At 70.6% G+C, this 56,330-nt stretch carries 54 protein-coding genes (1 of these 54 cut by a window edge); 36 read left to right on the forward strand and 18 right to left on the reverse strand.

The window, feature by feature from the left end:
* The first annotated feature begins 53 nt into the window (after window positions 1-53).
* From ACWFR3_RS18105 to ACWFR3_RS18120, 4 genes are all read left to right on the forward strand, one after another.
* Window positions 54-635 (forward strand): sugar O-acetyltransferase, encoded by a 582-nt coding sequence (locus ACWFR3_RS18105; RefSeq protein WP_453735566.1) that lies wholly within the window; start codon window positions 54-56, stop codon window positions 633-635.
* A 10-nt stretch (window positions 636-645) separates the two neighbouring features.
* Window positions 646-1,197, forward strand: a complete 552-nt coding sequence (locus ACWFR3_RS18110; protein ID WP_453735567.1) for a TetR/AcrR family transcriptional regulator — start codon at window positions 646-648, stop codon at window positions 1,195-1,197.
* Between the two features lie 121 nt (window positions 1,198-1,318).
* Window positions 1,319-2,173 carry a metalloregulator ArsR/SmtB family transcription factor gene (locus ACWFR3_RS18115; protein ID WP_453735568.1) on the forward strand — a complete coding sequence of 285 codons (855 nt, stop codon included), beginning with the start codon at window positions 1,319-1,321 and terminating at the stop codon, window positions 2,171-2,173.
* Between the two features lie 47 nt (window positions 2,174-2,220).
* Window positions 2,221-2,784: a dihydrofolate reductase family protein gene (locus ACWFR3_RS18120; RefSeq protein ID WP_453735622.1), complete on the forward strand. Its 564-nt coding sequence runs from the start codon at window positions 2,221-2,223 to the stop codon at window positions 2,782-2,784.
* A 68-nt stretch (window positions 2,785-2,852) separates the two neighbouring features.
* Here ACWFR3_RS18120 and ACWFR3_RS18125 read toward each other — a convergent pair whose 3' ends face one another.
* From ACWFR3_RS18125 to ACWFR3_RS18135, 3 genes are all read right to left on the reverse strand, one after another.
* Window positions 2,853-3,764 (reverse strand): calcium-binding protein, encoded by a 912-nt coding sequence (locus ACWFR3_RS18125; RefSeq protein ID WP_453735569.1) that lies wholly within the window; start codon window positions 3,762-3,764, stop codon window positions 2,853-2,855.
* 289 nt (window positions 3,765-4,053) lie between these two features.
* Window positions 4,054-4,416: a DoxX family protein gene (locus tag ACWFR3_RS18130; protein WP_453735570.1), complete on the reverse strand. Its 363-nt coding sequence runs from the start codon at window positions 4,414-4,416 to the stop codon at window positions 4,054-4,056.
* Window positions 4,413-4,601, reverse strand: a complete 189-nt coding sequence (locus tag ACWFR3_RS18135) for a hypothetical protein (protein ID WP_453735571.1) — start codon at window positions 4,599-4,601, stop codon at window positions 4,413-4,415. Before ACWFR3_RS18135 ends, ACWFR3_RS18130 begins: the two co-directional genes overlap by 4 nt.
* Window positions 4,602-4,707: 106 nt before the next feature.
* Between ACWFR3_RS18135 and ACWFR3_RS18140 the strand changes: the two genes are divergently transcribed.
* Window positions 4,708-5,553 carry a sigma-70 family RNA polymerase sigma factor gene (locus ACWFR3_RS18140; protein WP_453735572.1) on the forward strand — a complete coding sequence of 282 codons (846 nt, stop codon included), beginning with the start codon at window positions 4,708-4,710 and terminating at the stop codon, window positions 5,551-5,553.
* Window positions 5,554-5,650: 97 nt separating this feature from the next.
* Here the strand turns inward: ACWFR3_RS18140 and ACWFR3_RS18145 are convergent, their stop codons facing one another.
* The 3 genes from ACWFR3_RS18145 to ACWFR3_RS18155 all read right to left on the reverse strand — a co-directional run bounded on the left by ACWFR3_RS18145 (window position 5,651) and on the right by ACWFR3_RS18155 (window position 8,517).
* Complete coding sequence (locus ACWFR3_RS18145; RefSeq protein WP_453735573.1) at window positions 5,651-6,658, reverse strand: lytic polysaccharide monooxygenase auxiliary activity family 9 protein; 1,008 nt, start codon at window positions 6,656-6,658, stop codon at window positions 5,651-5,653.
* 148 nt (window positions 6,659-6,806) lie between these two features.
* Window positions 6,807-7,685, reverse strand: a complete 879-nt coding sequence (locus ACWFR3_RS18150) for a hypothetical protein (RefSeq protein WP_453735574.1) — start codon at window positions 7,683-7,685, stop codon at window positions 6,807-6,809.
* A 400-nt stretch (window positions 7,686-8,085) separates the two neighbouring features.
* Window positions 8,086-8,517, reverse strand: a complete 432-nt coding sequence (locus tag ACWFR3_RS18155; protein WP_453735575.1) for a MarR family winged helix-turn-helix transcriptional regulator — start codon at window positions 8,515-8,517, stop codon at window positions 8,086-8,088.
* A gap of 62 nt (window positions 8,518-8,579) precedes the next feature.
* Between ACWFR3_RS18155 and ACWFR3_RS18160 the strand changes: the two genes are divergently transcribed.
* The gene (locus ACWFR3_RS18160; RefSeq protein WP_453735576.1) at window positions 8,580-9,164 is read left to right on the forward strand and encodes an isochorismatase family protein; all 585 of its coding nucleotides are present in this window, start codon (window positions 8,580-8,582) and stop codon (window positions 9,162-9,164) included.
* A gap of 35 nt (window positions 9,165-9,199) precedes the next feature.
* On the opposite strand, the gene ACWFR3_RS18165 is transcribed toward ACWFR3_RS18160, so the two are convergent.
* Entirely contained in the window at window positions 9,200-10,237 is a 1,038-nt protein-coding gene (locus ACWFR3_RS18165; protein ID WP_453735577.1) for an NAD(P)-dependent alcohol dehydrogenase, read from the reverse strand.
* Window positions 10,238-10,336: 99 nt separating this feature from the next.
* Between ACWFR3_RS18165 and ACWFR3_RS18170 the strand changes: the two genes are divergently transcribed.
* From ACWFR3_RS18170 to ACWFR3_RS18180, 3 genes are all read left to right on the forward strand, one after another.
* Window positions 10,337-10,924, forward strand: coding sequence for a TetR family transcriptional regulator (locus tag ACWFR3_RS18170; protein WP_453735578.1), 588 nt, complete (start codon window positions 10,337-10,339; stop codon window positions 10,922-10,924).
* A gap of 267 nt (window positions 10,925-11,191) precedes the next feature.
* Entirely contained in the window at window positions 11,192-11,365 is a 174-nt protein-coding gene (locus ACWFR3_RS18175) for a hypothetical protein (RefSeq protein WP_453735579.1), read from the forward strand.
* A 191-nt stretch (window positions 11,366-11,556) separates the two neighbouring features.
* The gene (locus ACWFR3_RS18180) at window positions 11,557-13,218 is read left to right on the forward strand and encodes an HEXXH motif domain-containing protein (RefSeq protein ID WP_453735580.1); all 1,662 of its coding nucleotides are present in this window, start codon (window positions 11,557-11,559) and stop codon (window positions 13,216-13,218) included.
* On the opposite strand, the gene fxsT is transcribed toward ACWFR3_RS18180, so the two are convergent.
* The 5 genes from fxsT to ACWFR3_RS18205 form a co-directional block, all read right to left on the reverse strand.
* Window positions 13,194-17,099: an FxSxx-COOH system tetratricopeptide repeat protein gene (gene fxsT, locus ACWFR3_RS18185; protein WP_453735581.1), complete on the reverse strand. Its 3,906-nt coding sequence runs from the start codon at window positions 17,097-17,099 to the stop codon at window positions 13,194-13,196. The genes ACWFR3_RS18180 and fxsT overlap by 25 nt on opposite strands.
* Window positions 17,096-18,109 carry an AAA family ATPase gene (locus ACWFR3_RS18190; protein WP_453735582.1) on the reverse strand — a complete coding sequence of 338 codons (1,014 nt, stop codon included), beginning with the start codon at window positions 18,107-18,109 and terminating at the stop codon, window positions 17,096-17,098. Before ACWFR3_RS18190 ends, fxsT begins: the two co-directional genes overlap by 4 nt.
* The gene (locus ACWFR3_RS18195) at window positions 18,106-20,397 is read right to left on the reverse strand and encodes a VMAP-C domain-containing protein (protein ID WP_453735583.1); all 2,292 of its coding nucleotides are present in this window, start codon (window positions 20,395-20,397) and stop codon (window positions 18,106-18,108) included. Before ACWFR3_RS18195 ends, ACWFR3_RS18190 begins: the two co-directional genes overlap by 4 nt.
* Window positions 20,398-20,400: 3 nt before the next feature.
* Window positions 20,401-20,748 carry a trypco2 family protein gene (locus tag ACWFR3_RS18200; protein ID WP_453735584.1) on the reverse strand — a complete coding sequence of 116 codons (348 nt, stop codon included), beginning with the start codon at window positions 20,746-20,748 and terminating at the stop codon, window positions 20,401-20,403.
* 170 nt (window positions 20,749-20,918) lie between these two features.
* Window positions 20,919-23,042, reverse strand: coding sequence for an alpha-galactosidase (locus ACWFR3_RS18205; RefSeq protein WP_453735585.1), 2,124 nt, complete (start codon window positions 23,040-23,042; stop codon window positions 20,919-20,921).
* 178 nt (window positions 23,043-23,220) lie between these two features.
* Between ACWFR3_RS18205 and ACWFR3_RS18210 the strand changes: the two genes are divergently transcribed.
* The 10 genes from ACWFR3_RS18210 to ACWFR3_RS18255 all read left to right on the forward strand — a co-directional run bounded on the left by ACWFR3_RS18210 (window position 23,221) and on the right by ACWFR3_RS18255 (window position 36,704).
* Window positions 23,221-24,399: an ROK family protein gene (locus ACWFR3_RS18210; protein ID WP_453735586.1), complete on the forward strand. Its 1,179-nt coding sequence runs from the start codon at window positions 23,221-23,223 to the stop codon at window positions 24,397-24,399.
* A gap of 11 nt (window positions 24,400-24,410) precedes the next feature.
* Entirely contained in the window at window positions 24,411-25,784 is a 1,374-nt protein-coding gene (locus ACWFR3_RS18215) for an ABC transporter substrate-binding protein (RefSeq protein ID WP_453735587.1), read from the forward strand.
* Window positions 25,785-25,892: 108 nt separating this feature from the next.
* Window positions 25,893-26,828: a carbohydrate ABC transporter permease gene (locus tag ACWFR3_RS18220; RefSeq protein ID WP_453735588.1), complete on the forward strand. Its 936-nt coding sequence runs from the start codon at window positions 25,893-25,895 to the stop codon at window positions 26,826-26,828.
* Window positions 26,825-27,751 carry a carbohydrate ABC transporter permease gene (locus ACWFR3_RS18225; protein WP_453735589.1) on the forward strand — a complete coding sequence of 309 codons (927 nt, stop codon included), beginning with the start codon at window positions 26,825-26,827 and terminating at the stop codon, window positions 27,749-27,751. The genes ACWFR3_RS18220 and ACWFR3_RS18225 overlap by 4 nt, the downstream gene beginning before the upstream one ends.
* 34 nt (window positions 27,752-27,785) lie before the next feature.
* A complete protein-coding gene (locus tag ACWFR3_RS18230) occupies window positions 27,786-29,576 on the forward strand; it encodes an alpha-galactosidase D (protein WP_453735590.1) in 1,791 nt (596 codons plus the stop codon).
* 147 nt (window positions 29,577-29,723) lie between these two features.
* On the forward strand, window positions 29,724-32,081 hold the full coding sequence (locus ACWFR3_RS18235; RefSeq protein ID WP_453735623.1) for a glycosyl hydrolase family 95 catalytic domain-containing protein: 2,358 nt from the start codon (window positions 29,724-29,726) through the stop codon (window positions 32,079-32,081).
* Window positions 32,082-32,140: 59 nt separating this feature from the next.
* Window positions 32,141-33,295 (forward strand): SGNH/GDSL hydrolase family protein, encoded by a 1,155-nt coding sequence (locus ACWFR3_RS18240; RefSeq protein ID WP_453735624.1) that lies wholly within the window; start codon window positions 32,141-32,143, stop codon window positions 33,293-33,295.
* A 50-nt stretch (window positions 33,296-33,345) separates the two neighbouring features.
* Window positions 33,346-34,464: an NAD(P)/FAD-dependent oxidoreductase gene (locus tag ACWFR3_RS18245; protein WP_453735591.1), complete on the forward strand. Its 1,119-nt coding sequence runs from the start codon at window positions 33,346-33,348 to the stop codon at window positions 34,462-34,464.
* Window positions 34,465-34,571: 107 nt separating this feature from the next.
* Window positions 34,572-35,939 (forward strand): magnesium transporter, encoded by a 1,368-nt coding sequence (gene mgtE / locus ACWFR3_RS18250; protein ID WP_453735592.1) that lies wholly within the window; start codon window positions 34,572-34,574, stop codon window positions 35,937-35,939.
* Between the two features lie 135 nt (window positions 35,940-36,074).
* Window positions 36,075-36,704 carry a dihydrofolate reductase family protein gene (locus ACWFR3_RS18255; protein WP_453735593.1) on the forward strand — a complete coding sequence of 210 codons (630 nt, stop codon included), beginning with the start codon at window positions 36,075-36,077 and terminating at the stop codon, window positions 36,702-36,704.
* A gap of 3 nt (window positions 36,705-36,707) precedes the next feature.
* Here ACWFR3_RS18255 and ACWFR3_RS18260 read toward each other — a convergent pair whose 3' ends face one another.
* Together ACWFR3_RS18260 and ACWFR3_RS18265 are read right to left on the reverse strand one after the other, a co-directional pair.
* A complete protein-coding gene (locus ACWFR3_RS18260) occupies window positions 36,708-36,986 on the reverse strand; it encodes a hypothetical protein (protein ID WP_453735594.1) in 279 nt (92 codons plus the stop codon).
* A gap of 81 nt (window positions 36,987-37,067) precedes the next feature.
* Window positions 37,068-37,478, reverse strand: a complete 411-nt coding sequence (locus tag ACWFR3_RS18265; protein ID WP_453735595.1) for a hypothetical protein — start codon at window positions 37,476-37,478, stop codon at window positions 37,068-37,070.
* A 297-nt stretch (window positions 37,479-37,775) separates the two neighbouring features.
* Between ACWFR3_RS18265 and ACWFR3_RS18270 the strand changes: the two genes are divergently transcribed.
* Window positions 37,776-39,188: a PepSY-associated TM helix domain-containing protein gene (locus ACWFR3_RS18270; RefSeq protein ID WP_453735596.1), complete on the forward strand. Its 1,413-nt coding sequence runs from the start codon at window positions 37,776-37,778 to the stop codon at window positions 39,186-39,188.
* Window positions 39,189-39,195: 7 nt separating this feature from the next.
* Here ACWFR3_RS18270 and ACWFR3_RS18275 read toward each other — a convergent pair whose 3' ends face one another.
* Entirely contained in the window at window positions 39,196-39,543 is a 348-nt protein-coding gene (locus ACWFR3_RS18275; protein ID WP_453735597.1) for an ArsR/SmtB family transcription factor, read from the reverse strand.
* 79 nt (window positions 39,544-39,622) lie between these two features.
* Here ACWFR3_RS18275 and ACWFR3_RS18280 point away from each other — a divergent pair, with 79 nt between their 5' ends.
* The 11 genes from ACWFR3_RS18280 (at window position 39,623) to ACWFR3_RS18330 (ending at window position 49,066) form a co-directional block, all read left to right on the forward strand.
* Entirely contained in the window at window positions 39,623-40,750 is a 1,128-nt protein-coding gene (locus ACWFR3_RS18280; protein ID WP_453735598.1) for a cation diffusion facilitator family transporter, read from the forward strand.
* An 87-nt stretch (window positions 40,751-40,837) separates the two neighbouring features.
* Entirely contained in the window at window positions 40,838-41,251 is a 414-nt protein-coding gene (locus ACWFR3_RS18285; protein ID WP_453735599.1) for a hypothetical protein, read from the forward strand.
* A gap of 110 nt (window positions 41,252-41,361) precedes the next feature.
* Window positions 41,362-42,027, forward strand: coding sequence for a DUF3105 domain-containing protein (locus ACWFR3_RS18290; RefSeq protein WP_453735600.1), 666 nt, complete (start codon window positions 41,362-41,364; stop codon window positions 42,025-42,027).
* Window positions 42,028-42,122: 95 nt separating this feature from the next.
* Window positions 42,123-42,875, forward strand: a complete 753-nt coding sequence (locus ACWFR3_RS18295; protein ID WP_453735601.1) for a hypothetical protein — start codon at window positions 42,123-42,125, stop codon at window positions 42,873-42,875.
* A gap of 50 nt (window positions 42,876-42,925) precedes the next feature.
* The gene (locus ACWFR3_RS18300; RefSeq protein WP_453735602.1) at window positions 42,926-43,312 is read left to right on the forward strand and encodes an ArsR/SmtB family transcription factor; all 387 of its coding nucleotides are present in this window, start codon (window positions 42,926-42,928) and stop codon (window positions 43,310-43,312) included.
* A 313-nt stretch (window positions 43,313-43,625) separates the two neighbouring features.
* Window positions 43,626-44,561: a PstS family phosphate ABC transporter substrate-binding protein gene (locus ACWFR3_RS18305; protein ID WP_453735603.1), complete on the forward strand. Its 936-nt coding sequence runs from the start codon at window positions 43,626-43,628 to the stop codon at window positions 44,559-44,561.
* Window positions 44,558-45,508, forward strand: coding sequence for a phosphate ABC transporter permease subunit PstC (pstC, locus tag ACWFR3_RS18310; RefSeq protein ID WP_453735604.1), 951 nt, complete (start codon window positions 44,558-44,560; stop codon window positions 45,506-45,508). Before ACWFR3_RS18305 ends, pstC begins: the two co-directional genes overlap by 4 nt.
* Entirely contained in the window at window positions 45,505-46,410 is a 906-nt protein-coding gene (gene pstA / locus ACWFR3_RS18315) for a phosphate ABC transporter permease PstA (RefSeq protein ID WP_453735605.1), read from the forward strand. Before pstC ends, pstA begins: the two co-directional genes overlap by 4 nt.
* Before the next feature lie 5 nt (window positions 46,411-46,415).
* Complete coding sequence (gene pstB / locus ACWFR3_RS18320) at window positions 46,416-47,333, forward strand: phosphate ABC transporter ATP-binding protein PstB (protein WP_453735606.1); 918 nt, start codon at window positions 46,416-46,418, stop codon at window positions 47,331-47,333.
* 12 nt (window positions 47,334-47,345) lie between these two features.
* Window positions 47,346-48,077: a winged helix-turn-helix transcriptional regulator gene (locus ACWFR3_RS18325; RefSeq protein ID WP_453735607.1), complete on the forward strand. Its 732-nt coding sequence runs from the start codon at window positions 47,346-47,348 to the stop codon at window positions 48,075-48,077.
* Window positions 48,078-48,112: 35 nt separating this feature from the next.
* The gene (locus ACWFR3_RS18330) at window positions 48,113-49,066 is read left to right on the forward strand and encodes a DNA-binding protein (RefSeq protein WP_453735608.1); all 954 of its coding nucleotides are present in this window, start codon (window positions 48,113-48,115) and stop codon (window positions 49,064-49,066) included.
* On the opposite strand, the gene ACWFR3_RS18335 is transcribed toward ACWFR3_RS18330, so the two are convergent.
* Window positions 49,035-50,030 (reverse strand): NAD(P)-dependent alcohol dehydrogenase, encoded by a 996-nt coding sequence (locus ACWFR3_RS18335; protein ID WP_453735609.1) that lies wholly within the window; start codon window positions 50,028-50,030, stop codon window positions 49,035-49,037. The genes ACWFR3_RS18330 and ACWFR3_RS18335 overlap by 32 nt on opposite strands.
* Window positions 50,031-50,127: 97 nt before the next feature.
* On the opposite strand from ACWFR3_RS18335, the gene ACWFR3_RS18340 reads away from it, so the two are divergent.
* From ACWFR3_RS18340 to ACWFR3_RS18350, 3 genes are all read left to right on the forward strand, one after another.
* Complete coding sequence (locus tag ACWFR3_RS18340; RefSeq protein WP_453735610.1) at window positions 50,128-50,808, forward strand: TetR/AcrR family transcriptional regulator; 681 nt, start codon at window positions 50,128-50,130, stop codon at window positions 50,806-50,808.
* Window positions 50,805-51,530, forward strand: coding sequence for a tyrosine-protein phosphatase (locus ACWFR3_RS18345; protein WP_453735611.1), 726 nt, complete (start codon window positions 50,805-50,807; stop codon window positions 51,528-51,530). The genes ACWFR3_RS18340 and ACWFR3_RS18345 overlap by 4 nt, the downstream gene beginning before the upstream one ends.
* A gap of 233 nt (window positions 51,531-51,763) precedes the next feature.
* Window positions 51,764-52,240, forward strand: a complete 477-nt coding sequence (locus tag ACWFR3_RS18350; protein ID WP_453735612.1) for a hypothetical protein — start codon at window positions 51,764-51,766, stop codon at window positions 52,238-52,240.
* A gap of 39 nt (window positions 52,241-52,279) precedes the next feature.
* Here the strand turns inward: ACWFR3_RS18350 and ACWFR3_RS18355 are convergent, their stop codons facing one another.
* Together ACWFR3_RS18355 and ACWFR3_RS18360 are read right to left on the reverse strand one after the other, a co-directional pair.
* The gene (locus ACWFR3_RS18355) at window positions 52,280-54,481 is read right to left on the reverse strand and encodes an FUSC family protein (protein WP_453735625.1); all 2,202 of its coding nucleotides are present in this window, start codon (window positions 54,479-54,481) and stop codon (window positions 52,280-52,282) included.
* A 172-nt stretch (window positions 54,482-54,653) separates the two neighbouring features.
* Window positions 54,654-55,229 (reverse strand): TetR/AcrR family transcriptional regulator, encoded by a 576-nt coding sequence (locus ACWFR3_RS18360; protein WP_453735613.1) that lies wholly within the window; start codon window positions 55,227-55,229, stop codon window positions 54,654-54,656.
* Between the two features lie 297 nt (window positions 55,230-55,526).
* Here ACWFR3_RS18360 and ACWFR3_RS18365 point away from each other — a divergent pair, with 297 nt between their 5' ends.
* Both ACWFR3_RS18365 and ACWFR3_RS18370 read left to right on the forward strand, forming a co-directional pair.
* The gene (locus tag ACWFR3_RS18365) at window positions 55,527-56,081 is read left to right on the forward strand and encodes a 2Fe-2S iron-sulfur cluster-binding protein (protein ID WP_453735614.1); all 555 of its coding nucleotides are present in this window, start codon (window positions 55,527-55,529) and stop codon (window positions 56,079-56,081) included.
* Window positions 56,078-56,330, forward strand: the start of a protein-coding gene (locus ACWFR3_RS18370) for an FAD binding domain-containing protein (protein ID WP_453735615.1). Its footprint extends 740 nt past the window's final position; the window shows 253 of its 993 coding nt (coding positions 1-253); its start codon is at window positions 56,078-56,080; its stop codon lies off the right edge, out of view. The genes ACWFR3_RS18365 and ACWFR3_RS18370 overlap by 4 nt, the downstream gene beginning before the upstream one ends.

Genomic DNA, 56,330 nt, shown 5'->3' on the forward strand with positions numbered 1-56,330 from the left:
GGCGCCGTGCACAGAGCGTACGTTCGTACCTTCCGGAGTGTACGATCGTACGCATGCCGACCGACTACTTTGCCGACGACCCGCGCACCAACCTGGAGCGCATGCTCGCGGGCGACCTCTACATCGCCGACGACCCGGAGATCGCCCGCAGGCAGCAGCGTGCCGTGCGGCTCGCCGCCCGCTACCAGGCCGAATGCCTGGAGGACCCCGGCAAGGCCCGGCCGGTCCTCGCCGAACTGCTCGGCTCGCTGGGCGAGGGCGCCGAGGTGCGGCCGCCCCTGTTCGTCGACTACGGCAGCAACATCAGCATCGGGGCCCGCACCTTCGTCAACTACCAGCTCACCGCGCTGGACGTCGCCCGGATCACCATCGGCGAGGACTGCCAGATCGGGCCCAACGTCCAACTCCTCACCCCCACCCACCCGGTGGAGCCGCAGCCCCGGCGCGACAAGCTGGAGGCCGCGCTGCCCATCACCATCGGGGACAACGTCTGGCTCGGCGGCGGTGTCATCGTCTGCCCCGGAGTGACCATCGGGGACAACAGCGTCATCGGCGCCGGAGCGGTGGTCACCAAGGACATCCCCGCCGATGTCGTGGCCGTCGGGAATCCCGCCCGCCCCGTCCGCAGCCTCTAGGCCTCCCGCGATGGCCACCGGACACGCGGATCCCCGGCGGCGCGAGCGCATCCTCGCCGCCACCCTCGACCACATCGCCGACGAGGGCGTCGCGGGTGTCTCCCACCGCAAGATCGCCACGCGAGCCGCCGTGCCGCTGGGCTCGATGACGTACCACTTCACCGGCATCGACGACCTGCTCCGCGAAGCTTTCACCCTCTTCGCAGGTCACATCGTGGCCGTCTTCGAACGCCACCTGGGCGGTGTCGAGGGCCCCGAACAGGCCCGGGAGGCCGTCACCGACCTCATCCATGCGCTCTCCGATGGTCCTCAGCGCGACCTGATCCTCACCCAGGAGCTCTACACCCTCGCCGCACGGCGCCCGGAGTACCGGGAGCTGACCGGGGCCTGGATGGCCCGCAGCCGGGACCTGCTGGAACAGCACTTCGAGCCGGACACCGCCCGCCAACTCGACGCGCTCATCGAGGGACTCACCCTGCATCGCGCGCTCGACGGCGCACCGCACGGCCGCGAACTGACGATCCAAGCGGTCAGGCGCATCACCACCACCGCCGCCGCATAGCGGCGGCCACCGGACAGCCTGTGGGCGCGCGGACCTGACGCCGCGCTCCCACAGGCGTTGGTCGCACCGGTTCTGAGATATTCCTTGACGCGAATATTCGTAGCGGCGAATACTAGATCTCATGGACGCACTCCTCTCCGCACTGGCCGACCCGGCACGCTGGCGGCTCGTCAGCCTCCTTGCCGAGCGGCCCCGGCCCGTCGGGGTTCTCGCGCAACTCGCCGAGGCGCGACAGCCGCAGACGACCAAGCACCTGCAGATCCTTGAGCGCGCCGGCGTCGTCACCTCCCGACGGACCGGCCAGCGCCGCGTCTACGCGCTCCGGTCCGCCGCACTGCGGGACCTGGCCGGCGAGCTCAACCGGGTCGCCGACACCGCTGACCAGGACGGTGGCCCGCGCGCGACTTACGACGCTTACGGGGTCAGCGTCCATGCGGAACGGCTCGCGGCGCAGGAGTCGGGGTGGGCCGACGGCCGATCGTTCAGGTTCCGGCGACCGCTGGCGGGGAGCCCCGAACTGGTCTGGCGGCACCTGACCGATGCCACCTTGCTGGCCCGGTGGTGGACGCCCGACGACCTCCGTGTCTCCGAGATCGTCTTCGAGGCGCGCGAGGGCGGACGCATCGTTCACGAGTACCGCGACGCCGAGGACACCGACGGCTCGGACGCGGTCGCCGGGCGCGCGGAGGGAGTGGTCGACGTCGTACGCCCCGGCGAGCACCTCGCCTACCGGCTCTCCCCGCAACTTCCCGACGGCGGCACCGCTTTCACCGCCCACGTCGACCTCGGCCTGAGGCCAGTGTCCGGCCCCGGCAGTACGGAACTCGACGCCCACTGGCGCATCACTGACAGCACCGTCGACTCCGCGGACTTCATCGCAGGCATCGAGATCGGCTTCGGCCAGAGCCTCGACAAGCTCGCGGCAGTCATCGCCACGGACTCGCACGACTCAGACCACACAAGGAGCGCGAAGTGACCGAGCAGAAGCAGCAGCACACCGCGGGACGCCGGGTCGTCACCAACATGAGCCTCTCCCTCGACGGCCACTACGCCGCGCCGGACAACCCGCAGGACATGAGCTGGGTGATGCCGTACGCGCACAGCGACGTCGCCCGGGACCACCTCACCAGCCTCTGGGAATCCGCCACGACGACCCTGCTCGGGCGGGTCAACGCCGAGGGTTTCCTCGGCTTCTGGCCCACCGTCATCGGTATGGAGGGCGCCGACCCGCGTGACGAGGCATTCGCGAAGTGGCTCGTGGACGCCGAGAAGGTGGTCCTGTCCTCGACTCTGGGCGAAGCACCGTGGGAGCGGACGACGATCGTCGACAAGCCGACGGCCGAGGCGGTCGAAGACCTGAAGGCGACCGAAGGAGGCGACATTCTCGTGCTCTCCAGTGCCAGCGTCATCAAGGCGCTGCTGGCGGCCGACAAGGTCGACCGGCTGGCACTGACGGTCTTCCCGCTCTTCCTGGGCGGCGGGCCGCGCCTCTTCGACGACGGCCTGCCCGCGGGGAAGTGGGCGCTCGTCAGCCAGACGGCAGGCGAGCACGGCACGCTGGCCCTCGTCTACGACCGGCTCCACTGAGCACGCCGTCGCCCCCGGGGGAGACCGCACGGCTGATCGCGCGGTACCCCCGAGGACGTCATCCGGCGTCAGTCCTGGTGGACGACGTTCGTGCCGGGGCCACCGGACAGGGTGTCCGTGCCCGCGCCGCCGTACAGCTTGTCGTCACCGCTGTTTCCGTAGATCGTGTCGTTGCCGTCATTGCCGTACAGGGTGTCGTTGCCCTTGCCGCCGTACAGGAAGTCGTCGCCGGCCGCACCGCGGATCGTGTCGTTGCCCTCTCCGCCGGAGAGGTTCTGCCTCTGGGCGCCGCCCTGGATCACGTCGTTGCCCGCGCCGCCGTCGGCAGCGCTCTCGTCACCTTCCGAGTAGATCGTGTCGGTGTCGTTGCCGCCCTGCGCGATGCTGCCTCCTGCGGCGTGGAGGGTGTCCTCGCCGTCCTCGCCGCGCACCACCCCGTACTCGCCGACCCTGAGGTTGTCGTCGCCCGCGCCTCCGTTGACGGAGTTGCCGTCGACGCTGCCGGACTGCGTCGCGGTGTCCTTGCCGTCACCCAGGTCTGCCGAGGCGAAGTAGTAGGTCTGGTCGGTGGCGTTGTCGTAGGCGAAGCTGTCGTCGCCCTCCCCGAGGACCAACTTCAGCGTGGCGTACGGGTCCTGGGTCTCCAGGGTGGCGACCGTGCAGGACACCTTGGTGCGGTCCGCGCTGTCGGGATACGAGCAGCCGTCGCCCGCGCTGACCGGGACGGCGTCGTCGATCACGTAGGTGATCTCTTCGGAGCCGTCGGATATCGACGCGGTGACGGTCACCTTGTTGGTCTGTCCGGTGGCGGCCGTGTAGAGGATCGCGTGATCGGCCGGGCTGAACGCGGCGGTCGCCTCCGGCGCCGCGGCAGCGGCGGCCCCCGCCAGGAAGAGCGGAGCGGCCAGCGCCGTACCGAAAGCCAGCGTCACTGCCGACGCCGTACGGAATACCCGGCGGCTGACGTTTTGAGAGGGCATTGCAAAACCTCCATGAGGCGTACGTGGTACTTGCAACCACGGTGACCTCCGGGGATTGCGGTTGGTTGCAATCCGGCTTGTGCGGGGTGACCTCGCAGATTTATGCAACGGGTCGCCAAGTGCCGTTTGGCCAGGGGTGTTTGACTTTTCATCGGTAGCGTGCAAATTCCCCGTAACGCGTGGTTCGGCTGAAATTCATAAGGCGGGCCGGCAGATTCCGGCGTGAGTGACTCGGCGCAGTCAATACCAAATTTCCGGTCGGCTTGCTCTTCAGGTGCCGTCACGTGAGTCATGATCCGACCGCCAGGTGGACCATGTAAGCGCCGGTCGCTACCGCGAGGAGCAAGTACAGCCCGGGGAAGGCGATGTTGTAGAAGACACGTGCTCGGATGTGGGCGAATACGGCACCGGTGAAGAAGAGGATCAGACCGGCGCCGGCCGCGAGGCCGAGCCAGTGCGCACCGGACAGCCCGAGGACGAGACCCATCGCCCCGGCCAGTTTCACCGACGCGAGGTAAGGCAGTGCGGTGGCGGGAACGTGCACCTCGGCCGAGTTCTTCAACACGAACCCCGCCTTGGCGTAGTCAGCGAGCGCGATGGACACGACCGCCACGATGCACATGAGCGTGGCGACGAACAGGACTGTCGTCATGCGCTGCACCTTCCCGCAACCGTGTACGAGCACGGTGCCGGGCCGTGGCCGATGTCCCGGAGCGCGGTGCGCCGCATTCCCCGCAGTGCTGCGGCATGCGCCACGGTGAACTCCGCGTCGAGCTGCGCGGTCACTGCGCGGACCCGTCGGGAAGCGGTGCGGAACCGGGTGGTGTGTACGCTCATCAGCAGGTATCTCCTCGTCTGGTGGTGGGGTTCGGATGCGAGATTGGTGGTCTCGTCCGTCCCGACGTCTCCCGCCGCGGAAAGGTGACACCTGGTGGTATCTGTTGTGGAGTTCGAAGCGGCCCGGCCGCAGCTGACCGCGATCGCGTTCCGATTGCTCGGATCCATCGGCGACGCGGAAGACGCCGTGCAGAGCACCTGGATCAAGGCGACGACCGCCGAAGCCGGTGCGCTGCGCAACCCCGCGGCGTGGTTGACGACGGTTCTCACCCGGGTCTGCCTCGACCAACTACGAACACGCAACCGTCGTCGCGAGGAACCCCTGCTCGCGGACATGATCCCCGCAGACAGCCTTGCGGCGGACGAGCACTACCTGCGGCGCGAGAACATCTCTCGCGCGCTGATGGTGGTCATCGGCCGGCTCACGCCCTCCCAACGGGTCGCCTATGTGCTGCACGACCTGTTCGGTGTCCCGTTCCAGGAGGTAGCGCAGACTCTCGGCACCAGCACCGTCAACGCAAAGAAGCACGCGAGCCGGGCCCGCGGACGGATCGAACACACCGCACCCGGACCCGGTCCTGCAACGACCGTCGAAGGCGCGGTCGTAGACGCGTTCATCGCCGCGGCGGCCGGCGGCGACATCAACCGCCTGCTCGACCTGATGACCGACGACTGCGTGCGCACCGCCGACAGCGCCCTTGTCCCGCCAGGCACACCAACCGTCGTCACCGGCGCCTCAGCCATCGCCGAGGAGACAACACTGTTCGCCGAACGAATCCGAGCCAGCACAGCGGTGCTCGTCACAGGCAGGCGAGTCCATGCCATCGCCCCCGGCGGTCACCTGCTCGCAGTCATCGACATGACCACCAGAGACCGGCGAGTCGCCCGGATCGACATCTATCGAGTCTCCGCGCCTACGGCATTCACCATGTCGTCAACAACGTATGCGTGAGGCGACAGGTGCCGAGGACTGCCGCGTGCCCTGCCGGTCGGAGAGGGAGGGCCGCATGGCCTGAACGCGGCCCTCTCTCCCCCCGCACCGGCGACGCCTACTGATCAGTGGTCGCCCGGCGGTGGCGCAGGTGCAGGACGGTTCCGCCGGCCAGGACCACGGCACCGGCGCCTGCGAGGGCGCCGATCAGGCCGGCGGCGGAGGAGTCCGCGGGTGCGTCCGATGCGGCGTTCCCCATGGCCGGGGTGGCGTCGGCGGAGTGTTCCTGGTGGCCTTCGTGCACCGCGTCCGCCCGGGTGTTCTTCTTGCCGGCGCCGAGTGCGTTCACCGCTGCGGCGGACTGCTTGCCGCCGGTCAGGCCGGTGACCTCGCCGTTGCCTCCGTCGAAGACCACGTCCGAGCAGGAGAAGAAGTTCTCCTGGCTGTCGGAGCGGATCCACTGGACGAAGAGGATGTGCTGACCGGTCCGTTGGGGCAGTTGCAGGTCCCAGTAGTAGTGGCCTGCCTCGCTGCCGGGTCCGCCGTTCTGCGGCGGGTTCTGGACGGTCTGGATGTTCTCCAGGTCCGACCAGCCCAGCGGCTGCTCCGGGTCGAAGCCCGCCTTGGTGATGTACACCTTGAACGTGCCCGGATGGTGCGCCCAGTTGCTGTAGTTCACTTCGATGTCGGCGCCGGCGGTGAGATGGGTGACGGGCCAGTCGGTACGGGCGGCGTTGTACGGGGCGAAGTTGTAGGGGCTGCGATCGCCGGCGCTGCACAGCTTGCCGTCCTCGACGTAGCCCTCGCCGCGGCCGCCCGCGTTGGAGTCGAGTACCGCGAACCAGTTGTACAGCGCCGTGGTGCCGGCCGCCTGCACCGCCGCCTTGCAGGCGGGGTTGGTCGGCATCTGGGTGGAGGAGTTGGCGAGCAGGTCCTTGTAGCAGAGGTAGGTGCGCGACCCGGGCACCATGGCCACGCCGTGTGCGGCAGCCGTACCGGGCACGGCGAGCACGGCCGCGGCTGCGATGCCCGTGGCCCCGACGAGGGAAGCCAGGCGTCTGGTGCGCGTCGATTCGCGTAAGCGGGATCGGACCCGGGCGAGCACGGGGGAGCGGGGGATGGTCATGGGAACGTCTCCTTCGGGGAGTTTCCGATGAGCGGCTCGCCTCGTGGTGGTCGCCGATCCCCGAAAGGTTGCCGTGCAGGACCGATTGGCTCGAAAGCCGGCGCACGGCGGGGGCGGCGCCTCTCCACCGGCCCGGACTCTCCGGAATTCAGGAGGTGGCTCGATCTTCCCTTGGCGGGGCCGGCGGATGGTCCTCCGGAGCGTGGGGGATTTCGGGTCTGGAGGCCAGCACCGACCTCATCAGCCCCTCTGCCGCGCCGAGCCGTTCACGGAGATCATTCACCTGGAGGTCCCTCTCCCGGCGGGTGGCCTCTGCGTCGTGGCGCCGGCCTTCCTCGTCCCGGGCCCAGGTGAAGTTCAATTCTGCTCGACGGGCGTGGAGCCCGACCAGGTTCTCCAGGAGGGTCAGCCGCTCGTCTCTGGCCTCACGCAGTTCGTCCTGCAGACGCTCGATGCGCCGGCTGTGCTCGCGCCGTTCGGCCTCCAGGTCGGCGACCCGCCGGCTCAATTCCTCGTTGCGCCCGCGCTCCCGTCCCAACTGCTGGTTCAGAGAGGCCAGGTGTTCGTTGAGATCAGCACGCGCCTCCAGGGCGAGCAACAGCTCCTTGCGCGTCTCTCCTTCACGGCGACTGCGCTTGGCGGCACGCTCCTGGAGGTCTTCTTCCGCGGCGTCGAGATCGGGAAGGCTCAACGCAGCGGCCCGGGGTGACCCGTTCGGCTCCTCTTCCCAGGCGGTGGGTGTCGGCAGGGCAAGGGGTGACGCCTCGTCGCGGACAGCGATCCACAGTGCCCGGAATTCTTCCGGATCACCTCCGAGAACCTCCACGATGAGCTCCAGCGGGCCCCAGCCGGGCGCGCTGTCGCAGCGCAGTACGTTCCCCGCGGTCGTGTGACTGATCGCCTTGCCGGTGCGCTGCGCGACGACCCTGAAACTGGGCTCACCGCTCCGTCGGTGCAGCAGCTGGAGCCGGTATCGGAGTTGCTCCAGTGCGGCCCCCGCCGGGGGGCGGGGTGTCGCCGACGTCATCGTTCCCCCTTCGACGGCCGTACGGGGCCCGATCATCGCAGGCCTCGACCATCGCGCGTGGGTGGTTCATGAATGCGGTGGCCGGACTGGACTGTCAAGTTGTGTAAAGCGCTGGTGCAAGGCGTCACAACACGTATGCGGTGCGTACGAGTTCGGCCGCGCGTGGCCGATCCCTATCGGCGGTCGCCCGTCGTCGGACCGTGGAGGCGTTGGATCCCTCCGGGTCCCGCGTCCTCGTACTCAGGAGAAGCCACGCACATGACACACCTTGTCCAGCTGTCCCTGGCGGTCTCGGCGATCGTCTGTCTGCTCGTCTGCGTTCTCAGCGCGGTCTACATCTGGTCCGGCGACACGGGCCGCCGAAACCGGGCCTGGCGTGTGCTCCAGGCCTTGCTGCGCGCTATCGGGCGGCCAGCCGGTCCAGCAGGGCGGTGAGTACGGCGCTCTCCGCCGCGGTCAGGTCCGCGGCGAATTCGGCGTCGGCGGACCGTGCGAGGTCCCCGCAGACCGCGAGCAGTTCGCGGCCCTGCTCGGTGAGCGTCAGGATCTGGCGGCGGCGGTCGGCCGGGTCCCTCACCCGCTCAACGGCGCCGAGCTTCTGCAGGTGGTCGGCGAGCGCCACGACCAGGCTGGGCGCGACGCCCATCACCCCCGCGACCTCGAGCTGCGACGAGGCTCGCCCGGTGTCCAGTACGACCATCAATCCGACGTGTTTGGGCTTGAGGTCATGGGCCTCGATGCGGGCCGCGAAGAGATCGGTGGCCATCGCCCCGAGCACGCCGAAGCGGAAGACGGCGCTGGCGTTCACCTTGCTGAGTTCCACGGGCAGCATGCTACGGTAACCGAATCATTCAGAGTGTGAATGATTCATGCCGTGACCGAAGGGGTTCGATCATGCTCAGCCCTGCCGCCGTCCAATTGCACCTCGCCGACCTCCAGGAAGGGGTCGTCGAGCTCAGCCGCACGAATCCACCGGCCGCCATCAGGCGATCCGTCGGCTTCCTCGCCCGACTGGCCCAGCTCCTGGACATCCCGGTCACCCTCTCGGCGGCGCCTCGCCCCGGCGGCCCCGTGGTCATCGAGGAGGCGTCCGTCCCCGCGGCTCCCCTCTTCGTGCGCGGCGGACCGTGCGCCTGGGACGATGAGCCCACTCGCCTGGCCATCACGGCCCAGCCCCGCAAGAGCCTTGCTCTGTGCGGCGTGACCAGCGAAATCGTCGTGCTGCACACGGCACTTGATGCCATCGCCGCAGGCTTCGATGTGACCGTGCTCCTGGACGCCTGCGGGGGAATCTCGGCACGTACCGAGCAGGCCGCCTTCCGTCAGATCGAGGCGGCCGGCGGCCGGGTCACCGGAGTCGCCAGCTTCGCCTCCGACCTCGTGCGCGACTTCACCACCCCGACCGGCCGCCAGGTCATCACGGCCCTGCACGGGCTGCTGGCGCCGCCCGAAGCCGAACCGGCAGAGGCCGTGGCGTAGGCCCGGCCGCTGCCCCCTCGGCCGGGGGGAAACCCTCAGTCCAGGTCGGACATGTCGAGCACGAAGCGGTAGCGGACGTCGTTGCGCCGGAGGCGGTCCAGGGCCTCGTTCACGCGGGCCGAGGGAAGCAGTTCGATGTCGGCGGTGATGTCGTGCTCGGCGCAGAAGGCCAGCATGGCGGCGGTCGCGGGGATGCCGCCGCTCCCCGCTGAGCTCAGCTTCTTGCGCCCGATGAGCAGGTCGGTGGTCTCCAGGGTGATGGGGCCCAGGTGCCCGAGGTGGCTGAGTGTTCCGTCCATCGCGACCAGGCGCAGGTAGGGGCCGAGGTCGTGCGGGGCGGAGATGGTGTCGATGACGACGTCGAAGCGGTCGCGGGCGGCAGCCATCTGATCCGGATCGCCGGAGACGATGACCTCGTGCGCGCCCAGGCGGAGGGCGTCGTCGGTCTTGTCCGGGGACCGGCTGATGACCGCGGTGTCGGCGCCGAGCGCCGCGGCGATCTTGACGGCGAGGTGCCCCAGGCCGCCGAGGCCCGCCACGGCGACGCGGGTCCCCGGTCCCACGCCGAGGGCCCGCAGCGGCTCCCAGACGGTGACCCCGGCGCAGAGCAGGGGAGCGGCTGCGGCCGGGTCGAGGCCGGGGGGAAGGGCGTAGGCGAACCGTGAGCGCACGACGTACTCGCGGGCGTAGCCGCCCCGGGTGGTCGACCCGTCGTATCGGTCGATGCCGCCGTAGGTCAGCGTCGGGAACTCGTGGCAGAAGTTCTCCTGGCCGGCCCGGCACATGGCGCAGGTGCCGCACGAGTCGACGATGTTGCCCACCGCCACCGGGTCGCCGACGGCGAAGTCCGTGACCTGCGTCCCGGTTTCGGTCACCGCGCCCGTGAATTCGTGGCCCGGCACGAGGGGGCGGCCGTCGTCGCGGGACTGGATCGCGTGCAGGTCGGTGTGGCAGACCCCGCAGTAGTCCACGCGGACCGCGATGTCGTCGGGGCGCAGGTCACGGCGCTTGAGCGGCGTCCGTCGCAGCGTTGCCGCCGGGCCTTCGGCCTGCAGGCTCACAGTGGTCCTCATGGCTCGTTCTCCTTAGACAGACTGTTCGGTCTATTTGGAGAGTAGAACGACCGGCAGCCGTCAGGCAAACCAACTGTTCTGTTTGGTAGCCTCGCGGACATGCCCGACCAGCCCCTGACCACGCGCGGAGCCGCGACCTACCAGCGCATCCTCGATGTGGCGACCAAGGAGTTCGCCGAGCACGGCATCGCCGGGGCGCGCATCGAGCGGATCGTGGCCGCCGCGCGCACCAACAAGGCGCAGCTCTACGGCTACTTCGGGAACAAGGAAGGGCTCTTCGACGCCATCTTCTTCGGTTCGCTGGAGCGGATCGTGAACGTCGTCCCGATCGACGCCGCGGATCTCGCCGACTGGGCGGTGCGCCTCTACGACGAGTATCTCCTGCGCCCCGACCTCATCCGCCTCGCCACCTGGGCGCGCCTGGAGCGGCGCCCGGCCGGTCACCTGGTCGAGAATCCCGACCGTCTCGACGACCACAAGCTGGGTGCCATCGCCGAGGCGCAGGCCGATGGCCGGGTGCGCGCGGGGGATCCGTTCGACGTGATGGCCATGGTCATCGCGATGTCCATGGCGTGGTCGCCGGTCAGCAATGTCTACGCCGCTACCGCCGAGGAGCCCGAGGAGCTGCACGAGCAGCGCCGCGCCCTGCTTCACGAGAGCGTCCGCCGTGCCATGGCCGCCGAATAACCCGTGCGCCCGGCTGTCCCCGTCGCCCCGGCTGAACGTCGTTCACCCGCCGATATGACGTGCGAATCATTCAACGGGCGGGGCTCAGGGGGAGCTTCTGAGGCAGGCACGTGAAAGCGATCGAGCCCTTTCCAAATTTATTCGATATCTGCCAATGTGCCGCGCTATCGTGACCCGGCAGCCGCCTGGGGCTGTCGAGTTCCCGTAGGGCCGAGGCATGTCCGGTTGCGGCAAGCATCGCCGCCCGTTCATAGATGTGAGTGCGGTGTGACTGAGCAGAATGGTGTCGATTCAGAGCTGGTTGACCTCGGTGCGGTCAGCCCTGCCGACGCGCGCACCCTTGATGCCGCACTTGTCGAGGCGTCGATGCAGCGGCTGTTGAGCCGGATCGATGATCCGGCCAGCAGCATGGGTGGCTACAACCCGCAGCGCGACGAGTAGCGCGCACGCGGCTGGACCCGGGAGCTGACATGGATGTCGACGCACAACGGCCGCAACCGCATCGCGCACCAAGGCCGCAACCGCACGACGTACGTCCGCCGCAACCGCACGACGGACGACCGCTGCGACCCCATCGCGTAGAGCTCGAGCCCTACCGCGATCTGCTGTCCGGCGCCTGCGGTCCGGACGCGGTGGATGCGCTGCGTGCCGCCGAGCGCAGTTGGCGGCTGCTTCTCCTGCGCGCGCTCATCGACGCCGCCGACGGCATCCCCACCGCCCCGCTTTCTGCCCTCGATGACGGGTGGCAGCTGCTGACCCGCGCCTGGGAGACCGCCTCCGAGCCGGTGGAGCGCCTGCTGCTCTACCCCACCGTCGGCACCTGGGCCGCATACGCCTTGCGCCGTGTGCGCGGCAGCGTGGCGGGTGAATCGCCCCTGTGGGTCGAGCTCGGCCAGTTGCACGCGGTGGCGGCGTCCGCCGCGGTGCTCGCCGGGGTGGATTTCCGCACCACGGTTCCGGTCCGGGACGGGTGGGTGGTGCTGCCGATGCTGGGCGGGGCCAGAGTGCCGGGAGCCGAGGGCCGGTGGGGCAGCGCCGAGGTGTCCGCGCGGGCCGGCACGGTGCTGGTCGGCGAGGTGCGCAGGGGCGGGCCCGGCTGGGTCCCGTTGCGGGAGTTGGGCGGCGACGGCTGCACGGTCGTACTCGACGACCTCGATCCCTTCCGGGCGCTGCGCGCCCCCCAGCCGCCGCAGCCGCACGACACGGCCGACCGCTACTCCGCGCTCTTCGACGAGGCCTGGCGCCTGCTGGCCCACGACGACCCGGAGACGTCCCGGGCCGCGGCCAAAGGCCTGAGCTCGGTGGTGCCACGGCCGCGCGCGGAGCCCTACCGCCCGCACAGCGCCTCCTCGGGCGACGCGTTCGGCGCCCTGGTCGCCTCGGAGCCCGACGACGCGGAACAGTTCGCGGCCACCTTGGTGCACGAGTTCCAGCACAACAAACTCGGTGCCTTCATGCATCTGTTCACCCTCTACCGCGACGGCGGCACCAAGCGCTTCTACGCACCCTGGCGTGATGACCCGCGCCCGCTCGGCGGACTCCTGCAAGGGGTGTACGCCTTTTTCGGCGTCACCCGCTTCTATCGGCGCAGGCAGAATCCGCTGGGCGCGTTCGAGTTCGCCCTGTGGCGCGAACAGACCTTGCGCGCCCTGCACGGCATCCGCGACGCGGAGCGACTGACCGACCTGGGACGGGAGTTGACCGGCGAGCTGACCGCACGCCTGACCGCCTGGCAGGACGAGCCGGTCGACCCAAGGTCCCTGGACGCGGCCCGGCAGGCTGCCGCCGACCACTACGCGTCCTGGCGGGCCCACCACGTCCGGGCCGATCCCCGCGAGGTCGCTCGCGCCGCGATGGCCTACGCGGAAATGCGTCCCGTCCGGCTGCCCCGGGGCGCCGACGTCATCGTGCCGGGCAGCCCGCGCCGCGGACTCGACACCCGCGCCGTCCTGCTGCGCCGCCTGCTCGCCGACCCCGGCGCCCTGCGCGCGCTGCGTCCCGATCCGGGTGCGGTGGTCGAAGGCGCCCGCCCGGAGGACGTCGCCCTGGTCACCGGTGACACGGCCCTGGCCCGGCAGCGGTTCGAGGACCGCATCCTCGAAGAGGGGGAACCCGAGGCGTGGGTGGGCCTCGGCCTTGCCCTGCGGGCCGAGCACCATCCGGCGGCCGACACCCTGCTGACCCGGCCCGAGTTCGTGATGGCGGTACACGCCGAACTGGGCGGTGGCGTCGATCCGGTGCGTCTTGCGGAGTCCTTTCCCGCGGACCCTCAGAGCGGTAGCGGGTCGATGTAGCAGTTGGCCCGGGTCCGCGCGGCCAGGTTCGTGGTCGCGGGATGCGCCGGGCCCAGCTGCCTGCGCAACTCGTCCAGGACCGTGCGCAGCAGCTCGTCGCACTCCTCGTGCCGCCCCACCGCGTCGAGGTCGAGGGCCCGGTTCGCGGCAGTGCTGAGCGTGGAGGGGTGCACCGGACCCAGTACCTCGATGCACCGTGCGAGCGTCGCCGTGCCCAGCGCCAGCGCCTCCTCGTGCTGTTCGAGTGCCGCCAGGTCGCTGGCCAGGTTGGTCGCCACGACCAGGGTCAGCGGGTGCTGCTCGCCCAGCTTCTGGGCCAGCGCTTCGTGGGCGCGCAGGTCCACCTCGTACGCCTCGCGCGGGCGTCCGTCCAGGCGCAGGGTGATGGCGAGGTTTGCCTCCGCCGAGACGGTGTGCGGGTGTTGTGATCCGAAGATGCGCCGGTAGCGGCGGCAGCAGACGTCGGCCAGTTGCCTGGCCCGTTCCAGCTGTCCGTCGTGCCGCAGGTCCACCGAGAGGCTGAGCGACGCGGCGATCGTGTCCGGATGCTCCTGGCCGAACCCGAAACGGTCGACGATCAGTCCAAGGACTTCCTCAGAGAGTTCGAGCGCGCCGCGGTGATCGCCGGCCTTGCGCCGGGCCACCGCCAGGACGCGCTTGGCGAACAGGGCGGCCGGGCTGTCCGCCTGGATCTGCTGGTATTTGGCGACCACCTCCTCCTGCCGTTCGCGGGCGTGGGCGTAACGGCCCAGCTCGCGCTCGTCTATGGTCAGCCCGACCCGGGTGTGCAGGGTCAGTTCGTGGTCGGTGCCCAGCAGCGACTGCTTCAGCTCCCAGGTGGTGCAGTCCAGTTCGTACGCATCCTGGAAGCGGCCGACCAGGCGCAGACACACCGCGAGATTGTGCGCGGCGTTCATGGTCGTCGGTTCGTCCGTGCCGATGGCCGCCGTCGCCTGGTCGTACACCCGCTGGGTCAGCGCGAGCGCGTCGTCGAAGTCGCCCGTGACCCGCAGGTCGGCGGCGACGGCGCCCATGGCCTCCAGATGGCTCTCGCGGATCTCGGACACCGGTACGCGGGAAGGGAGCTGCGCGGACTCGTACGCCGCGAGCGTCACCCGGTTGATCTCGGCCGCCTCCTTGTAGTGCCCCATGCTGAAGTGGGTCCAGCCGAGCCAGAACGCCAGGGTGAGGGTCTTGTCGTCCCGGGGTCCGAAGAGCTCGCGGGCCGCTTCGTACGCCTCCTCGGTGAAGCGCTGTGCGCTCTCGTGATCCCCCCAGCGCTGGAGGTACTTGGCGATGTCGACCACCAGGCTGTGCACCCAGGGATCCGTGGAGTGGATGGCGTCGGCGGCCACGGCGTGCGGATACAGCATGGAGTAGCGGTTCCAGGTCGTGTGGGACTCCGGATTGCGGGGGTCGGCCGAGGCGAGGAGCATCCGGGCGCCGTGTTTCATCTGCTCCTGCTGCAGCGGCGTCATGCGGTTGATCAGCACGGCCTGGACGAGCCGGTGGATCTGCAAGGAGTCGGTCCGCAGGTCGAGGCGTGCCAGCGAGTACCGCTTGATCTCCCGGATGGCCCGGCTCAGGCGCAGCGGATCGGCGAGGGCCGCGTCCAGCTGCGGGGCGATGGAGCCGCGGTGCGCATTGGAGAACAGATCCCGGGGGATCGGCTCGGGCGCCAAGTAGGCGCACACCTGCAGGAGCTGGATGGCCTCGGGGTTGGTCTGCTCGACGTGGTCCAGGGAGACGTTCCAGGCGGTGGCGATCGACTGCTGATAGGCGTACGGCGCGGATTCGAAGAGCAGCTCGCTGCGCTTCTCCTTGAACAGCCGAAGGTACTCCTGGACCGGCATGCCCGTCTCGGCCCGCCACGCCGCGGCCTGCTCGATGGCGAGCGGCAGGTCGCCCAGCGCGTCCGCGAGCTCGTCGGCGTCCTCCTCGGTCAGCTCCGGGCCGCGCTTGTTGAGCAGCTTGATGCTCTCGGCGCGTTCGAAGATGTCCACCTCGAGGCAGCGCGCCACGTTCTCCCAGTGCGGGTTGCGCGAGGTGATCAGGACGGTGCCCAGGCGGGAGTTGGGCAGGAAGGGCGCAAGCGCCTCGGCGTTATCGGCGTTGTCGAAGACCAGCAGCCAGCGGCTGTAGGGGGTTCCGCGGCGCAGTGCGTCCAGCACGGCCGGCACCGTGGTGCGTGCCTCGGGTCCGTGGCTGATGCCCAGGCGCGGGGCGAGCTGGGCCAGGCCGTTGATGATGCCGGAGGCGCGCTCGCTCGATATCCAGCAGATCAGGTCGTACTTGCTCTGGTGCACGTAGACGTACTCGACGGCCAGCTGGGACTTCCCGATGCCGCCCAGGCCGTACATGGCCTCCGGCAGCACGGCAGCCGTCCCGCCGCTGCCCAGGCGTTCCGCCAGCTGCTCCAGCAGCCGCTCGCGGCCGGTGAAGTTGGGGTTGCGCGGGGGCACGTTCTCCCACACGACCGGTGAGGACGCGGCGTGCCGTGGCGGGGCGGGTGGATCCTGTGGAGGGATTCCCTCCGGAACGGGCGCACTGGTCATGGATCCTCCCCCTCGGGCTCGGGTGCCGACGTCGGCGGACGCGGTGGTGGTTGCCCGTTCGCTCTGCCGGTCGGCCAGCGCCTGTCCCAGGAGCCGGGCGCGCTCCTGGAAGGGGCCCGCGAGTGCGCGCAGGACGAGCTGTTCGATCCGCAGCAGGCGGGCGTTGTCCGCCCGCACGGCGGGAGGCGGAGCGGTGGCCGGCGAGGTGACCACCGAGGTGAAGTAGCCGCCGTCGGGGCCTGAAAGCGTCCGGACGGCGGGCTGCGGGACGAGTTCGTCCAGCGACATGAGGACACGCTTGGTGTCGGTGCGCCGCGCGCCGTCGAGCAGCAGTGCGCGGATGCCGTCGTCCATGTCGAAGCCGTCTGTGCCCGGCGCCGGTTCGAGCAGGCCGAAGGCCCGCAGCTCGGCCAGATCGGCGGGTCCGGCAGCCGGTGCGAACCGCTCGCGCAGCGCCTGGATCACCGGAAGCGTCAACGGCGCGGCGGCCAGCAGCGATGCGAGCGCCGCGCCGGGCGCCGAGCAGCCCGCCCGGTAGGCGGCGACCTTGCCCGCCGCGTCGGTGGCGGGCGCTGCGCCCTGCTCCTCGTACGCCGGTCCGGGCGCGCCGGGCGGCGCGATCGCGTACGCGGGCAACTCCGTCCAGCCGTCGGCGGTGCCCGTCAGCCAGCGGGCCCAGCGCGCCATCCACCGGCCGCGCAGAGGGAGCAGGGGGAGCGGGACAACCCCGCCGGGCAGCGCGGTGTCCTGCGGGGCGAGGGCGTTGGCGCCGACGAGGATGCCGCGCACCTCGCGGCCGGGAGCGTCGGGGGCGCCGAGGGCGGGAGAGGAGAGACGGATGCGCCGCATGGGCAGTCCGGAGCGCGGCCACAGCCGCTGCGGCAGCAGATGGATACAGGCCACCGGATGCCGGGAGGCCCAGTCCGCCAGGGCGGCCGCCGCGGTTCCGTCCCGCCACGCCGGGCCGAGGGCGTCGGTCACGACCAGGATCAGGCGGCTGCGGCTGCCGGCCGGGAAGCGGTCAGGTCCGCGGGCGGAACTGCCGTCCCAGTCCGACTCGGTCACGCGCAGGCCCCGTTGCCCGCGCAGTACGGCCCGCAGCCGGGACGTCACCGGCTCCCACAGCGCCATCCCTGCGGTCGTGTCGAGCACCAGGTTGACCTGTCGGCCGCCGTCCGTGTGGCCGAGGCGGTGCAGGCTGCGCGCGACCACCGTCCAGTCGGGGGCGTCTCCGGGAGCCGAGCCCGCAGCGGGCGGCTCCCCGGCGCTCAGGGGACGGCCGAGCACCGCGCTGTCGAGCCGGTCCAGGAATCGGCGCTCGCTCATGGCTCCCGGGCCGGTCCCCGCAGCAGGCCGAGCAGGCGTGCCGCGACAGCATCCGGGGTCTCGTCGGGCGGCCAGGGTACGGCGGCGGCGAGCGTGACCGCGTCCAGCGCCCGGGTCACGGTCAGCCCGCCCAGCGCACGGGGATCGTCGGACCAGGCCTCGGCCAGCTCGGTGACCAGGGTGAGCAGGCGTGGATCGGCGCTGTCGGTGATCCCGGCCCGGCTTCTGACCGCTGCCGTCAGTTCCGCCGCCGTCGGCACCGGGTGCTCCCAGTGCAGACAGTCCGCCATGAAATCGGCCGGGAAGACCCTGGTCCGCCCCGCGGTGATCACGGTGATCGGCAGCTCGTGGCAGGCGACGGCGCCGCGCGCCACCGGTGCCGGCACGCCCGGGTCGTCGGTCATGACCCGGGCCGATGCCTCATCGGCCAGCTCCGGGATGTCGAAGCCGCCGCGCCGCAGCACCGCGCGCAGTTCGACGGGCAGATCGAAGTCGCCGCGGTCCAGGCCCTCGACGAGCAGGACGCGGGGCCGCCCGTACGGAAGGAGCGCCGTGCCCAGCGGCCCGAGCCGTACCTTCGTCCCGCCCTGCTGCGTTGGGCGGGCCGCGTACAGCGCGTCCCGGAGCACCGATGCGCCGGTCACCGTCCAGTGCAGGACGCGGCCGAGCCCCAGCTCCCGGGCGATCCGGAACGCCAGCGCGGAGCGGCCCACTCCGGGCGGGCCGGTGACCAGCAGCGGCTTGCGCAGCGCCAGCGCCGCGTTCACCGCGGCCACTTCGCCGGCCGCGGTCTGCAGGCCCAGCGCCGCCCGCGTCGCCGTTCCGAGCCTGCGCTCGGCCTCTGCCGCGTCGTCGGGGGCAGGCGCCAGGTCGGGGCCTCCCGCGTAGGTCCGCCACGGCGGGGGAGCGGGCACGACGGCGGACGGCTCGTGCGGCACACCGGTGCCGAGATAAGGGCCCGGGGCGGCGTCGGTATGGGCCGGGGGCCTGGCACTGAGTGGCGAGTTCACGAAGCAGCTCCGTAGATGAGCTCGGGCAACCCGTCCGGCGTGTCATAGATGATGACGATCCGGTGGTGCCATCCGACGGTCCAGGGCGAAGCGGCGCCACCACCCCCGCCATCATCTCGGCCGTACTCCGGTACGTCGAGGCCTCCTTCGGACATGATGCGCGTGAACAGCACGGAGAAGTCGGGCTGCGCCCGGTCGTCGTGGCGCCACATCACCAGCGGCACCCCGTGCCGCAGCGCCTTGGTGACGTCCCTGCGCCCTTCGGTCGAACTGGGTTTGTGGGCAAGGACAAGCCCCGCCACCGGCTCCTCACCACTGAACTCCCGCCCGTCCTCGCTCAGCGCCCGCACCAGCTGCAGCAGCCTGCCCGCCTCCGGCTGGCCGCTGAGGGGCCGCCAGCGCTCCCGCCACGTGCGGCACCACGGCGGGTGCCGCAGCCGGTCACGGCTGTGCACGATCAAGGGGAAGGACATCCCGAACTCGGGCAGCGCGCCCCGGCGTATCAACGTGTCCGGGTGGTCGATGAGGTCGAGCGGCAGCACGTACTCGACGTCGATCCGCTCGCCGGGCACGCCGTAGTCCCGTTTGAGGCGCTCCCTGGCCAGATCGACCCGGGTCAGCAGATCGGCGAGGCGGATGCTGCGCTCGGTGTGCGGCAGCGGCAGGCGCAGCCAGGTGCCGGGAAGCGGCCGGCAGTGGAAGTAGAAGGACACCGCCCAGTCGTCCGGATCGTTGCCGGGGTCGGGCTCCAGCTCGACCAGGAGTTTCGCGGAAGTGGCGGGCTGTACGGGGATTTTGGCGAGGCTGCTGCGCAGGGTGTCGACCTGCTCGGGGTAGCTCGTGCGCCGCGGCGCGGTGGTTGCGGCGACCACGGGCGGCCATCCCGTGTCCGTGCGCCCGGCGGAGCCCTGCCGGGCGGTCTCCAGGCGCAGGGCCCAGGCGCGGCTGTGCGCCTGGATCTCCTTGGCGGTCGCCCCGCCGACCGCGCTGGCGACCAGTTCGAGGAAGTGCACGGCCGGGGGCAGGCCCTCGGAGGGCATGTTGCTGCCCGCGAGATTGACGAACGCTTTCCACAACCCGTCGCAGTGCGCGGGCATCCCCTCGCTCAGGGACCTGGTGGCGCGCGCGTAGAGCGCGGACACCGGATTCTCGTTCAGGTCCGACTCGTACAACCGGGCCAGGACCAAGCGCAGCTGGACCCAGCCCTCGGTGCCGATCTGGCGCAGGGCCTCCAGCTCGTCCACCCGGAAGTGCAGTCCGGCCGCGACGGCCCGGTCCCGGGGATGGGCTTGTTCGTACGCCGCCACCAGATCACTCATGCCGGTGGGCCTCGCGGCGCACAGGTCGACGAGCAGCGGCAGCAGGCACTCGGCCGGGAGGCGGGTCTCCTCGGCGTCCCCGGCCACCTCCGGGAACAGCCGGCGCAGCAGCGCGAGGCGGGCGGCGTATCCGTGCAGGGATTCCGCTCTCTCCAGCTGGGCGCGGACCTCGGCAAGGACCCTGCGTCTGTTGTGCGGCTCGCTGAAGCCACCGGTGTGTTCGGCCAGGCGGCGGCAGCAGCCGTCGTCCTCCTGGAGCGCTTCGACCGGCAGCACCGTCAGCGTCGTGCGGCTGCTCACGTCGCTCTGCAGGACGACCCCGACCAGGGTGCGCCGCTGGTCGACGAGGACGGCGGCACCCGAGATGCCGCCCCAGTCGGCGCCCCGGGCCGGGCAGTCCTCCTCCGTCACGTTCAAGGTCATCAGTTCCGACCGGGCGAGGTGGGCGGGCCTGAGCCGGCCGCCGCCCTGAAAAGGATTGTGGGCGTACCGCTCCTCGTAGTTGAAACTGGGAAAGCCGAAGATCTGGAACTCGGTGATGTCGGCCTCGGCGAGCCCGAGGCGGGGATTGCCGGCCCGCTCCGGCGGCTGCCAGCCCGAGCCGGTCACGACGAGCAGTGCCGCATCCAGCGGGAGAGCGCGGCCGATGCCGTCGTCGGTGCCCCAGCGCGGGCGCGCTGCCGAGCGGGTGTCACGCACGACGGGCACGGGCGCGAGGCCGCTCCAGATGATCTCGCAGGGGTGCCAGGGCAGATGGGCCGCGTGCATGCCCTGCCGCACTTCGACGACGAGCCCCCTCGCCGCCGCCGGCCGGCCCAAGGGCTCCTCCGGCACCAGCAGATGCGCGGCGGTCACTATCAGATCGGTGTCGATGACCCAGCCCGAGCCGTACCCGACATGGCGCCCTTCCGCGTCCCGCACACTGATCTCCACCAGCCGGTCCGGCACAAGACGTGCGGAGCCGACCATGCATCACTCTCCCGCGCCGGGGGCCGCGTGCCCCGGCGAGTGGGGCGGCGGAGCGTTCCGGGGCCGCTCGCCGCGATCCCCGACGTTCAGGACGCCGCGGGGCGTCAGCGTCACGACCAGGCGGGTCCCGGTGCGCTTGACGCGGGTCCGCCCGCGCTTCGCCGTCACGTACCACGAGACGCCGCCCTCGACGCTGTTGCTCTGTTCGGCCTGTACGTCCAGTTCGACACTGATGCCGTCGACGGAGAAGCCGACGGTCCTGCCGATGCCCTGCTGCTGTGCGGCAGCCAAGTCCTGGCGCAGCGACTCGATGGCTTCGGTCAGCGTCAGTCGCCGTGGTTCACGTGCCACTCGGTCCCCCCGATGCATGCGCGCCCTGTTCCGCGCCCGGTGACGGTGCCCCTCGGCTCACGCCGTGAGCCCTGTCCCGTGTGCGCAGCCCTCCTGTGTACTACCCGCTTGGCAACTGACCGACACAGCAGACGAGTTGACCCGAGGGGATGGACGGGCGCGCCGTCCGGTCAGGACACGCGCACCAGGTGCACCGCCGCGCTCGCCCAGTCGCCCGGCGGCAGCTCGGGCCGCAGGCCGTAGTCGCCGAGCACCGCGGCCGAATGCACCGCGCCCGTGCGGGCGTCGCGGTAACGGGCGGCGGGGTCGAGACCTCCCGGGCGCAGTACCGGGCGCGGGGAGCCATGGCGCGGGGAGCGCTGCCAGACCAGAAGCAGCGCCTCGCTGCCGTCCTCGGCCGTGTACTGCACCGCGGCGGGACCGTCGTCGACCGGGCCGCGCGGCCGGTGCAGCGTCCCGTGCTGCACGAGATGGCGCACCCGCTTGTACTGGGCCACCAGGTCCGCTCCTTCGGCCAGTTCGGCGTCGGTCCACCGGGTCAGATCACCGCCGATACCCAGGACCCCGGCCATCGCGACATGGAAGCGGAAGCGCAGCGGCACCGACCGGGCGGTGAGCTGGTTGGGCACGTCGGTGACCCAGGCGGCCATCGCCCGGGACGGGTAGATCTGGCCGTAGCCGTGCTGGATGAGGACGCGGTCCGCCGCATCGGTGTTGTCCGAGGTCCACGCCTGGTCGGTACGGGAGAGGATGCCCAGGTCGATCCGGCCGCCCCCGCCGCTGCACGCCTCGATCCGCAGGCCGGGGTGGTCGGCGCGCAGCCGGTCGATGACGCCGTAGAGGTTGTGCACGTACGCCGTTTCCAGGCGGTCCGCGCCGTCCGCGTGCTCCGGCCAGCCCGCCTCGCTGAAGGGGCGGTTCATGTCCCACTTGAGGAAGTCGATGCCGTGGTCGGCCACCAGGCGGGTCAGCCACCCGTGGGCCCACTCCGCGACGTCGGGGCGGGCGAAGTTGAGCACCAGCTGGCCGCGCAGTTCGGTGCGGGTGCGGTGCGGGAAGTGCAGGACCCACTCCGGGTGGCGGCGGTAGAGATCGCTGTCCGGGCTGACGCTCTCGGGCTCCACCCACAGGCCGAAGCGCATCCCGAGCCGGTGCACCTCGCGCACCAGGGGGGTGAGCCCGTCGGGGAAGCGGGTCGGGGACGGCGTCCAGTCGCCGAGCCCCGAGCCTTCGCGGCGGTGCGCGCCGAACCAGCCGTCGTCCATGACGTAGAGCTCGGCGCCGAGGGCCGCCGCCCGGGCCGCGAGCGCCTTCTGGCCCGCTTCGTCGACGTCGAAGCCGGTGGCCTCCCAGGAGTTGTAGAGCACCGGCCGCACCTCGTCGGCGTGGGGCAGCACATGGCCCAGGACGTACGCGTGCCAGGCGCGGCTGGTCGCGCCGAAGCCGCCCTCCGCGTACAGGCCGGCGTGGCGCGGGGTGGTGAACTCCTCTTCCGGCTGCAGGGGTTGGGTCATGCCGTCGCGTCCTGCGCCGCCGGTGAATCCCGTCCGGCCGTCGTGGGTGCGCTGCACGGTGACGCGCCAGCTGCCGCTCCAGGCCAGGGCCGCGCTCCACACCTGCCCGTGGTCCTCGGTGGCGTCACCCGCGTCGAGCATCACCCAGGGGTTCGCGTGATGGCCGGTGATGCCCCTGCGGCTGGTGAACACCGTCTCGCCGAACGGCACCCGGTCCCGGTGCAGTTGGGTCTCGGCGGACCACTGGCCCGTGACATGGCTGAGCCGGTAGTCGTCCCTCGCCGGAAGCGTCCATGCGGCCGAGTCGGCGCGCAGGAGTGTCACGGGGTCCTCGCCGGTGTTGCGCAGCACGCACCAGCGCTCGATGACGTCGCTGTCGTCGTGGACGCGGTAGTGGAGGGTGATCCGCAGGGGGTAGTGCCGGTCGCGGAACTCCAGGGCCAGTTCGGTCGTGCCGGGCGCCGGCTCTTGGACGCGGTGGCCTGTCGCCTGCCATTCGATGGCGCGGGTGCCGTCGGCGAAGCGCACCTGGAGGGAGGGGGTTCCGTACCGTGCCCCGCCGTCCACGGGCAGTTCCTCGCCGACCGGTGGCCGCCCCTCGAAACTGCTGGGGGACGGGGGAGGGGGAGCGGCGAACTCCTGTGCCTGGGCCAGGGTCAGCCGCGGTCCCCACGCAAGGTGGCAGGGCGCTCCGGTCCCGTCGATCCGGAGCGCGTAGGAGGTGTGCGGGGTGCAGAGCAGCCAGACCCCGGTCTCAGGGGCGAAGGAGATCACAGGCATGGATCCTCACGTTGAGATAGCGCCTTGAGAACATGCGGCAGCCAACACTTCCTTCGATCAGCTGTCAACACCCCTGTCATGGCGCCCATTTGAAAGCTGTAGGTCCTCTGGATTGGGTTTTGAAAGGTGCTTGCTTCTTTCATTGACAGAGGAAAAGAACACCCCCTACGTTTCGGCCATGCGCTCGACGACCCCTCGGATCGACGTGGTCCCGGCACCCACACCTGCCGCTTCCCAGGTCTTCACCACTGTTCTGACCCACGGCCCGCTCACCCGGATCGAGATCTCCCGGCGGACCGCGCTCTCCTCGGCCGCGGTCACCAAGGCGGTACGGCCGCTGATGGCGGCCGGCTACCTCGTCGAGGGAGCGGACGAGGAGGCGCGGCCCTCCCTCGGGCGGCCCGCCACCCTGGTGCGGGTCGACGGCGGACGGGCCCTGTTCATCGGCGTCAAGGTGACCGGCGACGAGATCATCGCGGTCCTGGCCGATCTGTGCTGCCGTATCCGCGTCGCCCGCCATCTCCCGGTCACCGACCGCGATCCCGGAGCCGTGCTCGCCTCGATCTCCGGGCTCGTACAGGAACTGCTCACGGAGGCCGAGGGGTTCGGCGTGGAAGTGCGCGGGCTCGGCATCGCCGTATCCGGCGACGTGGACCGCGCCGCCGGGGTCGTGCGCTACTCGCCCTTCCTGGACTGGCGCGACGTGCCGCTCGCCGAACTGGCCACCACCGTCACCGGGTTGCCCGTCACCGTCGACAACGACGTCCGCGCGCTGACCGTCGCCGAGCAGTGGTTCGGCGCCGGGGCGGGCATCTCCGACTTCGCCCTGGTGACCGTCGGCGCGGGCATCGGCTGCGGGCTCGTGGTGCACGGCAAGGTGGTCTCCGGCGCGCACGGCGTCGCCGGCGAGATCGGCCATCTGCCGATCGACCCGCTGGGCCCGGAGTGCCACTGCGGCAACACCGGCTGCGTGGAGGCGATCGCCGGTGACGCCGCGATCATCCGCCGCGTCCGCGAGGTGACCGGCACGCCGGTCGCCGACTCCGCCGGGGCCCTGGACCTCGCGCACCGGGGTGATCCCGGCGCCCGCGAGGCCTATGCGCGCGCCGGGGAGGCGATCGGTCGTGCCATCGGGGCCGTCGTCAACGTCCTGGGACCGCAACGAGTGATCATCTCCGGCGAAGGTCTCGCCGCGTACGACCTGTTCGCCGAGCAGATCCGCGAGGCGTTCACCGCGTCCGCCTTCGGCACGGCCGCGCAGTGCGACGTGATGACACGTCCGCTGCCCTTCGAGGAGTGGGCGCGCGGGGCCGCGGCCACCGCGATCCAGTCCTTCATCGGCATAGACACGTACTAGGAGTAGTCGCGATGACGCAGCAGAGCCGCAGACCCTTCCCCGCCCCTGAGCCGAGCCGCACGCCTTTCCCCGCCCCTGAGTCCAGCCATGCGCCTTTCCCCGCCCGCGCGCCCAGCCGCCGCACCGTGGTCCGCGGATCCCTCGGGGCCGGCGCCGCCGCCCTCGCCGCGCCGCTCCTGAGCGCCTGCGGCGGCGGACCGGCCGCCGACCCCAAGACGGTGACCTTCGGATCCAACGGCGCCGACGCCACCCCCAAGAAGGCCTACTCCGCCGTCACCGGCGCCTTCACCGAGGACAGCGGCCTCAAGGTCAAGACGAACACCGTCGACCACGACACCTTCCAGAAGAGCATCTCCACCTACCTCCAGGGCACGCCGGACGACGTCTTCACCTGGTTCGCGGGCTACCGCATGCAGTACTTCGCCAAGAAGAAGCTGGCCCGCCCCATCGACGACGTATGGGAGAAAATAGGCTCCGGGTTCAGCGACGCGGCCAAGCAGCTGTCCAAGGGCGAGGACGGCAAGTACTACTTCGTGCCGCTGTACAACTACCCGTGGGCCGTCTTCTACCGGAAGAGCGTGTTCCAGGACAAGGGATACGAAGTCCCGCGTACCTGGAGCCAGTTCACCGCTCTCGCCAAGCAGATGAGGAAGGACGGGCTCTCGCCGATCGCGTCCGGCTACGGCGGCGGCGACAGCTGGTCCGTCCTCGGAGCCTTCGACTACCTCAACCTGCGCGCCAACGGCTACGACTTCCACATGGACCTGATGCGGGGCGAGGTCGCCTGGACCGACCGCCGCACCACCAAGACCCTCGACCTGTGGCGCGAGCTGAGCGGCTTCTACCAGCCGGGCGCGGGCGGCCGCTCCTGGCAGGACGCCGCCCAGTCGCTGCTCGACAAGAAGTCGGGCATGGCCGTCATCGGACTCTTCCTCGGCCAGCAGATCACCGACGAGAAGCTGCGCGCGGACATCGACTTCTTCCCCTTCCCGGAAGTCGACCCCGCCCACGGACAGGAGACCGTCGAGGCCCCCACCGACGGCTTCATGCTCAGCCGCGAGCCGAAGAACCAGAAGGGCGCCGCCAAGCTGCTCGCATACCTCGGCAGCGCGGACGCGGAGAACCTCTACATGGGCGTCGACCCGAGCAACGTCGCCGTCAACTCCGGTGCGGACACCGGCAAGTACAACGCCCTGCAGAAGAAGTCCGCCGACCTGATCGCGTCGGCCAAGCACATCACCCAGTTCGGCGACCGCGACAGCGACCCGGGCTTCATCTCCACCGTCGTCCTGCCGGGCTTCACCCAGTGGCTCGGCCACCCGGACGACGGGACGGCCCTGCTGAAGAAGATCGAGTTCCAGCGTTCGCGCTTCTTCACGGCCTGACGCGGCCCGACTTCACGGCCGGCCCGACACGCCCCGCCAGATCCTGACGCGGCCCGCCACATCCTGACGCGACCCGATACGGCCTGATCAGGTCCGGGAAGGTTCACCATGTCCTCCGTGCGCTCAGCGCCCCCGTCCAAGCGCGCCCGCCCCCGGCGGCTCGGCCCCGGCGACCGCGTCTTCCTCACCGTCATCGTCGGCATTCCGCTGCTGGCCCTGCTCGTCTTCGTCTGGCTGCCGGCGCTCGCCTCCGTGGGCCTGTCCTTCACCAGCTGGGACGGCATCGCCCTGTCCGACATCCGCTGGACCGGAGTCGACAACTACCGGGAGATCTTCACCAACTACCCGCCGTTCTGGCCCGCCGTCCAGCACAACGTCGTCTGGCTCCTCTTCACGGCGCTGCTTCCCACCCCGTTCGGCATCTTCCTCGCCTACCAGCTCGACCGGAAGATCCGGTTCACACGCATCTACCAGACCGCGATCTTCCTGCCGATGGTGCTCTCGCTGGCCGTCGTCGGCTTCATCTGGGAGATCATCTACAACCCCGACAACGGACTGCTCAACGGCATCCTGAGCGGGGCCGGTTCGAGGCAGCCCATCGACTGGCTCGGCGACCCCGACCTCAACCTGTGGGCAGTACTCGTCGCGTCGGCCTGGCGGCACACCGGCTACATCATGATCCTCTACCTGGCCGGTCTCAAGGGCTTCGACCCCGCACTGAAAGAAGCCGCCGCACTCGACGGCGCCAACGGGCGCCAGACGTTCCTGCGCGTCGTCTTCCCCGCGCTCAAGCCGGTCAACATCATCATCCTCGTCGTGACCGTCATGGAGTCCCTGCGGGCCTTCGACATCGTCTACGTCCTGGGCGGCGGCACCGGCAGCAAACCCGGCATGGAGCTCCTCTCGCTCCTGATCACCGACAACATCATCGGCGAGTCCAGCCACATCGGTTACGGCTCCGCGCTCGCGGTCGTCCTGCTCGTCGTCTCCCTGCTCGCCATCTGCGCCTTCCTCGTACAGACCTTCCGCAAGGAGGACCAGTGACCGCGACCGTCACCCCGCCGGCCGCCGGGTCACGCACCCGCCGCATCCCGCCGCCCGACAACGGCCCGCGCCGCCCCCGGCGGCAGACCGGCCGCCACCTCCTCCTCGGCGGGATCGCCCTCCTGTGGCTCGTCCCGCTGCTGTGGGCGGTCTACACCTCCCTGCGGCCCTACGAGGACACCGCGGAGCACGGCTACCTGTCCTGGCCGCACGGCATCAGCCCGGAGAACTTCTCCGACGCCTGGAGCCAGTCCGGGATGCCGCACTTCTTCTGGAACTCCGTCCTCATCACCATCCCCGCGGTGCTGGGCACCCTGCTGTTCTCGGCCGCCGTCGCCTTCTTCGTCTCGCGCTTCGACTTCCGCTGGAACATCGCGCTGCTGATGTTCTTCACCGCGGGCAACCTGCTGCCCGCGCAGGTGCTCATCACCCCGCTCTACCGGCTCTACCTCCAGATCGGTCTCCCCGGCTGGATGAGCGACTCGTTCCTGCTCTACGACTCCGTCTGGGGCATCATCGCGATCCACATCGCCTACCAGTGCGGCTTCTGCACCTTCGTCCTCAGCAACTACATGCGGACGATCCCCAAGGAGATCACCGAGGCGTCACTCGTGGACGGCGCCCCCGTGTGGCGGCAGTTCTTCCAGATCGTCCTTCCGCTGTGCCGGCCCGCGTTCGCGGCGCTCGCCACCCTCGAATCGATCTGGATCTACAACGACTTCTTCTGGTCGCTCGCCCTGATCGACACCGGCGACAAGCGGCCGATCACCTCCGCCCTCGCCAATCTCCAGGGCCAGTACTTCACCAATCCCAACCTCATCGCGGCCGGTGCGCTCATGACCGCGATCCCCACGCTGCTGGTGTATTTCGCGCTCCAGCGCCAGTTCATCAGCGGGTTGACCATCGGTTCCGGCAAGGGCTGACCCTCTGCCCCCGACCCCTCAGGAGGTGCGGCCCGTGCGGTCGTCCCTGTACTCCTCCGTGCTCGTCCTGGCTCTCGCCGCAGGTCTGACGACGGCCGTGCCCGCCACGGTCGCCGCTGCCCCGGCCGACCCGCCCGCGGCAACCGCCGACCTCGCGCAGAAGCCGTACATGGGCTGGACCAGCTGGTCCATGCAGTCCTCCAAGTACCCCGGACTCAACCCCGACGGCGACTACAGCTACCTGACCGAGAAGAACGTCCTCGAGCAGACCGACGCCATGGCCGCCAAGCTCAAGAAGTACGGCTACGAGTACGTCAACATCGACGCCGGCTGGTGGCGCGACATGGCGTGGAAGCCGGAGTTCGACGCCTACGGCCGCCAGGCGCCGAACGCGGGCCGCTTCCCGCGCGGCATGAAACCGGTCGCCGACGACATCCACGCCAAGGGACTCAAGGCGGGCATCTACCTGCCGGTCGGACTGGAGAAGGAGGCCTACGGCGAAGGAAAGGTGCCCGTCTGGAACGCCGAGGGCTGCACCACCGCCGACATCGTCCACGACGACCTGCGCACCACCAACGGCTGGGACAGCGCCTACAAACTCGACTTCTCCCGCCCCTGCGCGCAGAAGTACATCGACTCCCAGGCCCGGCTCTTCGCCGACTGGGGCTATGACTTCCTCAAGCTGGACGGCGTGGGCCCCGGCTCCGCCAAGAGCGGCGAGAACTACGACAACGTCGCCGACGTGGCCGCCTGGAAGAAGGCGATCGCCAAGACCGGACGCCCCATCCACCTCGAGATCTCCTGGTCGCTCGACATCAACCACGTGGCCGACTGGAAGAAGTACTCCAACGGCTGGCGCATCGACACGGACGTCGAGTGCTACTGCAACACCCTGGTGTCCTGGGAGAACTCCGTCGACGACCGCTGGGACGACGCACCCGGCTGGACCCGGCACGCCGGTCCCGGCGGCTGGAACGACCTCGACTCGCTGAACGTGGGCAACGGCGAGATGGACGGCCTGACCAAGGCCGAACGGCAGAGCTACGCGACCCTGTGGGCCATCGCCAAGTCGCCCCTCTACACCGGCGACGACCTCACACGCCTCGACGACTACGGCGTGTCCCTCCTGACCAACCGCGAGGTCATCGCCCTCAACCAGGGCAGCACGCCTCCCGCCAGGCCCATCACGCCCTCCGGTCACCGGCAGGTCTGGAGCGCGAAGAACGCCGACGGCAGCCACACCGTCGCCCTGTTCAACCTCGGCGACTCGCCCGCCGCCGTCACCGCCGACTTCTCGACGCTCGGCTTCTCGGGCCGGGGCAAGGTCCGCGACCTGTGGAACCACGAGGACCTCGGCACGTACAAGGACAAGGTGACGCAGACGCTGCCCGCGCACGGCTCGCGCCTGTTCACCGTCACACCCCGCGGTCCCGAACAGCAGATGACGGGGTACGAGGCCGAGTCCGATGCCAACACCCTCAGCGGCAACGCGGCGGTCGGCGACTGCGCCGCCTGCTCGGGCGGCAGCAAGGTCGGCAATCTCTACCAGGGCGGAAAGCTCCGGTTCGACGACATCGTGGTGCGCAAACCCGGCCGCTACGTCATCGACGTCGCCTACGTCAGCGGTGACCCCCGCACGGCCCGGGTCTCAGCCAACGGCAACGGCTCCACCGCCCTGAAGTTCCCCTCCACCGGGGACTGGGGGACCGCCGAGACGATCGGCGTACCGGTGACCCTCAAGGCCGGCACGAACACGGTCACCTTCGACAGCGGCGACGGATACGCCCCGGACATCGACCGGATCGACGTACCCGAGCGGTCCTGACCTGCCACGTCCGTGCTCGACACACCCCTCCCGCACGCACAGTCCTTCCTCCCGCACGCATAGTCCTCCTGAACGGAGTGCCTAGTGGACGACGACCAGCACACCGACGCACCACGCCCCAGACCCAGCCGCCGCGACATCCTCTCGATGGCAACCGCCGCGGGCGCCTTCACCGCACTGGGCGCTCTGCCCGCCTTCGCGGACTCCGCCCCCGTGACCCGGCCGACGCACTCGCCTCTCCTTTCCGAAGCGGCGACGACCCGCTTCTGGTACCAGGCGCCCGCATCCGACCGGGCGATGATCGAACAGGGTCTGCCCGTGGGCAACGGGCGCCTGGGCGCCCTCACCGGCAACGACCCCGCCCGCGAACTGCTCCTGATCACCGACGCCACTCTGTGGACCGGCGGCCGCAACGCCACCCTCGACGCGGACGGTCAATTCCCCTACGGGCGAGGCGACTTCGGCTCCTTCACCCTGCTGGGCCGGCTGACCGTCGACATTCCCGACCACGACCTCTCGGCCGTCTCCGACTACCGCCGCGAACTCGACATCAGTCAGGGGCTCGTCACCTCCTCGTACGTCCGCTCAGGGGTCACCTACCGGCGCGAGATCTTCGCGAGCCATCCCGACGACGCGATCGTCCTGCACTTCTCCCAGACGGGCGGCGGGCGCTACACCGGAACGGTGAGCCTCGCGGGCACCCATGACGAGGCAACCGCCGCGCACAGCCCCCGTACCGCCTCGTTCGGTGCCGCCTTCCCCGACGGCGGGCTGCGCTACGGCGCCGCGGTGACGGCTTACAGCACCACAGGCACCGTGGCCGTCGAAGGCCCGCGGATCACCTTCGCCGGATGCAAGGAGCTCACCGTCGTGGTCAGCGGCGGCACCAACTACGCGCCCGACGCGGCCGCCGACTACCGCGACCCCACGCTCGACCCGCAACGCCTGGCCAGGACCAAGGTCGCCGCGGCGGCCCGCCACCCGGCGACCACCCTCCTGCACTCCCATGTCGCCGACCACCGGCGCCTGTACGAGCGCATGGACGTCTCGCTCGGCACGTCCTCGCGTGCGCAACGCGGCCTCGACACCTGGGAACGCGTACAGGCACGCGCCCGCGACGGCGAGGCGGACCCCGAACTCGAAGCCTCCTACCTCCAGTTCGGCCGCTACCTCATGATCGCCGGATCCCGCGACAGCCTGCCGCTCAACCTCCAGGGCCTGTGGCTGGACGGCAACGACCCGGACTGGATGGGGGACTACCACACGGACATCAACATCCAGATGAACTACTGGATGGCCGACCGGGCGGCGCTCTCCACCTGCTTCGACGCCTACGCCGACTACTGCCTTGCCCAGCTCCCCTCCTGGACCGAGCTCACCCGCACCCTGTTCAACGACCCGCGCAACCGCTACCGCAACTCCAGTGGGAAGATCGCGGGCTGGACCGTGGCCATCTCCACCAACATCCACGGCGGCAACGGCTGGTGGTGGCACCCCGCGGGCAACGCCTGGCTGGCCAACTCCCTCTTCGAGCACTGGGAATTCACCCAGGACCGGGCCTACCTCGCCAAAATCCACCCGCTGCTCAAGGGCGCCTGCCAGTTCTGGGAGGCGCGGCTGCTGACGACGACCGTCACCGACGAGGCCACCGGGAAGAGCCGCGAGGTTCTGATCGCCGACAGCGACTGGTCCCCCGAGCACGGCCCGCTGGACGCCAAGGGCATCACCTACGCCCAGGAACTGGTCTGGGCGCTCTTCGAGAACTACCGCACCGCCTGCTCCGTCCTCGGCAGGAACACCGCCCACGGCAAGACCGTCGGCGAACTCCAGGAGCGCCTCCACCTCCCGCAAGTCAGCCCGCAGACGGGCTGGTTGCAGGAGTGGATGTCCCCGCAAAACCTCGGCGAGACCACCCACCGGCACCTCTCCCCGCTGGTCCAGCTCTTTCCCGGCGACCGGATCCGCCCGGACGGCTCGACCCCCAAGACCCTGGTCGACGGCGCGACGGCGCTGCTCACCGCGCGCGGCATGGAGAGCTTCGGCTGGGCGAACGCCTGGCGCGGCCTGTGCTGGGCACGGCTGAAGGACGCCGACAAGGCCTACCAGCTGGTCGTGAACAACCTGCGGCCGTCCACCGGCGGCAGCAACGGCACCGCGATGAACCTTTTCGACATCTACGAGGTGGAGAAGGGGAGCGGCATCTTCCAGATCGACTCCAACTTCGGCACCGCGGCGGCGATGCTGGAGATGCTGGTCTACTCGCGCCCGGGCCACATCGAGCTGCTGCCCGCCCTGCCCGGGGCCTGGGCCCGCTCCGGCTCGATCACCGGGGTCGGCGCACGCGGCGGCTTCGTCGTCGACCTGCGCTGGCGGTCCGGAAAGGTCACCGAGGCACGGCTGCACAGCGTCGGCGGACGCAGCACCACGGTGGCCTACGGGGGAGCGACGCAGAAGATCACCCTGAAGCCGGGCGGCTCCGTCACGCTGCGGGGAGCGGGCAAGTGAGGCCCGGGTTGTGGTCCACGGTGCGTCGTGGAGTGATCGGTATCGTCTGCGGGCTAGTCCTGGCACTCGGCTTACCGACGACGGCGGCATCGGCGGCGGGGCAGGGGTCGCAACATCAGGTCGTGACCTGGGGAGCGAGCGCCGACCGGCTCGGCCAGGCGGTGGCCGACCGCAGCTACCGGCTGATCGTCCGTACGAGCGTCGGCGGCACCCATCCGCGCATCAGGCTGTCCAACGCCTTCGGCGACCAGCCGGTGACCTTCGGGAGCGTCTACGCCGGAGCGCGCGAGGAGGGTGCCCGGCTGGTCCCCGGCAGCAACCGGCGGATCGCCTTCGGGGGCGCACGGTCGATCACGGTGGCGCCGGGCGGCAGCGTGACCAGCGACCCGCTGCCCGGACGGCTCGCGGCACAGAGCGACCTGGTCATCAGCCTGTACGTGGCCGAGGCCGCGGGCCAGGCGACCGGCCACGGCATGGCCATGCAGACGTCGTACGCGGCCGGCGGTGACCACGCCCGTGAGGAGGGCGGGGCGAACTGGAGCGAGCGGATCGGCTCGTGGTTCTACCTCGACGCGGTGAGCGTGGAGAGCGGGACGGACACCGGCGCGGTGGTCGTACTCGGCGACTCCATCACCGACGGCTGGCAGTCCACCAGCGACACGAACCGCCGCTGGCCCGACTACTTGTCCCGGCGGCTGCAGAGCACGTCAGGGCCCGGCATCAAGGGCGTGGCCAACGAGGGCATCTCCGGCAACAAGGTCCTCGCGGACGGCGCCGGGCAGAGCGCTCTGGCCCGGCTGCAGCGAGACGTCCTGTCCCAACCGGGCGTGCGCACGGTGTTCTTGTTCGAGGGCATCAACGACATCAAGGCGCACACCGGCGTCACCGCGGCCCAACTCATCGCCGGATACCGCCAGATCGTCGACCGGGCACACGCGGCGGGCAAGTGCGTGGTGGGCGGGACGGTCCTGCCCTTCAAGGGCTGGTCGGAGTTCGACGCCGCGGGCGAGGCCGTGCGTCAGGAGGTCAACGACTTCATCCGGAACAGCGGAGAGCTCGACGCCGTGACCGACTTCGACAAGGCGCTGCGCAGCCCGTACGACCAGGAACGGCTGCTGCCGGTCTTCGACGGCGGAGACCACCTCCATCCCAATGACAAGGGAATGCGGGTGATGGCGGACACCGTGGACCCGGCGAAACTGGGTTCTTGCTGAAACAGCAAGGAAGATTGCCGTTCGGCTACGGGCGGGCGCACCGTATCCGCATGACTGAAATCAACGAGCGAGACATTGCCGCGAACGCGAACGCGAGCGCGGACGTAGACGTGGACGTGGACGTGCTGGTGGTCGGGGGCGGCGCCGCCGGGCTTTCGGCGGCGCTGACCCTGGCCAGGGCCAGGCGATCCGTCCTCGTGGTCGACTCCGGGGAGCCGCGCAACGCTCCCGCCGACGGGGTGCACGGGTTCCTGTCCCGTGAGGGCCTCGCACCGGGCGACCTGCTGCGGATCGGCCGCGACGAGGTCGCCGGGTACGCCGGGCGGATCGTGTCGGACCAGGTCACAGGGGTCCGCCGGGTCGGCGGGCGGTTCGTCGTGGACACCGCCAGCGGCCGCAGCCATGGCGCGCGACGCCTCCTGGTGACGACGGGTCTTGTCGACGAGCTGCCCGATGTCCCCGGCCTACGCGAGCGCTGGGGCCGTGACGTCCTGCACTGCCCGTACTGCCATGGCTGGGAGGTGCGCGACGAGCCGATCGGCATCCTCGCCACCGGCCCGATGGCCGTGCATCAGGCGCTGCTGTTCCGGCAGTGGTCGGCGCAGGTGACGCTGTTCCTGCATACCGTGGGCGAGCTGAGCGAAGAGCAGTGGGAGCAACTGGCCGCCCGCGGCGTCGCGGTGGTCGACGGCGAGGTGAGCGGCCTGGACATCGAGGAGGACCGGCTCTCCGGCGTGCGGCTGGCCTCGGGCAAGCGCATCCCCGTACGGGCCCTTGCCGTCGCCCCGCGTTTCGAGGCGCGCGGCACCGTACTGGCCGGGCTCGGGATTGAACGCGTCGGTCACCCGATGGGCGTGGGCAGTTACGTGGCCTCGGACGCGTCCGGGTTCAGTGGCGTCGAGGGCGTGTGGGTCGCGGGCAACGTCACCGACCTCGTGGCCGGAGTCATGGTGGCCGCGGCCTCGGGGATGACGGCAGCGGTAGCGATCAACGCCGACCTCGTGGCCGCCGACACGACGGCGGCGGTGACGGCGCGGCGTGCCATGGACGTCTTCGGTCCGGCTGCCGAGGCGGCCAACTGCAGGCAGGTCATGGGGGAGCGGCGGCACGGCATCGAGTCCGTTCTGACGGGCGGCGACGCGCACGATCGCGGGACCCGGCAGGGGTGAGGGGCGGGCAAGGATGGCGTGTCGCCGGGCCATGTAGCCTTCAGCGGCGCGCTCTGTCCCCGGGGTGCCCCTTGTTGTGTCTCACCGCCGTGCCGAGGACTTGTCCGATGCCTCAGACGAACCTGCCCGACGAGCTGCACCCTCAACTCCCCGAGTCGTTGCAGGACATACTGAAAAGTAATCAACTGCACGCCGCCCTGGAGTGGTTGTTGACCAACCCGCCGCACGTGATCGCCGATGAGCTCGGCCGGATGGACACGGTCGACGCGGGCAAGGCGTTCCGGCTCCTCGACAAGGACCGGGCCCTGGCCGTCTTCGAGGAACTGGAGCCGGTCGACCAGCAGCAGATCCTGGAAGGGCTGCGCGATCACACCTTCCGGGAGCTCGTCGAAGGCATGGACCCCGACGACCGGGCGCGGATGCTGCGCGAAGCACCGGCCAAGGTCGCCCAGCGGGTGCTCGCCGGGCTGAGCCCGAACGAGCGGCGGATGACCTCCGCGCTGCTGGGCTACCCGGAGGGCTCCGTCGGCCGCTATATGACCCCCGAGGTCGTGGCGCTCGGTCAGGACCTGACCGTGCAACAGGCGTTGCAGGTCGTACGGGAGAAGGGCGGTCAGGCCGAGACGGTCTACACGCTGCCCGTCGTGGACGACGGGCAGCGCCTCACCGGCATCGCGGAGCTGCGTGAACTGGTGCTCAGCCCGCCGGAGACGATGGTCTCGGCACTGATCGTCACCGAGCCGGCGTCCGTCTACGCCACCGACTCGGCCGAGCGGGCGGCCCGGCTGATGCGCGAGACCAACGACCTGAACCTGCCGGTCGTCGACAGCGAGAACCGCCTCGTCGGTCTGCTCACCATCGACGACGCTCTCGAAGTGATCGAGGCCGCGGACACCGAGGACGTGGCCCGGCAGGCGGGAGCCGCACCCTGGGCGGGGCACTACATGGCCGCGACGGTGTGGCAGCTCGCGCGTTACCGGGCGCTGTGGCTGAGCCTGCTGCTCGTCGCCGCGACGCTGACCGTCAGCGTGACGCAATCCTTCGAGAGCACGCTGGAAAAGGCCGCGCAGCTGGCTATGTTCATCCCGATGCTCATCGGCGCGGGCGGCAACGCCGGGGCCCAGGCGGCGACCGCCTGCGTACGCGCCTTGGCCGTCGGCGAAGTGCGCGGATCGGACCTGCTGAAGGTCATATGGCGGGAGTGCCGGGTCGGCCTGGTCCTGGGCTCGCTGCTCGCGATCCTCGGTGTGGTCGTGGGCGCGGTGTTCGTCAGCGCCAAGATCGCGCTGGTGGTCGGGATCACCCTGGTGGTCATCTGCGGCTGGGCGGCGACCATCGGCGGCACCATGCCGCTGCTTGCCAAGCGGCTGCGGATCGACCCGGCGGTGGTGTCGGCGCCGATGGTCACCACGCTGGTCGACGCGACCGGTCTGGTCATCTACTTCATGACGGCGAAGGCCGTGCTGGGGATCTGAGCGCGGCGGCCTCCCAAAACCTCGCCTGTTTCTGCCGTGCGCGTGTCGATCCGCCCGTGGTTCGTTCGACGCAATGATGCGGAGCAGGACACCGCGGGCCAGGACACCGCAGGGCAGGACCACGAGGGAGAAGTCATGCCGAAGGTACGCGTGCACAACGTCACCGTCTCGCTGGACGGCTTCGCCGCCGGACCCCACCAGCGCCTGGACGAGCCCTTCGGGGACAACATCGAGGGGCTGCACGACTGGATGATCGCCGCGATGCGCGACCGCGCCGAGGGCAAGACGGGGATCGACGTCGAGCAGATCGAGCGCAGCGAGGAGAACATCGGCGCCACCATCATGGGCCGCAACATGTTCGGGCCGCAGCGCGGACCGTGGCAGGACGAGTCATGGCGGGGCTATTGGGGAGACAACCCGCCCTACCACCACGACGTGTTCGTGCAGACCCACCACCTGCGGCCCTCGATCCCGATGGAGGGCGGCACGACGTTCCACTTCACCGGCGAACCCATCGAGACGGTCCTCGCGCGGGCCTTCGAGGCGGCGGGTGGCCGGGATGTCCGTATCGGGGGAGGCGCGGCCACCGTGCAGCAGTATCTGCGCGCGCGGCTGATCGACGAGATGCACCTGGTCGTCGTGCCCCTGCTGGTCGGCAGCGGCGAGCGGCTGCTCGACAACGTGGCCGAGGGCATCGACGGCTACCGGGTGGCCGAGCTGATCAGCTCCGCGACGGCCACCCACGCCCGCCTGGTCCGCCGCTGAGGCTCACTCGCGCGGAGGCTGGGCGGCCCCCTCGGCGGCGGCGTGCGCGTCGACCTGCCGTCCTACCTCACGCGCCTCGTCGGTCAGCGCCTGCAGTCTGGCCTCGGCTTGATCCGCGCGGGCCTGGAGGCGGGCGGTGTCATCGGCGATGACCTGGCAGGCCAGATCCATCGCGGCGTTCACGTCCTCCGCCGACGCGCGCTCCGACAGCTCCTCCAGGGCGCTCTTGACCGCGGAGATGCCGCCGCGCCGGTGGATGTCGTTCCAGAACTCATAGTCCATCGGGGCAGTTTGCCGGATCGGCGCCCGTGGAGCGAACCGGGCCTGGCTGCCCCGAAGACCTGCGCGCCCGGCCCCGGCCCGCTAGGCCCGCAGGCTCTCGATGACCTCGCGGCAGGCGGACGCAGCGCTTTCGGTGGCCTCGGAGCAGAGGCGGCAGTGCTCGTGCTGCGCCGCGTGCTGGGCGCACAGCTCGTTGCTGTCGTCGCAGGCCATCACGCACGCCTGTAACTGCGCGGCCAGCAGCCCGTGATCGGCGTCCGTGCCGCGTGTCAGGAGCCGCCGGGTGGCGAAGACGACGTCGGCACAGTTCAGATCGCGGTTGACTGCGGTCCGCAGTTCATCGGCCTCTTTCTCGGCGAGCATGCCGACCGCGCAGGCGGTGACGGCCTGTTCGCACGCGGAGAGGGCGTCGGCGGCGGTGGCGAGGGTGTGGTTGTCGAGGTGGTCGGCACGAGAGGCAAGGCTGTCGAACAACTCGCGTGTCTGGAGCATCGCGTCTCCAACGGAGTCTTGAGGGGCCCCGGTCCCGGCGTTTGCCGGCCCTGAGGATTCCCGGTCTCCCGACGCTAGTGCCGCCGCTTGCGCCGGTGAAGGGCGCGGGTACGCCAATCGCGGCGCGCACGGCCCTGCGATGAAGCATCCCCGCAGAGCCGATCTCCTCGCGCCCACCGGTGTGGCGCGCGTCACATAATTCTCGCGATGCGCCGGGAACTCTTCTGCCTCTCCGGCCGACTCCTGCACCGGCCCCAACGGCCAGTTCGCGCCACCCTTCATCCAGGAGAGCAGCTCATGTCCGCCGAACCCACACTTCTGGCCCCGGACGAGGGGCAGGCGACCCAGGGGGCGCCACCCTCCGCAGGACGGTCAGGATGGGCGTCGCTGCGTCCGCTCGTGCTGCGCCTGCACTTCTACGCCGGGGTGCTCATCGCCCCCTTCATCCTCGTCGCCGCCACCACGGGGCTTCTGTACGCCTGCTCGTACCAGGCCGAGAAGATCGTGTACTCCCACGAACTGCGCGTTCCCGTCGGCGAGAACAAGACAGAGCTGCCGATATCGAAACAGGTGGCCGCGGCCCGCAAGGCGCACCCCCAAGGCACGGTCAGCGCGGTGCGGCCCTCGCCGGAGGACGGCGCGACCACCCGCGTGCTCCTGTCCGGAACACCGGGCGTGGACGCCGACCACACCCTCGCCGTGTTCGTGAACCCCTACAACGGCGAAGTGCGCGGCGCCCTGGAGCAGTACGGCTCCACCGGCGCACTGCCGCTGCGCACCTGGATCGACGAACTCCACCGTGATCTGCACCTGGGGGAGACCGGCCGGCTCTACAGCGAACTGGCCGCGAGCTGGCTGTGGGTGATCGCGGGAGGCGGCCTTGCGCTGTGGTTCGGCCGCCGCCGCTCCCAGCGCAAGGTGCGCGGGGCCACCGGCCGGCGGCGCACGCTCTCGCTGCACGGCTCGGTGGGTGCATGGGCCGCCGTCGGGCTGATCCTGCTCTCGGCGACGGGGCTGACCTGGTCGACGTACGCCGGAGCGAGCGTCGGTGATCTGCGTACGGCGATCGGGCAGACGACGCCCGAGCTGACGGCAACCGCCGCGGGCGGCGGCGAGCACGCGGGGCACGGTGCAGGGGGCTCGGGCGGAGCGGCCGGAGGCGACGATGCCGGGCTCGATGCCGTCCTGAAGTCGGCACGGGCCGAGGGGCTCTCCAATCCGGTGGAGATCGTGCCGCCCGCCGACGCCTCATCGACGTACGTCGTCCGGCAGATCCAGCGCAGCTGGCCCGAGAAACAGGACTCCGCCGCCGTCGATCCGGCGACCGGCGAGGTCACCGAAGTGCTGCGGTTCGCCGACTACCCCGTGCTCGCCAAGCTGACCCGCTGGGGCATCGACGCCCACACCGGCTCGCTGTTCGGGATCGGCAACCAGATCGCCCTCGCCGCGCTCGCCCTCGGTCTGATCCTGATGATCGTGTGGGGGTACCGCATGTGGTGGCAGCGCGGCCGCGGCAGTTCCTTCGGGCGTCCGATGCCGCGCGGGGCGTGGCAGCACGTACCGGCGTACGTCCTGGTCCCGCTGATGGCGGCGATCGCCGTGCTCGGCTACTACGTGCCGCTGCTCGGCATCCCGCTGGCGGCCTTCCTCGCCGTGGACATCGCGCTTGGCGAGATCGCCTACCGGCGCGGCAGGCGCACTTACGCCTGACGGCCGCTCAGTCGTGGGTGCTCGCGCCGCTGAGGTGATGGTCGGCGAGGTTCAGGACCTCGTCGACCACGCGGCGCAGGTGTCCGTCGGGCGGGCCGTAGATCATGCGTCGCCCTTCCTTGCGTACGGACACGAGCCCGGCGGTGCGCAGTTTGGCCAGGTGCTGGCTGACCGCCGGGCGGGCTGCGCCGCACGCGGCCGTCAGGGTCGTGACGTCCGCCTCGCCCTTGGCGAGGGTGTGCAGCAGGGCGAGGCGGGTGCGGTCGGCGAGGAGGCCGAGAACCTCGGCCGCATGCGCGAAGTGCTCGGCGCCCGGATCTTGCGGGTGCGCATCGTGCGCAGGTGATAGGTGCATGCGTGCGCTCATACGCACATAATGGGCCGGGGCGCCTCGCGGTGTCCACTCTCCCGTCCCGCGTCGGAAGGCCGCACTCGTGAGCGAGCAGCACGGACAGCACGGACACCCCCACCCTCCGCACGAACACCGTCAGCAGCACCACGAGCACGGCGGTGGCCACGGCCGCGACCACGGGCACGGCCAGGGCCACGGTCATGAGCCGGGCCGGGCGGGGCGCCTGGCCGGGTGGCGCCACAAGGCCGGGCACGTGCTGAAACCGCACTCGCACGAGGCCGCGGACAAGGTCGACTCGGCCCTTGAATCGTCCGCGCGCGGCATGCGCGCGCTGTGGATCTCACTGGCCGTCCTGGGCGTGACGGCAGCGGCCCAGGCGGTGATCGTGGTGCTCACCGGCTCGGTCGCGCTCCTCGGCGACACCGTGCACAACACGGCGGACGCGCTCACCGCGATCCCCCTCGGCATCGCCTTCGTCCTGGGCCGACGGGCCGCCACCCGCCGCTTCACCTACGGCTACGGCCGGGCCGAGGACCTCGCGGGCATCGTCATTCTGCTGACGATCGCCGCGTCGGCGGTCTTCGCGGCCTGGGCGGCGGTCGACCGGCTGATCGATCCCCGCAGCCTGAACCACCTCTGGGTGGTGGCGGCCGCCGCCGTCATCGGCTTCATCGGCAACGAATGGGTCGCCCGCTACCGCATCCGCGTCGGCCGCGAGATCGGCTCGGCCGCCCTGGTCGCCGACGGCCTGCACGCCCGCACGGACGGATTCACCTCCCTTGCCGTCCTGTTGAGCGCGGGCGGCGCGGCCCTCGGCTGGCCCCTCGCCGACCCGATCGTGGGCCTGCTGATCACCGCCGCGATCCTGCTGGTCCTGCGGGACGCGGCGCGCGAGGTCTTCCGCCGGGTGATGGACGCCGTCGACCCCGCTCTGGTCGACGCGGCGGAGCAGGCGCTCCTGACGGTTCCCGGTGTACGCGGGGTCGGCGAGCTGCGCCTTCGCTGGATCGGACACCGGCTGCGCGCCGAGGTCGCGGTGGTCGTGGACGGGGAGTTGTCGGTACGGGAGGCGCACCAGGTCGCGGTCGACGCCGAGCACGCCCTGCTGCACGCAGTGCCGAAGCTGACCGCGGCCCTGGTGCACGCCGACCCCGCGGACGTGCCCGGCGCCCCGGACCCGCACATGGCCCTCGCGCACCACGGGGCGTGAGCGGGGCGGGCCTTCACCCCTCTGCACCGTCACCGCCCAGAGCCCCGAGCCCCGGCACGGGCCCGGCGGCGGCTAATATCTGCGGCCATGGCGTCAGGTCTGCGGGACACAGCGTGCGGGGAGCGGCGTGCCGCCGCGCGCTGCACCGTGTTCGGGATCGGCCTGGCCACCCTGCTGGCCCTCCTGTGCGTGTGTTTCGGCTCCGCGGCCCATCACGACGACCCGCGCGCCCGTGACGTCGTCGCCTCCTCCGCGTCTGTGGCCGGCGGCCCGGCATCCGCCGGGGAAGCCTCGCTCGGCCACAGCTGTCCCCCCGCCGACCGGTGCGCCTCCGCCGCGCACACCGCGGCGCTCACGCTCCCGGCGCCGGAGCCGACGGTGCCGACGACGCAGGCAGAGGCGGGACTGCCCGCAGCCCCGGCCACCGCACATCCCGTACCGCAGCAGCCTGTTCACCGGTACGCCCCGGATCTCCACGTCCTTCAGGTGCAGAGGACCTAGACCGGCCCGCCGCGCGGGCACGCCCGCGCGCTCGTGCCGATCACCTCACACACCATCACCGTCACCACCGCCGTGCCCCGGGCACGGCGGGGACAAGGACATCCCCGGACATGGGCACCTCCAAGACAGGCAAGTCGGCCGCAACGTCCGCCGCACGCAAGGCCCGCATCCAGGAGCAGCGCCGCGCCGAGCAGGCGCGCGACCGCCGCGACCGCGTCATCGCCATCACCGCGGGCGTGGCCGTGCTGGCCGGGCTCGCCGGATTCGGCTCGTACGTCCTGCTCGACGCCTCGGAGAAGAAGGACAAGGAAGAGGCCGTGGCGCAGGCACCCGTCAAGGGCGAGAAGACGTGGGACGCCAGGAAGCTCGGGCGCAACCACGTCACGAAGAAGGTCGACTACCCGATGACCCCGGCGGCGGGCGGCGATCACAGCCAGGCGTGGGCCAACTGCCAGGGCGATGTGTACGACAAGCCGCTGGGCGAGGAGAACGCCGTTCACTCGCTGGAGCACGGCGCCGTCTGGATCACGTACAACGACAAGGCGTCGACCGGCGACATAAAGACGCTGAGTCAGAAGGTCAGCACGACGCCCTACACGCTGATGAGCCCGGTCAAGGAGCAGAAGGGCGCCCTCACGCTCACCGCGTGGGGCCGCCAGCTCGTCGTGGAGAAGGCGTCGGACCCCCGCGTCGAGCAGTTCCTGGGCAAGTACGTCCAGGGCGAGCAGACTCCGGAGCCCGGCGCGGCCTGCACGGGCGGGGTCGGTCCGGCGTAGGTGCCTGAAGGGGAGCGGCCGGGCGGGGGAGTCGTCGCCCTTCCGGCCGCTGTCGCCGGGTGTCATCGCGGGGCGGTGCGCTTAGTCTCTGTGGTGTGCTGAGCATCGTTGATGATCTGGCCGGGTTCGGACCGCTGCGGATGTGCGCCCACGCGCCGTCGGCCGACGCCCCCGACGACCCCGATGACCTGACGGGTCTGCGCGTGCTTCTCGTCGCGGACGTGCTGGCCCGCGTCGTCGAACTGCGCGGCCGGACCGTGCTCGTCGGGTGGACCTGTCCGCCGGCGGCCGCGGCCGATGCCGCCGGTATCCGCCCGGCCGATGCCCACGGCACCCCGGACGAGATCACCGAGACTCTCGGCGGTCCGCCGGCCGTGCACCTCACCAGCCGTACGTACGAAGGCAAGGGCGGCCTGTCCCTGCAGATCGGCGAAGCCGTCACCGCGGGAAGCCGGGGCCAGGGCCAGGGCCAGGACCAGGACGCGGACCGGGACCCGCTCGCCCTGCGGCTGCTCCTGCTGGGCCGCCCGCACCACGAACCCGTCGACGTCAGCGAGGAAGCCTTCGACGCGAGCGGCGAGAAGCTGGCCAACTGGCGCAGGAGAGTGGCGGCCTGGGCCGATGAGCCGTCCAAGGCGATGCCCGCCGACATGGTGCGAGAGGCCATGGCCGCCCTGGAGAACGGTCTCGACACCCCGGCCGTACTGCGGATCCTCGACGGCCTGGAGGCAGCCGCGGACGTACCCGGCGGCGCCAAGTTCGAGACGTTCGCCCATCTCGACCGCGTCCTCGGCCTGGAGGTCGTCCGCGACGTGGGCCGTGCGCCCGCCGCTGAGATGGAGCGGTGAATTCCGAGGTAACGCGGGGTGGACGGGGCAGCTGTACATAGTCTGGGCGGATGGCCGCCTCTGTAGAAGATCCCGCTCCGGAACCAACGCGCGAGGGGGGCTCGGCTGGCCGCGTTCCGGCCGTCCTCGGCGCACCCCTGATGGAGCGTGACCACGCGGAGCGCGTCGCCCGCGTGCTCAAGGCGATCGCGGACCCCACCCGCCTGCAACTGCTCCACCTGATCCAGTCCGCTCCTTGCGGTGAGGCGTGCGTGGGCGAGCTGACCGACCGGCTCGGGCTGCGGCAGCCGACGGTCAGTCATCACCTGAAGACCATGAACGAGGCGGGCCTGCTCGCCCGCGAGCGGCGCGGAACGTGGGTGTGGTACTCGGCGGATCCGGCGGGCATGAAGGCGGTGCGGGAAATCTTGCGGGCGCCGGCTCGCGGAGCGGCCTGACGAGCTGCCAGGTGCCGCTGTGCGTCAGGCCTCTCGGCTCGTCAACTGCCCCGCAGTCAACCCGAGTTCGATGCGTGCGACCGGCATTCATATAACAATGATCGTCTATATAGACGCTCAGCTATGCTTCGGCGCCGCTACATCCTCCGTACACCCGTGGTTCATATAGTCAAAGTTCGATCCAAGGTGTTTCAAGGGAGCTCCGCTCCAGGCGGATCTCCTCAGCGGCCGGCCCAACGCACCGGCCCGACCTCAGGGATCGGGAAACATGAACGCGACCAGTGGTTCGAGAAGGTTAGTCGGGGGAGCAGCGTTGGCATGTGCCGCGGCTCTCACCTTGAGCGCCTGCGGGGGTGGTGACGCGGGCGAGGATTCCGGGTCCGGTGACGGCAAGAGCCTCTCGGGCACGGTCAAGGTGGACGGCTCGAGCACCGTCGCCCCGCTGACCACGGCGGCAGCCGAGATCTTCGCCGAGGAGCAGCCCAAGGTCCGCGTCACGGTGGGCACATCGGGCACCGGCGGCGGCTTCGAGAAGTTCTGCAACGGCGAGACCGACATCTCCGATGCCTCCCGTCCCATCAAGGACGAGGAGAAGGCGGCCTGCGCGAAGAAGAGCATCACCTACGAAGAATTCCAGGTCGCCAACGACGCGCTGACGGTGGTGGTGAACAAGGACGCCGACTGGGTGGACTGTCTGACCGTCGAGCAGTTGAAGAAGATGTGGGAACCCAAGTCCAAGGTGAACAACTGGAACCAGATCGACCCGAAATTCCCCGATCAGCCGCTGAAGCTGTTCGGTGCGGGCACCGACTCGGGCACCTTCGACTACTTCACCGAGGCGATCAACGGCGAGGAAGGCGCGTCGCGCACCGACTACTCGCCGTCCGAGGACGACAACGTCACCGTGCAGGGCGTCGCCGGCTCCAAGGGCGGGCTCGGCTACTTCGGCTTCTCCTACTTCGAGGAGAACACCGACAAGCTCAAGGCCCTGAAGATCGACGGCGGCAAGGGCTGCGTGGCACCCGGCGTCGAGACCGCGCAGAGCGGCGAGTACGCCCCGCTGTCCCGGCCGCTCTTCATCTACCCCAACGCCAAGTCCCTGGACCGCGAAGAGGTGCTGTCCTTCGTCGAGTACTACGTCGAGAACAACGAATCCATCGCCAAGGACGCGAAGTTCATCCCGCTCAACCAGAAGCAGGAGGACGAGCTCAAGGGCGACCTCGACAAGCTGAAGGCGTCGGCGAAGTGAGCGCACCGTCTGGCTCGCCCGCCCTGCGCCCGCCGGGGCGGCCGTCCCTGCGCAGGGCCCGTCCGCGCTATGGCGAACGGGCCATCCAGGCCCTGCTGTTGCTGGCCGCCCTGGTGTCCGTCGCCACGACCGCCGGGATCGTGATCTCGCTGATTCCGCCCACCGCCGAGTTCCTCGAACGAGTGGACATCGGCGAGTTCCTGGGCGGCACCGAATGGACCGCGCTGTTCACCAAGCCCGAGTACGGCGTCCTGCCGCTGCTCGGCGCCACCCTCCTGATCACCGTGATCGCGCTCCTGGTCGCGATTCCGGTCGGGCTCGGCTCGGCGATCTACCTCAGCGAGTACGCGAGCAGCCGGGTGCGCAAGGTGCTCAAGCCCGCCCTGGAGGTCCTGGCCGGTGTGCCGACCGTCGTCTACGGCTTCTTCGCCCTGAGCTTCGTCACGCCGCTGCTCCAGGACCACTGGCCGTTCGGCGAGGGGCCCGACTTCAACAACGCCCTGTCCGCCGGGCTCGTCATGGGTGTCATGATCATCCCGACCATCGCCTCGCTCTCGGAGGACGCCATGGCCGCCGTGCCCGACGCCCTGCGCGACGGCGCCTACGCGCTCGGCTCGGGCAAACGCATCGTGTCCGTACGCGTGGTGGTGCCCGCGGCCCTGTCGGGCATCGTCGCCGCGTGCGTCCTGGGCATCTCCCGCGCGATCGGCGAGACGATGATCGTCGCGATCGCGTCCGGGAACCGGGCCACGCTCAGCTTCAACCCGCTGGACGCGATGCAGACCATGACCGGGTTCATCGCCCAGGCCGGCTCCGGCGACATCCCGGTCCAGTCCTTCGAGTACAAGACCATCTTCGCCGTCGGCGCCCTGCTGTTCGTCATCACCTTCGTGATGAACATGATCAGCATCCGCCTGGTGCGCAAGTACCGGGAGGTGTACGAATGACCGGCATCCGCGTCACCGAGCCGCCGGCGCACGCCGAGCCCCGCAAGCTGGCGGGACCGCGCTTCCGGCCCGGCGAAGCCGCCTTCCGCGCGCTGCTGCTGTGCTGCCTGGCCGTGGGGGTCATCTTCCTGGGCGTGCTGCTCACCTATGTCCTGGTCGAGGCCTGGCCGCGCCTGGACTCCCGGCTGTGGACCAACTTCCCCTCCATCCGCCGCCCCGAGCGCGCGGGCGCCCAGTCCGCGATCTTCGGCACGATCTGGGTGGTCGCCTTCACCGCGCTGTTCTGCCTGCCGACCGGCGTCATGGCCGCCATCTACCTGGAGGAGTACGCCGATCCCAGCCGCTGGTACAACCGGCTCATCGAGCTGAACATCCAGAACCTGGCCGCCGTGCCCTCGATCATCTACGGCATCCTGGGCCTTGGCCTGCTCGCCCGCCAACTCGCCCTCGGCACCACGGTACTGACGGCGGCACTCACCCTGTCCCTGCTCGTCCTGCCGGTCGTCATCATCGCCTCCCGGGAAGCGATCCGGGCCGTGCCCCAGTCGATCCGGCAGGCGTCGCTCGCCCTGGGCGCGACCCAGTGGCAGACCATCCGCCGCCAGGTGCTGCCCGCTGCGGTGCCCGGCATCGCGACCGGGTCGATCCTGGCCCTGTCCCGCGCCATCGGAGAGGCCGCGCCGCTGCTGCTGCTCGGTGCGGTGACGTACGTGGCGTTCAACCCGGAGGGCCTGGAGAGCGCGTACACCGTCCTGCCCATCCAGATCTTCGGCTGGATCAGCCAGTCCCGCGAGGAGTTCCACCACCTGGCCGCCGCCGCGATCATCATCCTGCTCGCCATCCTCCTCGTCATGAACGCGGCCGCGATCTGGCTGCGCAACCGCTTCAGCAAGCGCTGGTGACCCTGATGAACCATGAATCCGCCCCCGCCCCCGCCACGCACCCGCAAGAACCGGTGCCCGACCTCGCCAAGCAGGATGCGTCCGAGGGCCGCTCCCTGACCCTCGCCATCGGCGACCGCCGCCGCGGCAGGCCCACGCCCTCCCTGGACGATCCGGTCTTCCACATCTCCGACCTGGATGTCTGGTACGCCGAGCACCAGGCGGTCCGCGACGTGACACTGACCATCGGCCGCCGCCAGATCACCGCGATGATCGGCCCTTCCGGCTGCGGCAAGTCGACCGTCATCCGCTGCCTGAACCGGATGAACGACCTCATACCCGGTGCCCGCGTGACCGGCAAGGTCGTCTACTACGGAGAGAACCTCTACGACGCGGAAGTCGACCCCATCGAGGTCCGCCGCCGCATCGGCATGGTCTTCCAGAAGCCCAACCCGTTCCCCAAGTCGATCTACGACAACATCGCCTACGGGCCGCGCGTGAACGGCATGAAGGGCAACCTCGACGACCTCGTGGAGGAGGCACTGACCGGCGCCGCGCTCTGGGACGAGGTCAAGGACAAGCTCAAGGCCAGCGCCCTGGCCCTCTCCGGCGGACAGCAGCAGCGGCTGTGCATCGCGCGGGCCATCGCCGTCCGGCCCGAGGTGATCCTGATGGACGAACCCTGCTCCGCCCTCGACCCGATCGCCACCGCGCGCATCGAGGACCTGATGGCGGAGCTTGCGTCGGAGTTCACCATCGTCATCGTCACGCACAACATGCAGCAGGCGGCGCGGATCTCCGACTACACCGCCTTCTTCACCGCGGACGTGGACACCAAGGGCGTCCGGCACGGGCGCCTGGTCGAGTACGACACCACCGAGAAGATCTTCGAGAACCCGGCCGACCCGCGCACCGAGGACTACATCACCGGCCGCTTCGGATAAGGGGGTGGCCCGATGCCGCAGCCCGGAGTGCGACGGCCGCCGAGCCGTCTGCCCGCCGCACCCGCGCTGTTGCTGGCCGAGGGCGACGAGGCGGTCGCCGCCGAGGTGATCGCAGGACTCGCCGCCGAAGGCATCAAGGTCACCGAGTGCCGCGACGGTGCCGAAGTCCTGCTGCGGGCCGGCCTGGAGCGCCCCTCCCTGGTGCTCCTGGGCGCCCCGCTGCCCGTCGTCGACGCGGCGGCGGTCACCGAACTCCTCAGCCGCTTCTGCCCTTTGACGGTGGTGGTCGGAGTCGGCGGGCAGGTCGCCGAGGAGGCGGTGGCCGCCCTGAACGCCGGAGCGGTCGCCGCCGTCGCGCGCCCCTACCGCCTCGCCGAGATCCTGCCGCTGCTGTGGCGGGTGTCCGCCGCCGGGCGGGGGCCGGGCGAGCGGCTCGTGGTGGGTGACATCGAACTCGACGGGGCCGGCATGCACGTCCGCGTACGCGGACGGCAACTGCACCTGCCACTCCGGGAGTTCCAAGTCCTGGACTATCTGATGCAGCACGCCGGTCAGGTCGTGCGCCGCCAGCAGATCCTGCGCGATCTGTGGGGCGGTGAACTCACCGACACCAACACGCTCACCGTCCACATCAAGCGCCTGCGCGCGAAGCTCGCTTCGGTGCCCGGCAGTTGCTGCACCATCGACACCGTCCGCGGGCTCGGCTACCGCCTGGAGTGCCCGGGCGGCGACCACGCCCGCTGACGGCGAGAATGCCGGATCATGGCAGGGTGATCCCCTTGCCCGACCCCTTGCCCGCCCCCGCGTCCGTCCCCGTGCTCTCCCGCACGGTCCGGCACCTCGTGGCCCTCGACGCGGCCTCCGGCGCGAGCCGCGCGCTGCCCGCCGTGCGCGAGGCCGTGCGGCGCGTCCCGGAGCTGGCCGCGGCGCCCGGCACCCTCCGCGGCCGGGACAGCGACCGGCTGTCGGCGCTCGCCGAACTGGGCGAGGTCATCGGGTGGATCCTCTTCGACGCGGGCTTCTACCGCCAGGCCCACCGGATGAACGCCCGCGCGCTGGCCCTGGCGGAGCTCTGCGGTGACCGCTGGACGGCACGCTTCGTCCTGCTGAACGACAGCATGCTCCAGGCCCATACGGGAGCGCCGCGCACCGCCCTGCAGGCAGCGGCACGCGTGCGCGGGACGCGCGCTCTGCCCGCCAGGGTCGGCAGCCTCGTCATGATCCGCCGGGCGCATGCCGTCGCCATGCTGGGCGGGCACCGGGACGCCCTGGACCTGATGTCCCGCGCCCGGAGCCTGTTCCTGGACGGTGTCTCGCGCCGCGACCCGACGTGGGCCTGGTGGATCGACCGGACCGAGCTGCTCGGCCATCAGGGCTGGGTCCATGCGCGACTGCACCAGTGGGACAAGGCCATCCCCCTTCTGTCCGAGGTTCTGCACGAGGCGACCGCGGTACCCGGCCCCTCCTACCGCAACCTGTTCACCGCGAAGCTCCTGTCGGTTCTGGCGCGCGCCGGAGCCTGGAGAGAGGCGGAGGATCTCATCGCCGAGCTCGCTCCCCGCGTCGCCCGCACCGGGTCGGCGCGGACGACCGAGGTACTGGAACGGACGGCGTCCGGGCTGCTGGGGAGGCCCGGCACCCCGCGACCGCTGCGGGAGGCGGCGATGTTCCTGCGGGAGTGCCTGCCCGCGCCCGGCATCCTCACCCCGGGTCCGCCGCCTGCGCGGCCCTGACGTCGACCACGAATTTCCCGCGCACTCCGCCCGCCTCCAGCGCGCGGTGTGCGGCGGCGATGTCGGCCAGCGGATACACCGTGTCGACGACGGGGCGGATCGCACCGCTCTCCGTCAACCGGGTCAGCTCCGCGAAGAGCGGATGACCGGGGTTGCCGCTGAAGAACCGCACCCGCCGCGGCCCGAACACCGTGGAGCCTGCGATGTAGGCGAGCGACGCGGCCATACGCCGGGAGTCGAACGTGACCGACACCATGCGGCCTCCCGGCGCAAGCAGCCGCCGGTACGTGCCCAACTCCGAGCCGACCGCGTCCAGTACGACATCGAAGGGCCCCAGACCGGCCGCGCCGGTGGTCGCGTAGTCGAAGGCCTCATCGGCCCCGAGGTCCCGCACGAAGTCGAGGTTCCTTGCCCCCGCGAGCGCCGTGACATGTGCCCCGTACGCCCGCCCGAGCTGGACGGCCGCACTCCCGACACCGCCGCTCGCGCCCCGCACGAGGAGCCGCTCGCCCGCCGCGAGACGCGCCTTGTCCCGCAGCGCCGTGATCACTGTCGTGCCGACGCCCGGCAGGGCCGCGGCCCGGACCAGATCGAGACCGGCCGGTGCCAGGGCCAGCTGCCGGGGGCGTACGGTCACGAACTCCGCGGCGCTGCCGAAGCCCCGGGACCGTGCCAGGGCTCCCCACACCCGGTCGCCCTCCCTGAGGCCGGGCACCGCGGAACCCAGGGCCGCCACCTCGCCGCTGAAGTCGATCCCCGTGCGCTTGGGGAAGCCCCGCCCGGTCAGCTCGGTCACCAGCCGTACCTTCCCCGCTCGGCCCATCAGTTCGCCGCCGTTCACGCTGGCGCCGTGGACGCGCACCAGCACTTCGCCCGGAGTCACGACCGGCTTGGGGACCGTGCCTTCGTACAGGACCTCCGGAGAGCCGTAGCTGTCGTACAGCGCCGCACGCATGTCACTCATCGTTTCCGTATCCCTGTCTGTGCCCGTCGGATGTCACTGTCAGCGACGCTAACGCGCTAAACGGAGAGGATCGTCCACTTGAGCTAATGTGAGAAACATGCCTGCTGATTCCTCTCGGATGCGGCCGACGACCGACCTCGCGCCGCCCGCAGGCGCCGGGCTGCGCTCGGACGCACTCCACAACCGCCGCCTCGTCGTGGAGGCCGCCCGCGAACTGTTCGCCACGCGCGGCCTCGATGTGCCGATCGCCGCCATCGCCCGCCGGGCCGGCGTCGGCGTGGCCACGCTCTACCGCCGCTTTCCCACCCGGGACTCCCTGGTCACGGAAGTCTTCGCGGACCAGTTCGCGGCCTGCGTGGCAGTCGTGGACGACGCCCTCGCGGACCCCGACCCCTGGCACGGATTCCGCACGGTCATCGAGAAGGTGTGCGCCATGCACGTGGCCGACCGGGGATTCACCGCGGCGTTCGTGACGGCGTTCCCGGACGCGATCGACCACGAACAAGAACGCGCCCGCGCCGAGAGGGGCTTCGCACAGCTGGTGCGGCGCGCCAAGGACGCCGGCCGGCTGCGCGCCGACTTCGAGCCGGCGGACCTCGCGCTCCTCCTCATGGCCAACTGCGGCATCACCGTGGGTTCCGCCGATGCGGCGGAGGCCGCCTCCCGGCGCTTCGTCGCCTACCTCATCGATTCCTTCCGCGCCGACCGCACCGCCCCGCCCGAGCCCCTGCCGGCGCCGGTTCCGCTGGAGCTCCGCCACATAGGATCCGGCAGGTGAGACGACACATAGACTTCGAGCGCCTGCACAACTTCCGTGACCTGGGCGGCTATCGGACCTCCGACGGCCGCACGGTGCGCTGGGGACGCCTGTACCGTTCCGACTCGCTCGCCAAGCTGCAGGGCGCCGACTGGGAGCGTTTCCTCACGCTGGGAGTGCGCACGGTGATCGATCTGCGCTATCCCTGGGAGATCGAAGCCAAGGGACGGCTGCCCGAAGCGGAAGGGCTCGCCTACCTCAACCTCAGCGTGGAGCACCGCCCTTACGACCAGGCGGAGATCGACCCCGGTCTGGACCCCTGGCGCCATCTCGCCGACCGGTACGCGGAGGTCGCCGTCGACGGCGCCGGGGAACTCCACCAGGCACTCGAGACCATCGCGTCCGGCAGCGCCCCGCAGGTCTTCCACTGCGCCTCGGGCAAGGACCGCACCGGGCTGCTCGCCGCACTCGTCCTCTCGCTCCTCGGCGTGCCCGACGACGACATCGCCGCGGACTTCGCGCTGACCGAACTGGCCACCGACCGGCTGATCGCCGACTGGAAGGCGACTCACCCGAACCGGAACCTGAAGTGGCCCGGCTACGGGCGTGCGCCCGAAGAGATCATGCGCCTGTTCCTGTCCGACCTGACCGCCACCTACGGCTCGGTGCGGGACTACACGGTCGAGCAACTGGGTGTCGATGATTCCCTGACCGCACGCCTGCGCACACAACTGCTGGTCTGAGGCGCCGCGCTCACCCCCTGGGGGTGAGCTTCAGTGTCGACATTCAGCCTCCGTTCAGAGCCGCCACCCGGCGTATTGCGCCCGCGCCCCAGCCGTACGAAAGTCAAAGAGCCCTCTGCAGCGCGGAGTTGACGCCCCGCCCCGCGGGGGACCGCCCCGGACCCCGGCGGTAGATCACGCCTCTGATGTGAAGCGTGCCCGCCTGGCGGGCATCCCGCCGGGGGAGCCGGGACATGGACCAACGCGAACGCAGTGCGCTGACCGAACAAGAGTGCCGGGAGCTGTTGGCCTGTACCCCGGCCGCACGTCTCTCGGTGGTCCACCGCGGCCGTCCGTACATCGAACTGGTCGACCTGATACATCTCGACGGCGAGCCGGTGGCGCTGCTGTCCGACGACAGCGACATCGCCCGCGCCCTCTCGGTCGTCATCTCGCCGCGCAGGCTGGTCGCCATGCAGACCGACGACCTGAGCGATGCCCACCGCTGGGTGCGCTCCGTCACCGTCGTGGCCCGGCCCCGCTGGATCGTCAGCGTCGACGGGCTGCGCGCGTGCCGTCACGCCGCCGCGGCCTGCGGCCTGTACACCCCGCTGGACGCCTGGTTCCTGACCCTGACCCACCCCGCGCTCTCCGGACACCGCACCGCGGTGCGCGGCAGGCACCTGCGGCTCGCCGCGGCGCAGGCCCCCAGGAGCGCCGTCGCGCGGTGACCCGCACCTACGGCGGCGGGTCCGCCATCGGCAGGGGGCTCAGATCTGCGGGGCCCTGCTCGCCGCCCGGCCCCGGCCCGCGACCGGCACGCCGAGCGGGCGGGCCAGGCCCACCACGCCCTCGTCGAGGCGCTGCAGATGGCGCAGGACGCGGTAGGTGACCGTGCCCGTGCGCGGGGCGCCGTTGCCCTCGGCCTCCAGCATCGAGGCGATGCTGGCACCCGACTCGACCTCACCGGTGGCCTTGTCGTCGTCCACGTATTCGGAGATGACCTCGATGTTGCGGGCGATGCGCCGGCCGGCCCGCTCCAGACGGGGATCGGCGGCGACGTTCTTGCTGAAGGGCACGAGTTCGGCCGTCGCCGCCAGGGAACGGGCGTGGTAGGCGCAGGTCTCCAGGAGCGCGACCAGGTAGCGGGCGGTGCGGCGGCGGCCGCGCAGCGGGGTGATGGGGTGGGTCAGCGGCTGGATGGAGGCGCGCAGATCGTCCAGCGCGGTGTCCAGGTCCCGGGCCTTGTCCAGGAGATCGGCCGCCGGGCCGCCGCTGAGCTGCTCGACCGACGCGGAGATGACGTCGGAGAGCCGGGTCAGGACGGTGTTGAGGAGTTCGTCGGTGCGGTGGTCGGTGTGCACCGGCAGCACGAGGACCGCCGCGATGATGCCGCAGGCGGCCCCCAGCGCGGTCTCCTCGATGCGCAGCCACAGCACGGCGAGGCTGTAGGTGTTCAGGAGCGTGTAGAGCAGGCCCAGCATCGCCGTGACGAAGAAGGACATGAGCGCGTAGGACAGGGGAGCGGTGAAGAACATCGCGAAGATGAAGAGCAGGACCAGGGCGAACGCCACCCAGGTGTGATTGCCGACCAGACCCGCGAGGGCCACCCCCGCGACCACTCCGAGCACCGTGCCCAGGAGCCGTCTGTATCCCTTGACCAGGATCTCGCCGGTGGAGGCGGTGTTGAGGAAGACGACCCAGCAGGTGAGCACCGCCCAGTACCAGCGCTGGGTGGAGAGGAACTCGCCGCCGATGATGGCCAGGGTCGAGCCCACCGCGACCTGGAAGGCGGCCCTGGTGGTGGGGCGCCGCAGCCCGGTGCGGTCGTCCTCGTCGGTTTCGGCGGCCTCCTCGGCGCCGACGATCGCGATGTCCTCGGCGTCGAACTCCTCGCGGGAGCGGGTCGTCGCCGGTGAGTCGTCGGACTCGTCCTGGGGCCCGTCGAGGGCGAGCCGCAGGCCGAGCACGGCGCGGGCGGCCTCACCGATGCCGCGGAAGACGTCCTGGACGGCCATCGAGGCGCGCGGCAGATTCTCCTCGTCGCGGTAGCCGAGCAGCCGGTTGCGCACGTGGGCCAGGGCGGTGCCCCGGTCGTCGGCGACGGGGCGGCCCACGAGCAGGTGCAGTGCGTTCAGGTCGCGGCGCAGGGTGACGGTCGCGTCGTCCTCGGCGCGGATGCGGGTTCCGGTGGCCGGTACGGGGGCGTGCGGCAGATGCAGGGTGAGGGTGTCCGCGCGTTCGGCGCTGCGCGCGTTCAGAAGGAGTACGCCGAGACGTTCGGCGGCGATCTCGGCGTCCGCCACGCGGCGTTGGACGAGGGTCGCGGTGGCCGCGTCGGGGGTGCCTTCCTCCAGGCGGCCCTGGATCATCAGGGCGGTCTCGTGGAGCCGTGCGGTGCCCCGCCGCAGTTCGCCCAGGACCTTCTCCAACTGCTCGGGCGTGGCATCCAGGAGCTCTGTCTGGGTGGCCACCAGCTGCGCGAGCCGGGCCCGGAAGGCGACGCGCAGCCGTGCCAGGTCCCGCCCGGGTGTCTCGGGTACGACGGCGAACCGTACGACGGCGCTGCACGCGAAGGCGACGGCCAGGGCCAGATACAGGCTGGGCAGCGCGGACGTGGTGGCGCCCACGAACAGCGAGACGAAGTAGACCTGAAAGCCGATCAGGCCGAGGGCCGTGCCCCGGTCGCCGAACCGGCGGCTGTAGACGGCGCCGAAGATCAGCGCGATGAAGAAGATGTCGCCCGCGATGACCTGATCGCTCAGCAGCGCCCCCAGGGAGATCGCCGCCATCGCGACGGGCAGCCCGAGCGCGACCGTGATCGCCTGGCCGCGCACCTCCTTCTCCTTGATGGCGAAGGTGGAGACCATCGCGGTCATCGCGCCCGCGACCATGTGGGTGACATCGGTGCCGAGCAATGCGAGGACGACGAGCGTCAGTGCGATCGCGCCGACCGTCCGCAGCCCCGCCATCAGTCGCAGGAGCCCGGGGTCCGATGCCAAGAAACGGTCCCATGTGCCGGACCTGGTCCGCCGTGTCACTGCGCTCACACCCTCATCGCCGCTGTTCAAGGCGAGATTCTGTCATGGCGGGTGCAACCGGGGGCCGAGGGTTCACAGCGTGATACGGCCCCCGGGGCACGCGTCAGCGGGGCGCTCCCGCGCGCAGTCCGTCCATGACCAGATCCAGGAGGCGCCCGGCGCGCGTCTGCCAGTCGCCGTGCGGGTCGATCTGCCAGAGGCCCGCGATGGCGAGCAGGAAGTCGTCGGGGGTGAGGCCGGGGCGGATGGTGCCGGCCTCTTCGTTCGCCTTCAGCAGGAGGGTGACGGCCGAGGTCACCGGGCCGTGCCCGACTCCGGCCAGCGTGCCCTGCGTGCTGGTGGCCTTGCGCATCGCGTCGGCCAGACCGGCCTTGGCCATGGCGTACTGCGCGAGGCGGTCCATCCATTCGCGCAGGGCCTGGTCGGGCGGGCGGGTCTGCAGCAGCTGGCAGGCGGTGTCGGCGACCTGCTGCACTTCGTAGCGGTAGACCTCGAGGACGAGTGCCTCGCGGTTGGGGAAGTTGCGGTAGAACGTGCCCTGCCCGACGCACGCCTTCTTGGCGATCGCGCTCAGCGGGGCGTCCGCCGAATGGGTCAGCTCGGCCAGTGCGACTTCCAGGATGCGCTCGCGATTGCGCTGCGCGTCCGAGCGCAGCTGTGCGTCCTTCTTCTGGTGCACCCGTCCTCCTTCCGGGAATCGCGGGGCGCTCTTGCTAAGCGGACAACTGTCCGTTAAGTTTTGAGGCTAACGGACAGCTGTCCGCTTAGGGTCACCATACCGGCAGACGCGGCCGGTGGGGATGGTCGGTCGCGATCGCCGTGCACCGCCCGCCCCCGCCGCACACGCCACAGGTGCCCTGAGCCGACCCCCCTCACGCACAGCGCCACCCCCGCCCCGGACTCTGCGCCGGGGACACCCCACGAAGCTCCCCCCGCACACGTGACAAAAGCTGACAGAAGCGAAAGAAGGCTGATCGTGGCCCTATCGACGTCCAGCGCCATCACCCTGAACATCAACGGCGAAAAGCACACGCTGCCCGTCGACCACCGCACCACCCTGCTCGACGCCCTGCGCGAGCGCCTCGATCTGACTGGCACCAAGAAGGGCTGTGACCAAGGGCAGTGCGGCGCCTGCACGGTGCTGATCGACGGCCGCCGCGCCGTCTCCTGCCTGCAACTGGCCGTCGCCTCCGAGGGGCGGGAGATCACCACCATCGAGGGCGTGGCGCAGGGAGACCAACTGCACCCGGTGCAGCAGGCGTTCCTCGACCTCGACGGATATCAGTGCGGCTACTGCACGCCGGGACAGGTCTGTTCGGCCATCGCGGTCATCGAGGAGCACGCGGCGGGCTGGCCCAGCGCCGCCACCACCGACGTGCGGCCCGAGGCGGGCGTCCCGGAGCTGAGCGCCGACGAGATCCGCGAACGCATGAGCGGCAACCTGTGCCGCTGCGGCGCGTATGTGTCGATCGTCCAGGCGGTCGCGCAGGCGGCAGCCGCCAAGACCGAGGGTACGGAGGCCGCGGCATGAGGGAATTCGGATACGAGCGGGCCATCGACGTCCCCGGCACGGTCGCGCTGCTCGGCGCCGACCCCGACGCACGCGTCCTGGGCGGCGGCACGAACCTCGTCGACCTGATGAAGACCGGCGTGGAGCGGCCCGGACTGCTCATCGACGTACGCGAGCTGCCCCTGGACCGCATCGAGGTCACGGACGACGGCGGGCTGCGGATCGGCGCGACCGTCACCAACAGCGACCTGGCGGTCCATCCCGAAGTGC

This window comes from Streptomyces sp. NPDC055189 (genome assembly GCF_053606765.1).

Coding starts and splice junctions, on each gene's coding strand:
- ACWFR3_RS18340 (WP_453735610.1), top strand. CDS start 50,128: ATGCCTGCTGATTCCTCTCGGATGCGGCCGACGACCGACCTCGCGCCG.
- ACWFR3_RS18265 (WP_453735595.1), bottom strand. CDS start 37,478: ATGCTCCAGACACGCGAGTTGTTCGACAGCCTTGCCTCTCGTGCCGAC.
- ACWFR3_RS18255 (WP_453735593.1), top strand. CDS start 36,075: ATGCCGAAGGTACGCGTGCACAACGTCACCGTCTCGCTGGACGGCTTC.
- ACWFR3_RS18245 (WP_453735591.1), top strand. CDS start 33,346: ATGACTGAAATCAACGAGCGAGACATTGCCGCGAACGCGAACGCGAGC.
- ACWFR3_RS18195 (WP_453735583.1), bottom strand. CDS start 20,397: ATGGTCGGCTCCGCACGTCTTGTGCCGGACCGGCTGGTGGAGATCAGT.
- pstA (WP_453735605.1), top strand. CDS start 45,505: ATGACCGGCATCCGCGTCACCGAGCCGCCGGCGCACGCCGAGCCCCGC.
- ACWFR3_RS18110 (WP_453735567.1), top strand. CDS start 646: ATGGCCACCGGACACGCGGATCCCCGGCGGCGCGAGCGCATCCTCGCC.
- ACWFR3_RS18120 (WP_453735622.1), top strand. CDS start 2,221: ATGAGCCTCTCCCTCGACGGCCACTACGCCGCGCCGGACAACCCGCAG.
- ACWFR3_RS18220 (WP_453735588.1), top strand. CDS start 25,893: ATGTCCTCCGTGCGCTCAGCGCCCCCGTCCAAGCGCGCCCGCCCCCGG.
- ACWFR3_RS18285 (WP_453735599.1), top strand. CDS start 40,838: ATGGCGTCAGGTCTGCGGGACACAGCGTGCGGGGAGCGGCGTGCCGCC.
- ACWFR3_RS18355 (WP_453735625.1), bottom strand. CDS start 54,481: ATGGCGGGGCTGCGGACGGTCGGCGCGATCGCACTGACGCTCGTCGTC.
- ACWFR3_RS18135 (WP_453735571.1), bottom strand. CDS start 4,601: ATGAGCGTACACACCACCCGGTTCCGCACCGCTTCCCGACGGGTCCGC.
- ACWFR3_RS18275 (WP_453735597.1), bottom strand. CDS start 39,543: ATGCACCTATCACCTGCGCACGATGCGCACCCGCAAGATCCGGGCGCC.
- ACWFR3_RS18170 (WP_453735578.1), top strand. CDS start 10,337: ATGCCCGACCAGCCCCTGACCACGCGCGGAGCCGCGACCTACCAGCGC.
- ACWFR3_RS18210 (WP_453735586.1), top strand. CDS start 23,221: ATGCGCTCGACGACCCCTCGGATCGACGTGGTCCCGGCACCCACACCT.
- ACWFR3_RS18260 (WP_453735594.1), bottom strand. CDS start 36,986: ATGGACTATGAGTTCTGGAACGACATCCACCGGCGCGGCGGCATCTCC.
- ACWFR3_RS18300 (WP_453735602.1), top strand. CDS start 42,926: ATGGCCGCCTCTGTAGAAGATCCCGCTCCGGAACCAACGCGCGAGGGG.
- ACWFR3_RS18290 (WP_453735600.1), top strand. CDS start 41,362: ATGGGCACCTCCAAGACAGGCAAGTCGGCCGCAACGTCCGCCGCACGC.
- ACWFR3_RS18145 (WP_453735573.1), bottom strand. CDS start 6,658: ATGACCATCCCCCGCTCCCCCGTGCTCGCCCGGGTCCGATCCCGCTTA.
- ACWFR3_RS18160 (WP_453735576.1), top strand. CDS start 8,580: ATGCTCAGCCCTGCCGCCGTCCAATTGCACCTCGCCGACCTCCAGGAA.
- ACWFR3_RS18205 (WP_453735585.1), bottom strand. CDS start 23,042: ATGCCTGTGATCTCCTTCGCCCCTGAGACCGGGGTCTGGCTGCTCTGC.
- ACWFR3_RS18105 (WP_453735566.1), top strand. CDS start 54: ATGCCGACCGACTACTTTGCCGACGACCCGCGCACCAACCTGGAGCGC.
- ACWFR3_RS18325 (WP_453735607.1), top strand. CDS start 47,346: ATGCCGCAGCCCGGAGTGCGACGGCCGCCGAGCCGTCTGCCCGCCGCA.
- ACWFR3_RS18165 (WP_453735577.1), bottom strand. CDS start 10,237: ATGAGGACCACTGTGAGCCTGCAGGCCGAAGGCCCGGCGGCAACGCTG.
- ACWFR3_RS18350 (WP_453735612.1), top strand. CDS start 51,764: ATGGACCAACGCGAACGCAGTGCGCTGACCGAACAAGAGTGCCGGGAG.
- ACWFR3_RS18115 (WP_453735568.1), top strand. CDS start 1,319: ATGGACGCACTCCTCTCCGCACTGGCCGACCCGGCACGCTGGCGGCTC.
- ACWFR3_RS18130 (WP_453735570.1), bottom strand. CDS start 4,416: ATGACGACAGTCCTGTTCGTCGCCACGCTCATGTGCATCGTGGCGGTC.
- ACWFR3_RS18270 (WP_453735596.1), top strand. CDS start 37,776: ATGTCCGCCGAACCCACACTTCTGGCCCCGGACGAGGGGCAGGCGACC.
- ACWFR3_RS18150 (WP_453735574.1), bottom strand. CDS start 7,685: ATGACGTCGGCGACACCCCGCCCCCCGGCGGGGGCCGCACTGGAGCAA.
- ACWFR3_RS18335 (WP_453735609.1), bottom strand. CDS start 50,030: ATGAGTGACATGCGTGCGGCGCTGTACGACAGCTACGGCTCTCCGGAG.
- ACWFR3_RS18215 (WP_453735587.1), top strand. CDS start 24,411: ATGACGCAGCAGAGCCGCAGACCCTTCCCCGCCCCTGAGCCGAGCCGC.
- fxsT (WP_453735581.1), bottom strand. CDS start 17,099: ATGAGCGAGCGCCGATTCCTGGACCGGCTCGACAGCGCGGTGCTCGGC.
- mgtE (WP_453735592.1), top strand. CDS start 34,572: ATGCCTCAGACGAACCTGCCCGACGAGCTGCACCCTCAACTCCCCGAG.
- ACWFR3_RS18155 (WP_453735575.1), bottom strand. CDS start 8,517: ATGCTGCCCGTGGAACTCAGCAAGGTGAACGCCAGCGCCGTCTTCCGC.
- ACWFR3_RS18235 (WP_453735623.1), top strand. CDS start 29,724: ATGGCAACCGCCGCGGGCGCCTTCACCGCACTGGGCGCTCTGCCCGCC.
- pstB (WP_453735606.1), top strand. CDS start 46,416: ATGAACCATGAATCCGCCCCCGCCCCCGCCACGCACCCGCAAGAACCG.
- ACWFR3_RS18125 (WP_453735569.1), bottom strand. CDS start 3,764: ATGCCCTCTCAAAACGTCAGCCGCCGGGTATTCCGTACGGCGTCGGCA.